Source organism: Morganella sp. B601 (genome assembly GCF_051172335.1).
Lineage (GTDB): Bacteria > Pseudomonadota > Gammaproteobacteria > Enterobacterales > Enterobacteriaceae > Morganella > Morganella morganii.
The window spans coordinates 1-56,697 of sequence record NZ_JBPIZE010000003.1; the positions used below are offsets into that span (position 1 = coordinate 1).

Below are 56,697 nucleotides of genomic sequence, written 5' to 3' on the forward strand. Positions count from 1 at the left end.
TTAGCGCCATAACAGCTGATTGTTCAGCTTTACTGTTAATCTCACCCAATAAGTCTTGAGCTAATTGGTCTCGCCCAATCTGCCCTGATAATTCATCGAGGATGGCTTCGGTATTATCATCAGCTTGCCCTTTAGCTTCTACAAAATGAGATTTGCCGTACTCATTAAGACTTCTCGCATAGAACCAGTAATCATGACCAGGCTTTAGCTGTCCTTTAGTCCATAACTTAGCCCTACCTAAAAACTCAGCCTTTAGCTCTATTTCACTGATATTTTCTATTCTGCTTTCACCGGAAAACCAAAATTCAAACTCAGTATTCAGTGTGTGCGGGGCACTGATATGTGGTATCAATTTCACCTCAAAGAAGCCTGACTCAACTCTGATAAACGAAGGGGCCGCTGGCGCACCAATAACCATCAGCACTTTCGACTCGCTTCCCAGCATTCCATTTTTATCTTTGCCGCGTACGCCAACCAGATATTCCCCAGCGGCCAATCCGTTGAAATAATATTCAAGATCAGACGTTTCACCAGTAAGGACAACCTTGTCATCTTTATAAACAGAAACAACGTAAGAAATATTGCGGTTAGCTGTTGTCATGGCCCACATAACTCTGGCCTGAACCTGAGAACTGTCATTGATATAAGCTACGGAAAGGCGTTCAATGTCAGGGATTCGAACCGTATTTTGTGCAGTCGGATTACCGGTAAAATTAACACCATCATCAACAATGCGCTCCTTTTTTGGTTCATGGAGAATACAGTTAAACTGATAGTTACCGTCTTTATCTTCAGTAATAGTCAGTACCCGGAACATTCGCGTAATCAGCGTGTTTTTCGATACAGAAAACACACCGAATTTTTGCAGTCCGGCTGGTTCGCTCTTCAGGATAACAATATCGCCATCTACTGATGATATTTCTGTTCTGATGAACTTCCCGCTGCCGCCGAGGTACGCAAAATATCCCTTATCACCAGAAGACCATTTTATAGGTGCATCTGTTTTTACTCTGCTGCCAACAACATCTAAAACCCGGCCACCGACTTTTGAACCCGCAAATGAATCATCCGCTATTTCAATGATGTCACCCGGAAGACAATTAATACCCTCCCTGAAAGTCGTGAATGTTACACTTTCAGTCTCAAGCTTCTCTGTTTCCAGAATCCATTTACCAACACGATGAGCCTGCCCCCTGCTGGTGCAACCGAAAGCCGTTACTTTCTTAACATTCAGTCCGCCAAATCTTATGATCTGACCATCATCCTGTATAAACTCCCTCTCTTCCTTCCAGCCGTTATCCGGGTTAATCCATGAAACTTCAACTGCATTATGCCTTGCACTTTTAGCTGTTGATGTATAATTGAATTTCCCGCCGATAACATTTGAGTTTGTGTATGTCCATTCCGGATCTGCGGGCCTGTCCTGAAAGCAGGTTAACTGCACTCCATCCCATAAAGGCATTCCGCGAAATACGGATGCCAAATCATCAATAACGTCTTTCGCTTTCCGCTGTGAGGTAATATAGGCATTGAAAGTAAATCGTGGCTCTTTGCCGCCAAACCCATCCGAAACCATTTCATCGCAATACCTGGCTATCGCATACAAAGCAAACCGGTCACAACCAAAACGCCCCATCACGGAACCAATCCCGTAACGCCCATTGGTCACCAGATCGTAAAAAATCCATGCGGGATTGTCTGTCCATGCAGGCTTAAACCTCCCCGTCCATATACCGTTATAGCTGCGGGTTTCCGGGTCATAATTATCCGGGACCTGAACAATCAGCCCTTTGATATGATATGTACGTTTAGGCGTGTCACCATACTGAGATTTATCAATGCGCATACCAACCACAGCGGAGTTTGGGTATGAAAATTTAGCATCCGTAATTTCTGTATAGCTGGCCCACACCGTCCCGTTTTTAAGAAGGTCACTTTTACTGTCATCAGTGAGGCGCGATACTCTTATCTGAAACGGCTTTTGCTTTGGCGCGTTGATAATATGTGATTCAAGGTACTGACCACTTATTTTCCCGGGACCTATTGTGATTGTTTTTTCTGTCACCCATCCGCTGCCAGCATTAATCTCGACAAGCATCTGAACAGAAGTGTTTTCCTGGTTGCCTTTGTTGTCCTGTTTTACCAGCGCCGAAACACCTAATGTAAAGCGAATGCGATCGACTTCCTGATCAGATACCGTACGCAATATAGGTGTTTCTTTTTTCACTTCCACGTTTACAGGTATTTCTTTCTCAACAAACGGGAAACCATCGAGCGGAGACTGAGACTGCGTACCCGATCTCCACTGAACTTCGACCCCGCGAATATTCGGATTACCTTGTTTATCGACTATAGGCGTTCCGTTCAGCAGGAATCCCTGCATTCCGCCAACCGGTCCTTCAATAGGACCTTCTGACACCAAATCAATAATGTTCAGAAACTGCTTATTTTTCAGGTTGTCATCAACCAGACTCGGCGTGCTTCCGCCACCACCACCTTTGCCCATTTATACTGTCTCCAACCCCTGTGAAATCACATTTGAGCCAACCACCATCTCTCCATAACAAAGCGGAACGGGATATCCTTGCCCGATTCTGTTGGAAAGTGAGCTGAAATACTGGTTACTTTCTGAATTGCCCTCACTGAAATTTGGTGCGCCCGGTGTTCTTGTCAGCATCGTTGCCACCCCTGCTGCCGCTATTCCGACACCAGCAGCAAACATGGCCGTCGATGTCATCGTTGCCAGAAAACCTCCCGGAATAAAGAATGCCCCGGCAATTAGCGCTGCGCCGCCGATAATGCCAAGGAAGCCACCTGATTTTGCGCCACCTATAACCGGCACTATCGTGATAACATCATTGTCATTAAGTGGAGTGTGTAATCCTGCCACTATGCAGTCCTCTGTCATATCATGACCGGCAACGCGTACCCTGAACTGCCCACGGTTTATTTCCCGTTTTAATCCGTCAATCTGATAACACAGACATCTTAACGCCTCACCTGCACTGCTGACCTCTAATTCAAACCGGCGTCCATATCGGCGTAAATAGCCAGCAAACTGTAATCTGACCACTGTTTGTGCCTCCATATGCTGTGTGTGAATTTAAACCAGTAGCCACCGTAAACATCCCGCTTACTCAAACGATCAGGGCGATGATGAAGAATCTCCTGATTACCGATATATAGCGCCGCATGACAAGGTTTTGATGTACCCAGGCAGATAAGAATAACGTCGCCATCCTGTACTTCATCAACCTGATAAAAACCCTGTCCGGAGATGTTATCCAGATACAGATTGTCACCGGTGTACCACCAATTATCATGTCGCTCAAAGTCATCAAGACTGATGCCGCACAAATGGTAAGCATCCCGGATAATGCTGTAGCAGTCCTGCACACCGTGATTAAACTCACGCCCCAGCAATCGCGGAACAGGATTAAATTTCAGTAACCGGTCATCACAAACGAGCCACCACGGTAATCCGGTTTTAACCTGCATATCCCTGTCGCCCGCGCTTAAAAATGGCAGTCCAGCCGGATGGCTGTGCACGACAGCTTCCACTTCGGCATGACTCTCAGCTCTCAACCATTCCTCTGAGCTGATTTCAAAATAATTTTCCGGGTCAGGGTGAATATTGGTACATGGGAAATAAATTCCTCCTGAAACCAGCCCACACGACTCCCTCACACCTTCCGTTGTTGCATGTGCGATAATGTTACTTTCAATCATGGGTTAACCTAGTTTGTTGGAGCCGAGAAACCCACCGAACGGCAATACTGAGGAGTGGCGAAGTTTGCAGCCACGGTACTTATGAGAGCACTGATCTTTTGTCGGGTCATTGGTCGGCTGATCCTTTTCGTCTGCGACAGGAGGCCCGTCATACCCGCAATCCTGTCCACGATACCGCCACGGGCATATATCAGCCTGAATAACCCGGGCGGGAATCTGTGCATTATCTGTTTCTGTCGGCAGCGCCAGCACATATGTAACGAAATCTGAGTCTGAATTTTCACGTTGCTCAATGACAAATTTCTGTACAGCCTCGCGGGACGGATCTGCCTGATTGTTTCCATCCGGAAAATTTACCGCATCAAGATATTGCTCCATAACCTGCCGTCTGGTAACAATCGCCCCCAGTGCGTCGTCATAATCGTTATTGATTGCAGTCAGCAACCCATCAATGTTGGCGAATGTCATCTTCGGCCTTGCTGACGCTCCCTGCGCTGTCATGCTGAGTCCGGTTACCTGAACCGGATACGGATCATATCGGTTACCCTGCCAAATCACCGGTTTCAACAGGCCGTTCATTCCGTCATGAAAGCGGTATACATTCCCGCCGAAGCGACTTAAATCCACCTCATACAAATCAAGCATTGCTGATTGTTCAATCTGAGTAACCGCAATCCGCATATCTGCCGGAATATCTCTCACGCAACCACCTCCTCAAATACACAATCAATCTGCCAGACAGACTGTTTCCTCGTTACCTGCCAGTTACGGCACACGAATGTCCGCAGGGTTCTGTCATCCCCTGTCAGCCACAGGAATGATTCCACTGCCCCACGCTGACTGAGAAAATTATCTATTTCACGTCCGACAGAAACCGGTTTGATGAATGCCAGGTTATATGTTTTAAGGTGATTATTGATTCCGTCTTTGGCTCTCTGCTCGTAGCCATTGCCGAACTTTGCAACCCTGACCTTCGGTTCATTATTAATTTGGCAGGCATCCTCAGGACGCCATTTAAATTCATCCATTTATCGGTTCCATTAAAAAAGCCACCGTACTGGTGGCTGTTAATAGCGCTGATTACCTTGTATTGCACCGCTTCTGATTTCTGTCATCAGAACGTCATATACAGTACCTTTAACCATCCTGGTTATCATTGTTGCTTCCTTTTCTGTCATGCCATTGGTAGCCTGAACCTGAAAATTGAAGTGCATATCCCCTATGCTGACACCACCATCGCCACCCATTTGCCGGTTACTGATTACTTTTCCGCTGTCACTGGGGATCATGTACTGATGACCGTTCGACGCCTTGAATATTTCAGGCTGCCCATTCTCACCAACACGATACATTTTGTTAGCGTCAACGGGGCCACCGTTATAACGGGCTCCGGCGACAGCCATTGTTTTACTCGCCGCCATGGCTGACATGTAAGACGCTGAACCGGCTGTAACCGCCGCCCCCATCGTTGCAATAGCAACACTCATTGCCGCTGGAGCCCATGCTGATTGTACTGCCACGGCCTGAGCAACAGTAGATGCCTGCGCTGCTGTTGACATGGCCTCACCAACAACCATATTTTTAATCTGCTGCATCCCCATCTGAACTAACGCCCCTACAGCCTCATCAACAATGGTTGATGCTACATTACGGAATGCATCATTAAGACTCTGTGCGCTGGTAATAAGCCCTGTCAGTACGTTGGATGAGCGCTGACCGAGAGCATCAAGACCATCTGCGAGAAACTGATTGGCCTGACTCTGATTACGCCAGATTTCCCACTGAGCATTCAGTCTTGCTTTCTCATACTCAGTGTTTGCTGCATTTATCAGCGCAAGACTTTGCTGTGCCGTAATAACTTTCTGATTTTCAAAATCTTTAATCAGTGCCAACTTCTGAGCGTGCTCATTAGCCAGCGCCTGAACAGGATCAACCTGAGCCACCATATCCTGAACAGGAGTGACGGCTGATTTCGCATTTATCTCCGCCGTTTTTCTGGCGTGTTCCGCTTTTAACTCAATGCTGCGTTTCTGATACTGCTCCTCGGTGATGAGGTTGCCTTTCAGTTGCCGTTCAAGCTGCTCACCGGCATGTTTGATGTCCTGATCAACTTTTGCCTGAGGGTTTTGCTCAAAAGCCTCTTTTCGGTCTTTGATTTTCTGCGTAAGGTCGTACTCTTTACCGGCCAGTGCTGTAACTTCGGCGATCTGAGCAGAATTAGCTTTTGAACCAAGCTTCTGTACTGCTTCAAGAATTGCAGCCTCGCGGGACAGCCCTTTTGTTTCCAGCTCTGCAACTTTCGTCGCATTAGCCAGGTCGGTTATCTTCTGTTTGAGTTTTTTCGCTTCTGTTGCTTCTTTTTTTGCTTCGGATACCGCCTCCCTTGATATTTTAATACCGGTTTTTTTTGCTTCGCTTGCCTCGCCAGCTTTAGCAGCTAATTCAGCAAGTTTTTCAGCTTCCTGCTCTGATATCCCTTTATCTTCAACATAATACTTGACCTGTAATTGACGTCTTACTACGTCATCCTTCGCTCCAGCCATTTCAATTTCACGTTCAAGCGTCTTTTTCATGTCAGCGCCAGCATCTGACCATTCAACTTTCAGGCTTGCTGAATTGAACTTTTGTTTTGCTTTTGTGGCTCCGTCAAGGTCAAGCCCGTAAGCGCGAAGTGCTGCTCCGGCATTAGGTAGCAAAGTACTCGCCTCTCGCTTTAGCAGCTCCTCGCCCTGCAACAATTCCCCGTTTAACTTCGCTTGCGCTGCACTGATAAAATTCACAGTCTTGCTTCTATCATTTTGCACGCGCTCAAGATTGGCTTCTGCTTTTGCTAATTTTCTGGATATTATTTCGAGGTTCTCCTGGGTACTACCAAAGTGTAATACCCCATCAGAATATGCTTTGTATGCTGTTTTGAGATTTTTAACCTCCTGCTCTGCAGAGCGCTGAGCATCCGTCAGAACTTCGAGCTCGTCCCTGGCATCTGCTATTTTTGCTGCCAGTTCGGTGCGAGACATTTTATCCATGCTGGCACGCAATTCATTTAGTGAATCAGCAAACTCTTGTGCTGATCTTTTTGCTTCTTCAGCTTTTTGGAAAAAATAATACACAGCGGCTCCGGCCAACATCGCAGCACCAACCGGTCCACCAATCAAGGATAGAGCTTTGCTTGCCAACCCACTTGCAACGTTAAGTCTGTTCTGTGCCGCAGCGAGACTATTTGTAGCTGCGGTTTCCTGCTGTGTTAATCCTGTTATTACTGATGAGTTTACTGCCAATTCACGGCGAATTCTGGTTCTCTGCGCTTCAGTAGTGGCTGCTGCCAGCTGCGCACCCAGCGACTGCTGAACTGTCACAGCCAGAGTCTTCTCAGCTGCAATTCTGTTGATTGTTGCCGTGGCGGCTTCGATCTCAACTCTGACCGCTTGTTTTGTCGCCGCCATACCGGCAAGTGTCTCTTTAACTTTCTTTGCTTGAGCGGTAGCTGATAGCGTAAGAGCTCCAACATATCTAGACCCCATGACACCGGCTGCAATAAGCAATACGTTAGCCAGTGATTCCAGATTGTTGCTGGCAGATACGGTAGCGTCGTTGAAGATGTTTATAAATGTCTTAACAGTGGTGTTTTCGCCAAAGAATTTAGTAATATTATTGCTGGCGATCTGAAGAGACTGCGACATTGTTTGTGTTGTATTCGCAAACTCCTTCTCAATAGCTGGTCCCATTTCACGGAATGCTTTTAACAGTACATCCGTGGTTAATTTGCCTTCTGCGGCCATCGCCCTCAGCTTGCCGATGCTGACACCCAGTGAATCCGCAAGTCCTTTCATCAGTGCCGGAGCCTGTTCACTCATTGAGTTAAATTCCTGCCCGCGCAGTACACCAGATGCCAGTGCCTGTGATAACTGGACAAGTGCACCTTCTGATTCTGCTGCTGTGGCACCTGAAACGATCATTGCCTTTGAGATAGTGGTGGTTATCTGCCCTAACTCTTCGCCGCTGAGCCCGGCACTGCGCATCGCTCTTTCCAGTCGTGAATACAGCGTTGCGATACCGTCAAGGCTTGAACGACTGTTCTGAGCAATATCAAACACGCGCTGATTCACCACCGCCAGCGTCTCTCCGGTCTTTATGGAGTTGACGAGTTTGTTATTCAGCATCGTCCAAGCTTCCGCGTAGCTGGTAACGGCTGACACAGACAAGTAAGCAGTCAGAGATGCGGCAACCCGTGACAAGGCAGCCATTGACCGCTCTGTACCATTGACGGAGGTCGTTGTGCGGTTAAATCCGCCCTCCATATTTCTCAGTCGCTGATCCAGTTGACGCTGTGATGTCAGCAACTGAGCAACATCCATCTGCACCTGATATACGATTTCGCCTACTTGTGCCATTTACCGGCTCCTTAAAATGAAAAACCCCGCCGGTAGGCAGGGTTTGTTGAAGTCTCTTGCTATTATTTTTGACTTGGCTGTGATGCTCTCATGATGGCCTCTGCTGATTTCTGCGATGCCTCAAGCATATCATCAGCAAAAGCCAGCTGACCCCACTTAACCACCTTACCATCATTGAAGGTGACTGTTAGCCGGTCATTGGCCAATTGTTCGTTATCTACTGGGGTAAACCCATAATAGACCTGACTCCAATATATCCAACGCTCACGCTCTTGGTTTACATCTGTTCTTCTCGGGTCTCCAAGAATACCGCGCACATCAGCCTTAGACATGCCTATCGAGAGCATCGATGACCTCTGGTTAAAGTCTGGTGTTTTATTTGTGCAGCCAAATAAAAACATCATTGCCAATACAAGTGATAGTGTACCTAAAATCTTCTTCACATCCCCACCCTCAATAATTAGCTTTAAATCACAACCAGCCGAAGCCCTTCGCCATTAATCCAGCCAGCCCCAAAGCGACAGCAATAATCACACCAAACAGCATGCGGAAGTACGAGGCGATTTACACCGCATGGAAAATTGAGTTATATCCGGCATTGCGCAGTGTCGATTCTCCTATTGCTAGTCGGTTATATGACCGCTTCAAGGATGACTATGCGTTCCTCATGCTCTTGCAGAAAAGCCTTAACGGCAAGCACTCTGCGTTAATCAATTAACCAGCAGGCCACGGACGGCCTCATGTTAATCATCTGGAGGCGCAAAGGAAAGCAAAACGGTGTGAACATTTGAGATCGGCAGCAACAAAAAACCCGCCGGAGCGGGTTTTGTTTGCTGCATAACAATATTTATGCTTGTGCTTTTTCTGAAGACACTTCCAAACTATTGATCAGTTCTATAAGTTTATCTGACTCGTTAATGACCTGATTAGCTTGTAATACAGTCTGGGGCGACTTTAAATCGTAATCTGCATCTTGTCGCATAGTCTTAAGATAGTTAAGTTTATTGGCTACCTTTGCAGCTAGTTTCTTGGGGACATATCCATGGCAGCCAGAATAATGGTGTAAAGAATGGATTAACTTTTTATGATCGCCGAATTTCAACGATTTCCATTCGTCACTACTGATGTAATCAGGCTTTATGAGGTCTATAGAGTGGTAAAAACACGAATAATAAGAACGACTGATAGCTACCCTGATAGCAACCTCAGAAGTATCGTTTTTGATTAAATTTTTCGCGTATCCTAAAAAATCGTATTTTTCCATGACTCTGCTATTCCTTTGCTTCTATGTGGACGAAACAATCATCATGCAATAAATCATTGTCATATAATCTGTCAAATAACTCATCGTTCAAGCGCTCTACATCGCTCAAACTAAGTTTGACCTTAAATATATACCCCATAGTGCCATCATCTGTTCTCAAGAGGAAAGCGATCTGTCCGTTATATTGCTCATTTAACACATCAAATAAATGCGAGACCATCGGGGTAAGCTTAGTTACTTGCTCAGTATTCTCGCACATCAACATAATCGTCCCCCCTTTAGACCCGTCGATACCAATGTCTTCCATTTTAATATCGACCTTGTCCAAAAACTGCATGGTTTTTTGAATTATCTCAAAATCCAAGCTTAACATTCCCAAGGAAAGAAGTTCATAACTCACCCTTTTTGGAAAGTATTCAATGAGATAAAATGAATCTTTCACAAATTCATTATGTTTTTTCAAGTAACCAAGGTTTCTCAAAACAACGATGTAATTGCTCCAATATAGGGATTCACTGGTATCTAATGATATCGCCTTTTCACACAATTCCATTGCCTCATGTACATCTTTGCCCTGCAAAAGAGCAAGAATTCCACTCAAGTGCATTTTAAATGCCACATTATCGATCTTACTTATCTCACGCTTAATTCCTGCCACCTGAATAGGGAGCAGATCTAGCTCACCCTTGAGGATGGAGCCAGTAAGAGCATCTAAGATTTCGTTACCTTTCGATTGAGGCTGCAACATTAATCAATGTCCATGATGTATAGATGTATAAAAGCAAAAAAGGGGTAGTAAAGCCGGTTTATGGTAAATCAACCTTTGGTTTACTTCAACAGGAATACTTGTATTTGTGATGTTCCAGACTGTTCCGGTTCGTTCCGACCTGTTCCATTTTACCCCACCGCCCACACCGCACAACTCAGCACCGGATAGCCCCTTCCGGGGCTCGGTCACACCCGACTTCTGCTCACCAACCGGCGCTTACCCTTAATCAGGTCATCGTTACGGGCATCATCGGCCTTGGTGATAGCCTCATACTCATCTGCTGTGAAGCCTTTCTCATCCGGATATTTCGCTTTCAGCATCATCACGAACTCAGTCATCGTGAGTTGCTCCGCTTCACTGCGGGTGATGTTGAAATGCACACGGGCGGCACTGATGTAATCGACGGCGCGGAACTCGTCGGAGTATTCGTCTTTACCTTCGTTGCGCTGGAGTTTGCGCACCTTAGCTTTACCGATAATGCCGTGGGTCATTAGCTCGCGCGCCAGCAGGATGATATTGCGATAATGCATAGCGCCGCGCCGGTACACTATGCCGGATTTGCCAACCCGCCATTCACCGATAACCTCAGAACAGTCATCATTACAACATGCCTGCATCACGTCCATTGCTGTCGATAAAATGCTGCGCCCGTAAACCGGTTTATTTAACAGTGCAATCAGCCATTCAGGAACCACTCCGTAAGCGTCTACGGCAGACGCTATAATTTGTTGTACCTCTGAGCCATTTAATCGCGTAAACGCACTCACAATCTCTTTAGGCTCACCGATTCGCGTCATGGCATCCAGCGACGGGCGGAACAGGTAATCATTTTCGGCAGTGGATATCACCATCTCGCCGTATTCTAAACGCGGTGTCATATATCCTCCTGAACATTATCAAGGGCATCCGGAGATACCCTTTGTAATATTTAGGCCGCAGTGACTGTAACGACACATTTCGCCGTCTTACTGCCATCTTCCGATGTGACTGTAATATTCGCGGTACCGGCTGCGACACCGGTGACAGTGACAACATTCAGTAGCTTACTGACGGTAGCGAAGTTAGGCTTATCGCTGACCACCTCGTAATTTTTGTTTGTCGCGTTAACCGGATTAAATCCGACCGTGAATGTTGCCGTTTCACCGGCTTTCACAGTCAGTGTCGCGGGGTTGGCTGCGATGCTCTGAACCACGATTTCTTCCTGCAGCCATTCAAAGCTGTCAGCGTCTGCGACTTTCAGCTCACCGGAATACGTGGAGATTTCTTTGGTCGGAAACTCCATAGACCATGATGTGAAGTTCATGTAACCCTGAATCACATCACTACCATCGCCTTTCATGTCGAGCTGCACCCAATATGACGGCTGACGGCTGGCCTTGACTTCAGCAAGGATTTCTTTAGCGATATCAAAAGCAGACGTGGAACCATCGGCACCTTTGCGCTTCAGTTCACCATCAAACTTAATGGTTAAATCCAGACCGGTCACGATGGCCTCTGTCAGGCCTTTCGTGTCATCAGCCTTGGATGTAACTGTTTCAGTTCCGTAATCCAGCCCTTTACTGGTCAGTGCGCCGAGACGCAGAAACGCTGACTGTTCAGGAACCGTACCCGGGCAACCGGGCGCGATGCGGAGAATTCCCGCATTACCCATCACCAGGCCTTTATCATCAGGGCATTGTGCCATGTTGTAACCTCTTTATTTGCAAATAAAAAAAGGCCGCATAAGCGACCTGTTTGAAGTGTGTTTGTTTATGATGTGCAGCGGAAGGTCAGGGGAATCCAATACCTCCCCTCTGCCGTCTGAACCGGATTCACGAACCCGGATGTATTGATGATGAAATTAAGACCATGAGACTGAGCATGGCACCTGACATAATCAAGTATTGCATAGGCTCTCTGAGCGACGAATTCAACCCAGCCCTTGCCAGAAATTAACGACACAGTGAAAAAATCGTCACCACCAAGATCATTGATTCTTCCGGTTCCGTCCCGCTGCTGAAAAACCATGTATGCATCCGGGTCATGCCCGCCGGATTCTGACCATTCATAGTCCTGAATGATAAAACCGTCAGACAGCCCTGACTCGGAAAAATAACGCTTAACCTGCTCTATGGTGGTCATATGCGCATTTCCTCCGCGACAGCCTGGTCAATCATCTGCTGTGTTTCCTCAAAGCCTTTAGTGAGGAATTCTTTCTTCGCTGTCGGTCTGCGGAAGCTCTGCTTCACATTCGGGTCGTGAACGAAAACAGCATAGGATGCTGAGTAACCCACACGCCCGGTAAACAACGTTCCTTTCACCTCCACATCACGGAACTGAGAGTTGATCAGTGTCTTTGTATCAATCGGTGTGTATACCGCAGCCTGTCTGCCGCCGATATCCAGCGCGCGATGCATGGCCCTGCTGACTTTCTTTGACGTGATATTACCGACCAGCGCATTAAGGTCAGCAACAGCACGGTTAATACCGGTTACTTTTGCTCCCATGTCACACCGCCGTTGTTAGAGTGTAGTCATCTTTGCCGCCGTTAATATCGCGGTCACGGTCAACAGCTTTGATTCTGCTGGCTCCGGCCACGAACGGATCTTGTCCGTCATGCTTGCCGATAGCGATGTAATCATCCTGTGTGGCTTCGCTGTATTCCGTCCAGATGACATTTTTGATGACAATTTCAGTGCCTACCGTTTTTGTTCCGTCACTCATCCTGCTTCCGTAGTCACACCGGATATGAATGGGCTCTGAAAATTTCGGCTTGCCGTAACTGTCTTTGCCTTCAATCCTCCAGATAGTTGCCCATCCCTTGCAGAACCTGCGAAGGATTTTACCCATATCACCCCCGGTTCACGTCAAACTGAATAATGCCGACCGGCCGGTCAATAGGCAGGTTATCTGTGCATCCGGCGGTATCCAGTGCGGATAACAATTTCAGCAACGATTTTCTGCCGTCAGCAAAATACTGGTACGAAACTGAAGCACCGGACGGTGCATGTTCTGATGCAATTTTACGGACATCAGCCGCAGACAGGATGAGGATGACGGAATACACCTTGATAAGCGTCATCACCGCATCCGTATACCCTGCCTTATCAAGGCATCCGTCAATGCTGTCCACTACAGATAATGCGGCGGCAACCGCAAAATCAGGAGCCTCAAACCCCATCATTTCCAGTTGCTCGCCTATCTGCTCCGGACTGATTTGTACTGCCATATCACCTCCGGATTATTACTGCGATTACTTCGCAGATTTAGCAGCCTTACCGCCTGCATCAGCATCTTTACCGAATGTCACCATAACCCCGGCAGTGTCTTTGATGCTTGCAGCAATTTGTTTCCAGTTATCAGTTGCGGCTACCTGTTCGTTAGTCGGTGACTTGATACTGTCCTTCGCCCACTGATAACCACGCAAACCGATGGTGAAATCATATTCCCCCTGCATCAGAGCCTTAATGTTTTCTTGTCCGAGAACGTCCTGCGCTTTCATGATCAGCGGTGAGGTCTGTACAGCCGCCGCACCGGTAACCAGACCGAGTGAATGCTGCTTATTACCTTCAGACAGAGACGGAATATCAGAAATTACAAAACGACGTCCGAATCCGTCCTGCTTTATGGCCACGTTACCAATCTGGAACAGGTTACTGGAGTTGGTTAGTGTTTCGTCCATAAAGTCATTGAACGTTGCACCGTCCATCAGCCAGGCGATAATACGGGAATACGCATCACCAAACGGGCGGGTGCCTTTGTTTAGCCCGCGCAGTGATGGTGCGCTTCCTGTTGCTGTCAGGTCAGTAACTGCCGCTGCGTTGCCGGAGATTGCCGCTTTCAGTGCCGCACCTGCAGTGTTCAGATAATCCTGCAGCATCGCTTCTGCTGCCTGAGCGGACACCACCGCTGCCGCTTCTGATACGTCTTTACCCAGGCGCTTCATCATCGTCGGAGTGACAGATACCGGCCCGATACGACCATCGACCTTAATCATCCGGTCGAGAATTTGCCCTAACTCCTGCGGTGTAAGATTACCTGATCCGTATGCATTACGACGCTGTGCCAGACCACCAAGTAACTGCCATGATGTCTGCTCAATGTAATCACCAATATGGTCACCATCACCGAAAACCAGCGCACCGCCGGATGCTTCATTAAACTGCTGTACTGCCTGAGCCACCAGCTCTGTCGCTGCCAGAGATACCTGGTGCTGAAAAATATGCAATGTCATAAATCTTATGCCTCTGTATTTTTTGCAATGATTTCACGTGCGCGATCCACCAATGGATTCACACTTTTGGGTTTATCACTGCCTCCGGCAGGTGATTTGTCTTTGCCTCCGTCACCCCTGGTTCCGGTTGCCTTACTGCCGATAATGACCGGCGCAAATAACTGATTATTTCTGAATTCTTTTTCCAGCTCATCGATAGTCAGAGCTGATAGTTGCCCAGTTGCGTCCACCACGCGGGTTTTACCATCTTCAACGGCAAGGCGTGATTTGATATGCGGCACAATCAGCGCGGCACTGTCACCCGCAAGTTTTGTCGCCAGCGACTGCGCGACGTTATCAACCAAAAGTTTTTGCAGGCTGGCATCTTTTTCCTGTAACTGTGTCAGTAACTCTTTTTCGCGGGTGCTGAGTTTTTCAGCCCAGCTCTTTTCCAGTGATTCGATATCACCGTTTTTACGGGCCTGTTCTTCTGCAGCTTTCTTTGCGGCTTCTTCAGCCTGACGGCGCTTTTCCTGTTCTGATTTCTTCTCAGATAACAGTTCATCGACTTTCTTCTGAAGACCGGACACATCCGGGATGTCAGGCATGCCGTCAATCTGGATTTGGTATCCGTCACCAGCTTCTTTGTACATGGCCTTATGCTCTTCAGTCAGCACGTCAAATTCTTCTTTGGTTAATTTCCACTTAAACATCGTCAACCTCTGGTTTTGATGGTGTAGTCACTGACTACAGGTAATAAAAAACCCGCCGGAGCGGGTCATTTGAGTTCGATATCGGCCTTTCTGAAGGCATCGGGTATGATTTTCTGAAGTTCCTTCAGTGTTATTGGTCTGAAGTATTTATCGAGTTGTAATTTTGCGAATCGTTCCGGTGATAACCCGCCCTCACGGAATAACTGTGCCCTGGTCTTACCAAGCACAATGTTCTGCCTGTTCGCTGGCTGGCGGTAAAGCCACTCGTAATAAGTTTCTTCGCCCCATTCAGAATTACCGACCGGCTCTGTGACAAACAAGTCTGCATATTTTTCATCAAGCACCGGGAGCAAGCGACTACGGCAGTTAGGGTGAAGCGGAGGCCTCGGTCCTTTACCAAGCGGATAACGGCGGCCGGACAGAGAACGGCACACTGCCGATGTTTTGTTATCCAGTATTGCACTGAATTCCTCATACTTAATCAGGTCAGAATTCTCTTTATAGAAATCCGTCGCCGCCACACTGTGAGCATGTTGTAATGTCGTTCTGGCAACAGTCTGAAATCCCCTGACCACCCTGCCAACCACTGCCGCTGCGATTATCAGCGGTTCCGCTGAAGTTCCGTTAATCGCTGATTGCAGGTCAGCCACACTCCCGCCTGACGACAACGATATCACCACCTGATTCTCTATCTGCTGCATGGCTGTATCGGCCCATGACTCAATGAATTTGGTGAGAAACAGGGAGCTGTTCCATCCCGTCAGAGAGAGCGGTATGTTTTGCACATCTCTGCGCACCTTGTCAGTATCAGCCGGATTAACGTTTTTTACCAGTGAGTTAAACCCGTGATATTCAGCGTCTGCCATCACAACAGCGGCGTTGATAATGTCATCAAGTAATCTGTCAGAATAACCGGAAAGAACTGGCTTCAGCGTTTTTCTCAGCGCCAGCGCAATTGATTTCGCTCTGCTGACTGAGGAAACACTACCGGAATATCCGGATAATGCGGATGCTACAGCAGCGCGAATACCTGACACCAGTTCACGTGTGTCAGCAGTTGATGATTTGAGCCTTTCCAGCATAATCTGAATCATCAGTGCATTATCAAAAATGAGACCCGGCCGCATATTTTATACTCCCAGCATATTTGTACCTCTGATCAACTCCAGCTCTTCAGCTACATCCTCCGGTTTCTCATCCTGCGGGACAAGGTTCGCCCCCTGCATGTACCGGATAAAATCCACAATCCGCATATTGCCGGACTGAACAGATGCCAGAAGTGCAGTAATTGCTGCCGAATCAAACTGCGCAATCTCGTATGTCTTATTGAGTTCAACAGAAGCTTCTCCAGCTCCGGCAAACTGAATACAGAAAGCCAGCGCACGATTAAAAGCCCGCTCAACATTACCGGCGCTCAACGATAAAACAGAGTTATCCGTCTGTGCTTCATCCAGTGCCTGTGTTGCTGTTCTCGCCGATGAGCCTCGCTCAACCAGCTTTGCTCCCAGCATTGCCATCTGCTTTTCCCGGCGCTCTGCCACAATAATCTGCATGGTGCGTTCTTCCGGCTGTGCAAACTTCATATCGCCCCCCTGAGGCAACAACACTCCTTTGCGGGAACCGACTGTGAACCCGCCTGACATGTGGTTTTTCACCCAGTCATCTGTCAGGCCTGACAGCGCAACCATCGGCTGACCGATAGTGTGTGCTGACTCTGCAATATCTGCCTCAATCTGGTAATGCTTTATATTCATATAAGCTATGTCCGCCAGTGGTGGCGCATCAGGAGTATGGTCATTGTTTTTTGACCCAATCCACGACCATGGCAACTCAGAAAGCGGCTTTCCCTGCGCATCAGTGAATTTTATCCACTCGCCAGAGCTGATTTCACTGTCCTTCTGCCACCGCCTTGAGTGTGCCAACCCGTCGATCAGACGTAACTCAATCCAGCGGTCCTGCATTTGCAGCTCAAAATCATCAGACTCAACCGGTTCCTGATATTTCACAACAACTAGTGATGTTTTACCGCCGGTGACCCGCCAGTTGATAATCTCCTTCGCCGTAAACAACCGGACGTATGGTCTGCCTTTGTCTGCCTCAGTCTGGATACCTGCCCCACTGAAATCACTGAGCAGTCCGGCACGGCCACGCTGCAATACCTGAGACAATGCATCGCGGATCATCTGAGTCAATGGTTGCCCCTGACCATCAATATCAGCTTCAAGACTCTTTGTTCCACCCGATATACTGATTTTTACCGGCTTACTGAATGCAATACCGAGTAATCCGCTTAATGTTCGTCCGGTTGCATTCAGAAACGAAGCACGGAGAAGATATTTTTTGTATCGCTCACCATCATCGTCATCCCGCTTTTTATCTGCTGGGTGCGGCAGGTACTTTTCACCGCGGCTTTTCACTACGCGCTCACCGTCAACGCAGTCCCCGATCATATTCCATTCCGGTAAAAATTCGGTGTATGCCGGATGTTTGTAATCCACGTTTGTATTCATGTCAGTTCCAGTTGAATGTCAGAGACTTTGTCAGACGTTTGACGTTGCGGCGACTGACCGCAAAATAACGGAATCCGTCAGCATCGTGTGATGTGTAGTCGTGAAGTGGTTTATCTTTCCAGCACCCGCGTTTGTCATCCCATTCTTTCCGGTACGCCTCAAGGTGGGTAATGCCTTCGCCACACTTGTTCTCATCGAATACACAGAGCGGCAGGATTTCGCGCACTGCCTCAATCCCCTCATCAACGGATAGCTTCGGCACCACCTCAAAGCGGATGGAGTAGATTTGCCCGTCAATTTCGTACCCTTCCTGCGCCAGTTCCCGACGGGATTTCGCGTCTGAACCGAACTCGCGGTTGTCGATATCATGCGGCCCGTTGTGGCTGGCATATTCATAGCCTTTGTCTTTCAGTACTTTCATGTAGTGCCGCAGACCTTCTCCGCTGTTTGAGTAGTGATCGATAATGTGAAATTCTTCACCGACTTCACGCACAAACCAGATTGACGTTGAGTCACCCACACCGATATCCCAGTACGTATGCACCGGCAGATGTGAGTTATCCGGGACTTCACCAATGCGTTTATTTTCGTACAGCCAGCGGAATTGCTTCGCGTAATACGCACCATCAACAGACTGCTGAAATGCCTCTGACGGTATCGACGGGTATTCCCGTTTCATATCGTCGCCGAGCGTTTTCTCTTTGGCGTAGTACCATGCTTTCTGCCGGTCGGTGAGCGTGATTCCGTACTTGCCTGACAGCTCATCAAAATAGTCAGTCAGGCGCTGCGGTAACTGCTCAACAGGGTCGATTGCGTACTGCGGATTCTTCCACCAGGAGAAGAAGAAAAACTTCCAGTCCAGCGGAGACAGTGACTTCCCCTGCATCAGTGCTTTTTCAGCCAGTTGGCAGTAGTCAAAGAAATAACCTGCCCTACCTTCTGCTGTGCTTTCAATCGTCGTGAAGCATTCTGTCGATACCGCCTCAAACGCACCTGTGACGATCTCCCTGGCTTTCTCTGGTTGCTTGGCGCATATCTTCCCGAACTCCGATACGTGCAGGTAACGCAGCGTACCGCCACGAAACGATACGGACACAGTAACTGATCCGCCTTTGCTGAACACCAGTTCACCGGCGGAATCATTACTCGCGGGATTGGCTGCTTTGATTTCGTCCGGCAGGCGCTCGTAGGCGTATTTGATTTTCTCCCGGAACAGGCGTTTTGCATCCGGCAGGGTGTGTGCAATCAGTGCGCACTTGGCTGATTCAAATATTGCCGCATCAAGCTGGATAATGCAGACCTCTGTCGTGAAACCAAGCTGACGGGCTTTCAGGATGATATTGCGGTTGTGGATGCCTTCGAAATACTCACTTTGCTCAGGCGTCATTTTAAAGCGAACCGGGCGACCTTCTTTATCGGTGATCCAATATAGATTATTCAGACGCCATTGCTTATTACGCAGTAACGCTAAATGCTCTGGCTTCATGTTATTTGCTCGATAGTTCGTCCATCAGGTCAGAGAGAGTGCCGACAACATCATGCTCGTTTTTAACCTGCTCACGGAATGCCTGGACAGATATGTGCTTACCGAGCAATTCAAGATTCTTCACCTTGTCAGGCCATTTTATTTTCTTCAGCAACCCGGCAGCATCACCCGCGATTTCCATAACGTCGATACCGGACAGTGTTATGCGCCACACTTTGGGCCAGTCCTTAATCGGCTTTATCTCGCCGTTAGAAAGGAGAATGTCCGCAACGTCCATCTGGTCTATTTCAACTAAGCGTTTCAGTACGTAATCTGCATCTACCTCAAGGCGCTCACCGCGCTCTGATTTCAGCTCCTGAATGCGCTTTCCAATGTCAAGTTTTGACAATAATTGAGCGGCTATTCTGTTAGCGGTTTTATCACTGTACCCCGCACGAATAGCCGCCTGTGTAGCGTTCAAGTCTACGAGGTACTCACGACAAAACATTTCCTGTTTATCGTTGAGCGCCATAATTATTCCTTACTCTTTTCCTCAACAACCGGAATGTATCTGATGTCGCTGATTTCATTCGGTGCGATATATGTCCATGAGCCATCCAGACCGGCAATGCCAATCAGTCCGTTAGTGACACGTGGCTCTTTCGTTGTCATCAATCCGTGATACGTCGTGCCGTCCTTTTTGGTTGCTGTGACTTCGTATTTTTCAGTTATGCAATTCAACCTCCTGCCCTTCAAATACGATTTCTTTCTTAAAGCACAGGCTTGCTAACCATGTGCCAGGCAGAAAGGCGGCGATAAATAATACCGGCTTCATATACCGGCGTAGGGTCATTTTGTAACTGATGGTTGTTGTAATCATAATTGCCTCTCTTGTAGGTCAGATGTCACCATTTCTTCCACCACGGCAGGTGTAGCCGCATATGAGGGTGTCTTTATCCCGGTGTTACCGATTATTCTGGATGTCCACACGCTCGCCGTGAGGAGTGGCACAGGTCGTGGCTAATGTGGCAGAGGAGATCGGCGGCTCGGAGGTAATAAAAAACCCGCCGAAGCGGGTTATGTATTTGTTACGGTCTTTGCCAGGTTGCTCTGTGTTTTTTGCATTCCCGCATTACGGTGCTGATACTTCTCCCCGGTGGAGATTCCATTGCTACAGTCTGCTGGAATGATCCTCTCTTTGGCGGGTCAAGGTACTCAAATGTTAGCTCTCCGACTTTAGCCCACAGATAACAGTCTATTCCGCCAACTACTGACTTAATTTCCGCTGATACGATCGCTATTGTTACATCGCCACCGTGCTCCCCCATGATTTCATATTTCAAAAAATCATTGTCGCCATTGTCTATGTATATAGTTTTAAGCACATTATGCAGAATCATACAATTTCTCACCATTGTGGCATGTACCCCGATACTACATGATGGCGGCAGACTTTCATAAATCTCTATCAACGCCACTCAATGAATGACGTTTGCAGAGTTTTATAAAATTCAGGTAATAAAAAAGGTCACCGAAGTGACCTATTCCTTCTTGCCGAATATTGACCTCATCACCCACAAAATTACGGACAGGCCAATCACTGTGCCCCAGTTGATGCTGATGACTAAATCGAATCCAGCAGATTCAGCAAACCAGTTCCAGATATGCAGCAGGCACCAGGAAATGAAAAAGCTGAAAGAAAATGCGACGACTACATAGACAGCTAAGATTGCTACGGACTGTCCGGTTGTCAGCCCGGATGATTTACATTTCACTGCGTTTACCTTACCTAATAATGAACCTTTGCCACACGGAGATTAATCACGATAACCAGTTGAATTTTCTTTTTATTTCGCATTTTGTAAGAATTTATTTTAAAAAACACAAATAAACCAGGAAATAATTCGACAAATCTCAATAATGGTCTAATATTGTACTGTTATCTCATTATTCTGTTATCACAATAAGAAAATGCTGTGTCCCTATAAGTTTTGTTGCACCATCTCCGATATTCAGGGTGGTGCAATTTTTTTTACTTCATCCTCTCCGCTTCAATCTCCCGTATTGCCCGCTTATCGTGATTGCAGTCTGCTATCGACTTCATTGCATCGGCCAACAACAGGATTGCGCCGCCATATGTCAGTTCATCCGGAATAACCGGCAGCGGACAATCAGCGGTCAGCTGTGGCGGGATAGGCACCACCGGCGCGGGCACGAATGTCTCTTTCGTATTGCTGCAACTTCCCAACAACACCAGGGGAAACAGGAGTAACAGCACACTCACTGTCTTTAAACTCCGTTCTGATAACGGTTTTAACTTTGACATTCTCCGTGCCCTCAGTTTCTTTGGCTTTGATGTTGTCGAGTGCGGCGCGGTGTCTGATGGCAACGGCTGAAAGCGTGATGGTATTTATCGTCCGCTGTGCTGACAGCTGTCCGGACAACGTTGTGTTATTCACCTTCAGTTGCTGGTTATCCCGGTAGGTGTCATATACCCACCAAGCGGCAGCAATAAACAGCGCAGCAATTACCGCTTCTTTCCAGTTCATAGCGCTTCACACTCATAATGGATCACACCATCAAGAGGATTACCCGGCAGAGGCTTGCAGTGATTCGGTAGTGAATACAGATAACAACCCGCCAACAAAGCAGTAGTCAGCAGGATGATAGCAATGATGATCAACGTTAAGGGGTTCCGTGGCATACCGCGTTCTCCGTATCCCGCCGGTTAATCAGTCCGTGCCACTGCTTGCCACCGGCAAATGTCCAGCGTTTAATTTCGTCACACGCACCGGCGATATCACCTGCATTGAGTTTGCGCAGCATAGTGGAGCGCGAGAACGCACCGGTTCCGGTGTTATATGCAAATGAATAGATGGCCGCCCGGGTATTGTCATCAATCGGCACTTTGATCATAGGATCAACCGCGCGCCGGACTTTCGTCAGGTCGTCGTGCAACAGGGCCTTGCATTCAGCGTCCGTGTACAGCTTGCCGGGCTGAATATCACTGCCGGTATGGCCATAACATACTGTGAGCACTCCGGCCACATCACGATAAGGCGTATACTCAACACCTTCATATGCGGGGATCAGCACCAGCGCACCGGCAATTGCTCCGGCAGCACAAGCGGCCATGACCTTTTTAACCAATCGCTTATTCATGATGTTCTCCGGCTTTCAACTGGAATTCCTTCCGTTTGTAATACCAGTTAACCAGGAACGTACCGACGGTACAGATGATCCCGGCAACAATGGCCCACTGATCCAGAGATAAAATGCCAAAGGCAGAGGTTATAAGCCCCCAGGCGTATGCTGTAGGGCTGGAATATTTGTCGGACATGCGCATATCCACCCCTTGCGGAGTGTTCCGTATGTTGAGTGATAGGGAAATCCCGCAACCGGGTTATATGTTTTAAACAGGTTAAAGTGAGGTGGCTGCGGCATTATTCGGAATCCCACCAGCGGCGGGAAAGCAATAAAAAGAGCACTGTGTCCGAATACGGATTAGGTAATGAGCCTGTCGTATTCCAGTGCTCTTATTATTGCCATGGATAAAAACCGCGTACAGCTCTTATGTTAAGTGATAATAAGGTAATTGATGCAGTGGCAATATAAACGAAAAAGGCCGCAAAAGGCGACCTTTGGAATTTAAATAAATATTATACAATCTTTCTTAATCTAAATAACGCACTACAATTGTAAACAATACATCTTAGTTATGTTGTTGGTATATACTTATTCTTTCCCCGGTTGCTGTTTGCGGTTTTTTCGTACACAACTAATGATCTATCCGGTGATTCAACAGAATTGAATATGTGAGCTATCATTATGGTTTTTTATCATCCTGATTCAGGCATAGCGAACATAAAACAACAGGCCCTTTTGCTATAACAACAGCCTGCTGAATAGCTGCATGCTCTCCCCAGAAATATCCGACATACGCTGTACTTTTAGCCTGCTGTAACTTTTGACATGTAATTTTATGTAAAACAAAACTACTATCACTCTCAGTCAACGTTAAATAATAATCCATATACCCCGCCTGTTATTCTTTATACTTATAAAAACAGGAATAACATATTAACAGGTATTTTAAAAATTAAAAAATCTACTGATTCCCTGTCATAAGAATCCAGCCAGACAACTGATCCTGCCACACCATGGATCTGGTACATCTTTTTTTAAACAAAAAAACAGAATATTATGCATTACAGCCCTCTTGTTTATTCAATTCAGCAAGCGCTAATTCTCTCATCCAATCTGAAAGCAGTGGTTTAGTTTTTACCGCATCCATGAGCGCTCTCTCTTTTTTGGTCAGGCGAACAACAATTACTTCTGTTTTCATATTAGGCACAATAAATTCCCTCTGTTAAGAAATAATATTGGCACAAAATAAAAATAGAGATGTCGACTTTACACGTATTTACATAATAAAAAGCCCCATCATAACTGATGAGGCTGAAAAGACTCTGGTGGAGCACCTAGTCTCCCCGTCTTCATCTTTTACTCTTTAAGTATAGCAGATAAAATCAATACGCCCCCCAAAAAACAAGATAATCAAATTTTAATTTAAAATATAATGGCCGTTTTATGGATGGTGATGTTTTGTATCAATTTATTCCTGACATTTACATAACACAAGTAATCTGTGGATAGTTTTACACATACTTCAAATGTGATTTATGCAAAGTAAACAACCATCAACACAATGGCTAACACCAGCAAAGCAGAAACTGATAACCATTGAAATAAACGGAACACTGTATCAAATTGAAACGGGTTAAACATAGATACTCCTCTGGAACATAGTCCCGTGAGTGCCGCTCATTTCTCTGATTCACCGGTAAAGAAGATAACCTTACGGTTGTAAAGTCAGCTCCCAGACTGAGCCAACGGCACGGTATTGACAACACTACTATACCACATCGTCTTGGCACGGATTTTTTATTTACCTGATATTACTCAGCTTCGCAGTTTACCTTTTTTCTTTTAAGAATTGGTTTTTCAGTATTAGCTACATAAAGAGCAAATACTAATATCAGAATTGTAATTGAATATACGATTAATAATGATGGTTGTTTATGTTCGACTACTACCAGTCTGATAACCGCTGTTATTGCTATATATAAAAAATAATGCAGCGGAAAATGATAGTTTGATTGAAAGTACTTGATTATTAATGCAATAAATTCAAAATATAAAAAATATATAATTATCCCATCAACTAATGAATACAGCGACACCGGGTCATTTTTTTTAAATAACAAAGCAGCAAGGATAATTGTTTCTTTTATCAAAAAAACAATCAATATAATTGCCAAAAGTAACAGTGCCGCACTGCTGATCCACTGAAGCAACCGACTTATTAACTTTGATTGGCTCAACCCTGACATGATGGCTCCTGAGGTTTCCCTCTTCAACATCACATCTATTTTTTATAGAATACAAAAATAAAGAACCGAAGGTACGGAACTTGCTAAACGTCAGCTGATATGAAATGTGTTTATACAGTTTACCACATTCTATTTCTTTAACTGTCTTACTTACACGTGATTACAATAAATAATCAACTTCATCAACATGAGTATAAAAACTCGCAATACGAAGTTTTTGTTTATAAGCAATGTGATACAGAGATCATTCAATGACAATCTTTGTAACTTATTTGTACAGAGAATTTTCTCCCGTAGGTCTGGTCTTAAACCTTCTGTGTGCCCACAAGTATTGGTCCGGAGCATGCATGATTTCTGCCTCAATAATCTGATTTAGTTTCTCAGCATCTTCCAGGTCATCTCCACACGGAAAATCAGCAATTTCTTTACCAATTATTAATTCATAAGGCCTCTTACCACTTTCATTATTTCTTATCATCGTTGCAGTAAGTATCGGCGACTTCGATAATTTGACTATAGCTGCCACTCCTTTTGATGTAGAAGCATTAGCTACCGAAAAAAAAGGGGCGAAGATAGTACCTTTAGTTCCAAAGTCCTGATCCGGAGCAAACCAAATAGCCTGCCCGCGTTTTAGTTCCGATACCATAAACTTCAGATTCTTACGGTCGATCATCCCGCTTCCGGAACGGCTTCGGCATCTTGTTTGTATATACTCCATTGCTTTATTGTTGTGGGGACGATACATAGCATTTACAGGAAAACACAGCCCCATAACTCTGCCCCCAAGTTCCAGCGACATGGAATGAATACCAATAATTAAAACACCATTATTTTTGTCATATACATCATTAAAGTTATCACAACCCGTTACTCTAAATATTTCATTAATTTTTTTGTCATTCCAGAACCAGGCAATACCGGTTTCAAATAATGCAATCCCTAAAGATGACAGGTTGCTTGCAACCATACTCTCTATCTGGATTTTATTTCTGTCAGGAAAACATAATTCTAAATTTTTTTTAATTATGGATACCCGCCTTTTCAGGAACAAACCAGAAAAACGACCTAACTTATCGCCTAAAAACACAAGCCATGGATAAGGCATCTGAACCAAACAGAAAAGCAACAGGATACCAATCCAGGTTAAAATGTACCTTGGGTGAAGAAGCCTGATAGAAAATTTATTCAGAGAATACATTTTTTCCTGATAAGTAATAATTACTGCATAATAAAAAGGCCTGATAATATTATCAGGCCTTGGAATTTAGTTTTTCTATTGCCTGGACAACAGCATCACCGTTTTACAAAAAATGCATTTTGCACCATGCGGATTTGATGCAGAAACATCAAAGTGCGAAGTCCGGTATTGTGTTCCACTGCAACAGGGGCACTGAAAAAACAGTGCTATTATCATTGGTGCGCCTTAGAGACCCACCACATTTGATGCAGACGGACCTTTTGCCCCGTCTTCAATATTGAAGGTAACATTCTGACCTTCAAATAATGTTTTGAAGCTGTCACTCTGAATCGCAGAGAAGTGAACAAACACATCTTTGCTACCATCTGCCGGAGAGATGAAGCCAAAACCTTTCGATTCGTTAAACCATTTTACTGAACCAGTCATTGTATTAGACATAGAATTTCCTTTAATTTTTTGATTGCCATAAGGCATATGAGGTTTGTTTTTTATTTTTACTTATGGGAATTAATTAGAAGGAATTCGCAATGAAGTGGTATCGAGGATAACGCTAAATGGTGAACGACTTTAAACTGACTAGCATAAATAGGCCTGTACTTCCAAACCAGTGACCCCATTAAGCCACAGATGATCATAAATAGCAAACTTTATTATTTTATCCCTCAGATGTTACGTATCACTACACGTAAATCACGACTGATTTTAACCAATTATCTTATCTGTTTATCAACATAAAAAAACCCCGTAAAAACGGGGTTTCAGTTTGTAATCAATATGACACAGAAATAACTCTGATCACAATAGCGTCTTTTTTACGATCGTAAAGCATTAATTTTTAAATCATGTAATTTGTTCATAAATGTCCGCATACCTCCATGATGTGATGTACCGTCCATTTCCAGTTTTACATCTCCCATTATGAGCATTCCTTCCACCAGCCCTTCTGCCTTCTGGAGTTTTTTCCCTATGTGAGTGTCTGAGCACCCGTATTTCTTGGCCAACTGAATAAACGTCTTACCGAAAACATAGTAATCAAAAAGCAGATCATGCATATCGCTGTTGCGGATGTTCAGTTTTGCCATAATGCCGGATATCACCAGTGCATCATTATCAGTACATTGCTGACGACTCTTAACTTTTTCAGGGATCAGCCCTTTAAACCCGGCAGCAATTGGTGACCAATATACTGATTCCTGATTATCAACAACCCAAGCCCCCCACCGTTCTAACACCTGGCGAATATCACGCATACATTACCTCGTTATTTTGCAGGCTATGAGGTTTAATATCTTCCGATAAAACAGAAATGACGCTTCCCGTATAGTTGCCCTGAAGAGTAGTGTTGCTCCAATGTTTCTCTCTCATTGTTCTCACTCCTGTATGCCTTTCATCTCGAACTCGGTCATAAGCACACCGATGTAGATTATGTACGCTTCGCACCAGGTATCCCGGTGAAACGTCCTGACTGTGTACCGGTTTATTTTCAACTCAGTCGCCAGTGTCGCCTGATTACCGTAGTGTTCAGGTATCGGTGTAATTTCAGGTCTTACGCTTTAACTCCCTCACTTTCGCACGGTACTCATCGCGTATACGGATATAGTCTTCCCGCTTCCAGTGCGGTATCTCATGCGGACCGCGTAACCAGTCAACTAACTCCTGTCCAAATTTTTCAATCAGCCGTAACTCGTATTTCTGCGTTACAGTATTATTTTTGTGTGAGAATTTACCGGCCCCCGCATTGCATGATTTACATTGCTTATAGGCATTTCGCTCCTCAAACCGCAGCTCAGGATGTGACCCTACAGACAGAAAATGACCGCAGTCCCACTGTCCACCATGTAAATCAGGCGGATTAGGTTCACCACAGCTGATGCATGGTTCATCGCGGTCTCTGAGTCTGATGAATTGGTTAAACGCTGTTTGTGCTTGCTGCCGGAAATATGAGGTGGGTTTTACTGCTAACTTGCTGATTTTTAATTTATCTTTTGCTTCACGTTCTTTTTGCTGCTGCTCCTTTCTTAATTTGGCTTCAGCCTTTTCCCTTTCCCTGCTTCGTCGCTTTATAGCCAACTCAGCGCCATGCTCCGGACAGCACCACCATTCGTTACTGAATTTCGGGTGAAACCATTCTCGGCATATCAGGCATTTTCGCCGCGGTTGCTTTGCCACTCTCACCATCTCCTTTTATCTTCTCGACTACTTCCAGATGCGGACATTCACCGGCGCACTGGTCGCAAACATAAACTTCATCGTCGGCCAGTCCTTCGCCGCATATTGCGCAGTTCATCAAACCCTCCCCTGTAATAAATAATTACGCGAACCCACCATGCTTTAGGTGCAAAGTGGAGTTTTTTCCGAAGATCATTGATTAATAACTGCTGAACGTTTTATGCTCACTTTTTAGCCAATCTGGTCTATTATTAATCTGAGTGAATAATGAATATCGGAGGAACTATGTACAAAAATATCCTTGTTCCGATTGATGTATGGGAAAAAGAACTCACTGATATGGTTACTCCTCATGTTGAAAGCCTCGCTAAACTTGAAGATGCCCGTATCCATTTTCTTGCGGTTATACCAGCATTCCCATATGGTGGTTTTGAAAGTGGTTTGTCTGTCGCGGATCTGGAAAAGCGACTGATAGATTCCACAAAGAAAGAATTAGGCGAGATAATCAGGAAATTCAGTTTGCCGGAGGACAGAGCAGACAGATATATCGTAATTGGTCGCCCAAAAGACAAAATACTTGAACGTGCCGAAGCTATTAGTGCAGACCTGATTATCATCGGCTCCCGTCGTCCGAGTATTTCTACCTATCTACTCGGCTCCACTGCTGCGGCAGTCGTCCGTTATGCCAAAACCTCAGTTTTAGTTGTCCGCTGACACCAGTCGCCCGCTCCGGCGGGCTTTACCATTTCTTCTCCTGACTCCCTGCACTAGCGAGTCGAACCAGGTAACATCTGACCGACCGAACCCCGGCTCAATGTATGCTTTGCTGACCACCTTTCCGCAAAATTCGATTCGCTTTCTCTCACTCTGCTCACCACCCGGCATTAACTCACCACGGAAATCACAAACGTAGCGATACAGCCTGGTGACAGCATCCGGCGATATAGCAAATAACGGACTCACATGGCGGTTATGCCTCGTTGTACCAACCTTTCGCAAACATCCGATATACAGCATTTTGTTGGTAAACCACTTAATGAACTCTGCTGAGTTCCCCGTGTGCAGCCCAGCCTCGTGATTGGTGAACGAATCCAGATCGCGACATGCCCTGATTATGTCAACGCATACTTTGAATTGTTCGTCATTCATCGCCACATCCTGTTAATCATTGCCTGTGGTGTTGGTTTCAGATATCTGACTACCGGCAGATACACAGTGACGTCGAAATACTGAGGATTGATATTCAGTGACTTCACCGGGTTATATCCCTTACGCCTGTAGTAAATGCAGAGATTATCGGCTTCGTCATTGGTGAGAAGTCGGTGTATGTGCGGTTCTTTCATACGTCCTGCTCCTATTCCTGATGTCCGTAATGATTAAACCTGTATCGTGCGGCGCGGGGTTTTATACCTTCACCTATAGCCCACGCCTGCGAATATTCGATTAAGCTTGTCATGCGCTTCTTACTCATGTTTGCGGTACTTTCTCTTGCCAGCGGTACAATCTCTCCCTCAAGTCCCGGAATAAGCGTCCCGTCACGGCAGGTAGCCTTTGCATGTCCGGAGACGAAAATACATTTCCAGTCCTGCAATCCCCACGTATTGTCAGCCCATATGATGCCCTGCTCTGCTACGTTACCGCACAGTGCGTGGAACATGTCGTTTTGGGGAAGAGTTCGTTTCGGGTCGGATATTTTTACTTCGAGGGGGAATTCTTCATTAAGCGGGAGATTGTCGAGCTCTGCCTTGAGATTTCTGAGTATCTGTATATTCCTGAGAAGGAATGTCTGTTTTTGCATTCAGCCTCCTGAGGTTATCGGTTGCCGTTAGTTTCTTACGGGTGTATTTTAATTTCATCGGGTCGTTAGCTCAGCCGGTAGAGCAGTTGACTCTTAATCAATTGGTCGGGAGTTCGAGCCTCCCACGACCCACCATTGCGGTCATCGTATAATGGCTATTACCTCAGCCTTCCAAGCTGATGATGCGGGTTCGATTCCCGCTGGCCGCTCCAATCATTTCAAAAAGTCTTCTGTCCTGGGTTATGACGCTACTTAACCTGCCTGCGGAAGCTTTCCCATGTAAAATTGATAACGGTCGGCGATCCCATTCTCAGACGGTCAATAACCCGATCACCCAATGCTTTTGCCAGTTCGTCAAAATTGAGATTGGTCAGCACACCTACCGGCTTCTTGTTCGATGACCGGCGATCTACCACCTGAAAAATAATCAGTTCTTCGTTCAGGTTATTGCGCTGCACGCCAACATCATCCAGCACCAGTAAATCCACTTCGCACAGGTCGCTGATCAGCTGCGACTCAGTAGTTTTTGCCCCTTTCTGGTATGTCTCACGGACACGCATCATCAGGTCTGGCAGAGTGGCAATCAGAATGCTTTTCCCGTTCCGGATTATCTGGTTGCCGATAGCCGCTGCCAGATGGTTTTTACCGGTGCCGGGATTACCGCTGAAAATAAATCCGCCAAATGATTTACCAAACTCAGATGCGTACTGCTGTGATTTACTGAGTGCCCGCTGTTGTTCCGGCGTTGTCACCAGATAGTTCTCAAACGTGCATTCCTGGTGTAACGGGCTGATACCGGAACGCCCCATGATTTTATGCAGTCGAGCCACACGGTTTTCGTCAGCAATCCGTTTCGCATCGATAGCGCCCTGCTCACGCTGCCACGCCATCAGCTCAGCGGCATTCGTGAATTTTGGCTTGATGTGCTCCGGCTTCATGCGGTTAAACCTCGCCAGAGTCTGTGCTGCTGTTGCCATCAGAAGTCCTCCGGTATGAATTGCTGAACACGCTTAGGCCGGACAATGCGCGGCCGTGTTGGTGGTGATTTCGGCATAAACAAGCCAGTCCAGCCGTTTGATATCGATTCGTCGATTACGCTCTCAGGTGTATACCCTGCCTCGTAAAATTTAGTCAGCCTGGATATCAGCCCGTTTAGTGTCTGTTTTGTCTTGATCGGTTTTTTCAGATCTTTCCGGTAGGTAACCCAGTTCACCCAGGTATCTCGGCTCAACCAGTCAGGCAGCGGGTGTGCATTTGCATCAAAGGGTTCTGGCTTGGCCGATTTCTCAGGTTTAGGGGATATAGGGGTATATATATTTTCTTTTTTCTTTAAAGTATTTCTTTTGTGTGTCTCCAAACCAGAGACACCATTTGTCTCTAACTTAGAGACTTTTTTTGTCTCCAGATTAGAGACAGTGTCTCTAAGTTGATTTTTCCACGCCGAAACCTCCTTGTTAACACCAATCTTATTGCCATCTTTCACGATGTAATTCATTGAAATTAATTCGTTCTTTGCCTTGTTAACGTTCTGACGGGACAGGCCGGTAATTTCTGACAGCTGAGAATCTGCTATCCGGTCATTTTTCTTCCCGAACCCGTATGTTTTTCTGATCAGTGCCAACATTACCCGGAACTGTCTGGCTGTCAGATTGCAGCATGAAAGAGACTCCAGCAGTTCGTTGGCGAGTTTAGTGTAACCATCGTCCAGGTCTGCCACTCGTGGTTGCTCCTGCTTAACAGGGAATTCATACACTTCCGCTGTATTCATAGCGACCTCCATATCTTTGTTTTGTAATTACTTTCATGTATAATTACTCCGTTATTTGCTGTATCAAAAAAGGGAAACTTTATGTTTCCCTTTTTTCAACAATACTGGCTATTGATACTGTGTAAATATTAAGTGCTTTTCTTAATGCGCCTCTGCTGCTCCAACAGTCGGGGCGTTTTCTTTGATTCTCATCTGAGAGAGTTCACCAATCTGCTTCCACAGAAACCGATACTCCTCCTCACTGATTTTTCTTTCGCCAGGCAAAACAAAATCCCTGATACCGGCTGCGGCCAATGTCTCGCATATCTCCGGTAACTTTTCTGTTCTGCGCAGGATTGTTGAATCGTGAACACCGAGTAGTTTTGCAACGACCGTCTGTGTGGTGTTTCTGATTGCCTGATGAGCGGTTGTCATCAGATGATTTGACACAAACCGGTTGAACGATTTGCGTGGATTTGCATTTTCCATAATGTAAATTCCTTTTGGTATAGATAGTCCGTAGCTCACATCCTGTGAGGTAGTTTTATATGTAAATCGTCACTTTATCAGTGACTCCGTAGCAGCTAACAGCTCTGCGATTGTTAAAGAACCAGGGTAACTACATATACCTCTGCGGATACAAAATCTGCATTTCAGTGATTTTTTTTTCGTAAAATTTCACCAATTTTTCAGCAATCTCAAGTGATGCCGTCTGAGCGCCACGCTCCAAACGACTGAGGTTCCCGACATCGTAGTTAATTGCGGCCGCCACCTCTGCAATTGTTAATTGCTTTTCCAAACGAATTTTCCTTAAAGGCGTTATTTGCATATCTCACTCCACCTTGAATGCGCTATACGCATATTACCATATACTTTGATATGCGCAATACGCTTTGTGTGAGACGCATAAATAAAGTTGAATGATAATATGAAAATAGGAACAAAAATTAGAGCTCTCAGAAAACAGAAGGGATTAACAATCCTGCAATTAGCCACTGCTATTGATAGCGACGTGGGGAATATCTCTCGCCTTGAAAGGAATATCCAAGGCTACTCCGAGAGCACATTAACAAAAATTGCGGCTGCTCTTGGTGTCACGGTAGCCGACCTATTCTCCGATACCACTACACAGCAACAAGATGATAATGTTGAGTTTGTTGGATTCGTCCCCAATGGCATGGTTAAAGTAGTTGGGGAAGCATTCCTGGGGATTGATGGCGCAGTGGATATGATAGAGGCCCTTGAGGGATGGGTTCAAATTTACAGCGATGATAAGGACGCTTATGCCCTCAAAGTTAAGGGTGACAGTATGTGGCCCAGGATTCAGTCAGGTGAGTATGTGGTTGTTGAGCCCAACACAGTAGTCAGATCCGGCGATGAGGTCTTTGTGCGCACTGTTGAAGGTAAGAACATGGTAAAAATACTGAATAAAACCAGAGATGGTAGTTACCAATTCACCAGCGTCAACAATACTCACCCGCCAATCACAGTTGACCCACGTGAAGTGGAAAAAATGCATTATGTGGCTGCGATTGTAAAACCGACTAAATTTATCGATAAGTGCGAACAATCATAAACCAGTACTGATAATCAAACGAGTTCTAAGGACAAACTATGGCATTCAATGACACTGAAGTCGTACAAATTAAACAATGTATGAACTATTTCATGGAAAAGCGTCGTCCACCAAAGCATATCCGGGATGAACATGATCTTCAGTATCGTATTGAAGACGATAGCGTAATCATTTTCGAGGTTAGACAACTGTCCTGGAGCACCGGACGTGCGGAAGAAATGCTGGCCAAAATAACAAACAACAGAAACAGCAACTCGTGGTCTCTGTTCTGGTCTACTGAGAATAATGAATGGCGACACTACGACGGCCGAATGATAGGCAGTTTTTCTGACGCAATAAAAATTATTGATGAAGATGCAAATCATCGATTCTTTGGCTGACAGCCTGATGACATATTTTAGAGTAAGGTGGTAGGTGTAGAAATACATAATAAGGATATGACAGTGATAAAAGTTGGCAGGGCTATCCTGGCGGTGAACGCATAGGTGAAGGGCAGCATAACCCCAGCCCTACCCGCGAGGGCTTTTTTATATCAATTATCGCTCATCAGGTCGATAGCAACCTCATAAACCTCATTCATAAATCTGTCTATTTCTTGTTCTTTATGGGAGTACAGCAATTGCCTGATATTTCCTTTCGTTATCATCTGCCGTGAATCCAGTAACATAATAGCCGCTCTGCCTGTTACTCTGCATACTTCACTGTAAATCAGTTCTCGTTCGTCACTCATTCATCACCTCTGTATATTTATTCAACAATAACATCCACAGCAGCGCTTGGACAGAAAATAATTGTATATTTTTTGTTCCACCCCATGTGATCTACGCCAGATTTTGACGATTTTAAAAAAGACAAATCCCAAATAAAATCAATAATATAAATATCTTAAATCTTATCTAACATTACCCAAGCCAAAATATGCGCTTGACGCATTTGCGTCAAATGCATATCATCATATCCATCAACGGAACACAGCACGTTGATGTTCTTTAAAAACGATGATAGCGAGCTGTGTATTGGCTGTCAGAACGGTGACGCTGATAAAGCGTCAGCCTTCTCAGAAGGTTTCGGGATTGAAGCAACACATGGTTGTACCAATCGCCAAAGCCGACTGTTTGGAGGAAATATGGCAATAATCATAGTGAAAAAATCACGCAAGCCTGAATTTTTACGTGGCAACTCAGCAAACAGGCGTCACGCCAGGAGAAAGGCTGAAGCGATTGCCACCAAAAATGTAAAAATGAAGTTGGAGGAAATATTCAGAACTGAACCGGACAAAAGCCCAATGAGCCGAGTAGAAAAAGCCACATCCGCATGCAGCACCCCAGTTTATGATTCACCGGACAACTGCTGCTTAAACACAACTGCCCTGTATTCAACTAAGCGATATAAGTCAAAACCAAAAACAGAATTTGGTATCACGGCCAGAGCATAGCCCATCCTATGAATGGGCTGACCAAGTATTACTTAAGGTAGAGCAAGTCCAGTGCTGCTTTCTCTGCATCTTCTGGCTCATCAAATGACTCCAGAATGTGCGGGTACCTTGCTGCCTGACTCAAACTTTTAATATTTTTCTCAATTTCGGATTTTTGCTCGGTAGTCAGCGCGTCAAAAATTGATTTTAGCAAAATATGCTGCGCGTCCAGACGCTTTGCAATCACTTCATTATTCATCTTATTTATCTCATTTTATAGGGCTAAAAGCATCTTAACGGATTTCTATCTGTAACACACGGCACCTCATCTGATATGGTTAAAAGCAGACACTTCACCCCATCACATTTACGGTGGATGTTAGGTTAAATAAAACAGGAGATGGATATGACGTGTAGCAATAAGTACTGCATCGACTGAATTGAGCTCATCACATGTTGCTCAGGCAGAGGCGTATGCCGGAAGCTGCTGCAAAGAGTGCAACAATGAGAACATAGAGCCAACAGATAAAAGCATTTTTGATTACCTGAAATATATCGGGCGTCTTGGCGTCTGACAGCCCAGGATACGAGCCACCAGTCAGTAATCTGAAATTTATATTTTCTGCTTCAGAATAGAATAGTAACAGTCTGATATCTTAATTAGATTAACCCCGGGGCGGACGCTGGATTCAACAACTTCCAAAACATCTTTATCAATCAAACGCTTTGCTGCTTTTTTATAAATTCTGATTTTCCTTTTTTTGTATTTTCCATTAAGAAAATATATCAGTAATGCGCGTTCTTCATCATCGAAATTATTTATTACCTTAGGAGCTTTTATGAATCGAAAAATTACTTTTTTTATTAGCTCACTCATTATATCTCCATAGTTTATTGAACATATGAATGATATTTTAGCATAAAATAATATACGATTTTACTGAAATTTTAACTTTTCTCGCAATACGGGGATAACTATTCATTCATCACGTAGCACAGGGATGTGTATAAGAGGAATTACCTCGGATAAAGGAAATATCCGATTACCGCAAGGAAGATAAAGACAACAACAGGAATCCCGATAGTTAATTTCAGATACCTGATGAATGACTTGGTTATAGCTTTTTCTACAGCTTTCTCAATGATCGTCTCGAGTTGTTCAGGGGTTAAATTCATAACTGCTCTCCTTAGTTTTTCTAACTATATCCGGGGAGCGGGCATTGTGCCAGAGTGAAATTATGCGCCATTAATTTATGGAAAAGGCAGTTGGAATATAACTGCCTTAATGTCCATCAGTAGGAAACAAACATAAATGAGACAGAAAGAAAAAAGATACCGCCAGGAATGGTTGCTGTAATCAAAGGTAATAAAGCAAAAGCCTCCATAATCTGCTCCTCATTGTTATCACTAAATATATTTTAATCAGCATCAATAAAATTTAAATATATCCTTTATTTTTCAGGTATATCCGTAGGTAAACAACATGAAAACTAAACCTTGTCGCGCTGCGTGCGGTTCTGACGTGGCGTGCATCTCTATGCCATTTTTACGCCTTGCCCGATGTGCGGCAAGGGTAGCGATATCCACCGGAAAGTCCCGCATTTGGGATCTGGCTAACCAATTACAGATGAGAGCTTACGGGAGAAAGATATGTCGCTGATGACTGCAAAACAAAAACACACCAAGGAACAGGTTATTGAGTTGTTCAATCAGGCTGACATGGATGAAAAGCAGATTGAGCAGATTGTGTCGGAATGGCGTTGGCGCAGGGAGAATGCCAAGACAAACCGTATTCTACATCAGTGCAGAATGAGGCTACCGGCATGAACACATACACAATACAGGATGCTCAGGTAGAACGGCAACGGATTGCCGAACAGCGCAGAAAACGAGAGCAGAAAGAAAAGGATGATTACTGGTTTCGTGAAAGTGTCGGATTGCCAAACGGACGGGTACCGGTAGAATTTTTAAGCGGAGAATTCACATGATGGAATATCCACGCCGTATAGGGAAACGTTCAGGCTCCGGTGGGACGTATGATGAAAATTATCAACACGCCCTGAAATCAGCAATTGAGCAAATGGATTTGCAACGGCGGGGAAAACCGACCGGAGAGCCTTCACTGTCAGAGCAACGGGTTGCCGAGACACTTCACAACATCTGCCGCATCACTGCCCTTCGCTACCCTCCACTACCTGAAAACATCAAAGCAGCACGGAATGCTGCTGAGACACAGGCGTGGAGAGAATGGAGGACAGAACATGGAAAAACTAACGGTGTCGGCGGTGTTGATTATTACGGCGGTGGGCGTGCGGAATCACGCCCCGGCCAGAGATTGGGGGATTAATCATGTCTGAAGTCTATAAGGCAATAAGTGCCGTAGCCAAGGAACTGGCTGAGACAGGCATCAAAAAAGGGAGCAGGAATTCACAACAGGGGTTTATGTTCAGGGGTATCGACGCTGTATACAACGCACTTGCCCCGGCGCTGGTTAAGCATGGCCTGATTATCCTTCCCCGCATTATGGAGCGTTCTGTCACGGAGCGACAGACACAAAAAGGCGGTACCTTATTTTATGTCGTGGTGAAGGCTGAGTTTGATTTCATTGCCACGGAAGACGGCAGCAAACACACAGTGACCACCTTTGGCGAAGCTATGGATAGCGGGGACAAGGCAACCAACAAAGCAATGTCTATCGCCTATAAATACGCAGCTTTCCAGGCATTTTGTATTCCTACCGAAGAAACTGCGATTGATGCTGACGCAGAGGTTCACGATGTTGTTCCACGTAATCCAGAGCAGATTTTGGGTGACTATACCGAATTTCTTAATGTCACAAGTGACACAAAGACGATTGAGGCTGAATACAGAAAAGTGTGGCAAATGCTGAACGGCAGCGACAAGCAGGATGAATGTAAACGACTCACCGGCATCAGGATCAACGAACTTAAGCAGGCGGCATAAATGGCAATTAACGTAATTACAGTCAGCGGTAATATCGGAAAGGATTGTGAGCAACGATGGACTCCGGCAGGGAAAGCCGTTGCATCGTTCAGCCTGCCGGTGAAACAGGGATATGGCGAGCACGAAAAGACATCGTGGGTTACCTGTAAAATGTTCGGCGCGAAAGCTGAGAAATTGCCAGAACACCTGAAAAAAGGAATGAAGGTGACGGTTACTGGCGAGTTCATCATGGAGGAATGGACAGGTCAGGATGGCAATAAACGATCAGCGCCGGTGATTATCGTGAACCAGTTGGATTTCAGCAACAATCAGGCAGGAAGCCAGAAGCCGCAGACGCAGCAAGCTCCAGCACGGAATGAGCCACCGATGGATTTTGACTATGATGTTCCGTTTTAGGATGAAGCGTAATGCAGGGATGAGCAGGTAGACAAAAGCGTTAAGTTATAACGCCACAGAAAGCAGAGAACGGACGCAGACGAATAGCAAGGGATTGCCTGACGGAATTAATGCAGCACACATCAGACGAACAACACACCGCAATACTCGACAAATACACACCGAAATTCAAACCAATTAATCGCCCGTGCTTTTCTGAGAAGAAAGTGCCCGGGTATTACGTGCGTACGATACAGCAGGAGGATGAAGTATGGGGGTTGCAACTAAACCCACTTTAACCAGAGGCAGAGCCCTAACTTTATATTGGCCGACGGTAGACGCCTACCCGATGGATAGCCGTGAAGCCTGTGCCTTCATGGGAATATCTTACCCTACCCTGAAAAAATGGATTGATTCCGGCAGGCTGTCCGGCTCAAGAAAAGATCCGCTTAAGCCCAAATCGCCGTGGCAGTTTACCCGTGCAAATTGCATTGCAGCCATCAACTACAAAATGCACAATACGCCGGAAAGCGTGATTAGTGCGGAAGAGGAAAGGATATGTCAATCTTCCGGAGAGGCGAGATATGGTACGCCAGTTACTCGCACAATGGTAAAAGAATTAAGGAGTCGCTTGGTACAACGGACAAAAAACAAGCGCAGGAGTTGCATGATAAACGAAAGGCCGAGCTGTGGCGCGTAAGCTCACTGGGTGAAACTCCGAAGGTAACTTTTGAGGTTGCCTGTACTCGGTGGCTCGAGGAAAAATCAGGCAAAAAATCTCTTGATGATGATAAAACCAAAATACTGTTTTGGCTCGATCACTTTGAAGGGATGCACCTGGCAGATATTGATGAGATTAAAATCTATGATGCTGTCAGTAAGCTGAAAAATCAGAAGCTGAAAGAAAATTGGGAAAAGCATATTTCCGGCAGGAAGCGGCGCGCAGTCAGTAAAAAATCAGAGCCGGTTTCTGTAGCAACCAAATCTGCTTACCTGGCTTTCATCAAGTCACTGCTCCGCGCCGCTGAACGCGACTGGAAGTATCTCGATAAAGCCCCGAATATCCGGGTGCCAAAACCGAAGAATAACCGGGTCCGATGGCTCGAGCCACGGGAAGCAAAACGCCTGATCGATGAATGCAGTGAACCTCTTAAATCTGTTGTGACATTTGCTCTGGCTACCGGCCTGCGGCGCTCCAATATTATTAACCTGGAATGGTCACAAATAGATATGCCGAGAAAAGTAGCGTGGATTCCCCCGGATCAGACCAAATCAGGGAAAGCATTGGGTGTTGCTCTTAACGACACTGCGTGCCGCGTCCTGCGTGAGCAGATAGGCAATCACACAAAGTATGTTTTTGTGCATACGAAGGCTAAAAACAGATCTGACGGCTCAATGACTCCGGTTGTCAGAAAAATGCGCGTTGACGGTAATACTGCGTTCAGGACTGCACTTAAACGTGCCGGTATAGAAAACTTCCGTTTTCACGACCTTCGCCACACATGGGCGAGCTGGTTAATTCAGGCGGGAGTACCGCTGTCCGTATTGCAGGAAATGGGGGGATGGGAATCAATAGAAATGGTACGCCGGTATGCTCACCTGGCACCAGGTCATCTGAGCCAGCATGCGCAGCAAATCGATGCTGTTTTTGGTGAGGATGTCCCAAATATGTCCCACCCGACCCTGAGTGTGGTTGGTGAGCACAAATGAAAAACCCGCTAACTGGTTGAGAGTTAACGGGTTTAATATGGTGCCGGCTACCGGAGTCGAACTGGTGACCTACTGATTACAAGTCAGTTGCTCTACCAACTGAGCTAAGCCGGCGAATTTGGCGGAAGGATAGAGATTCGAACTCTAGGACGGTCTCCCGTCGGCGGTTTTCAAGACCGCTGCCTTAAGCCACTCGGCCATCCTTCCATGGGGCGCGATTATGCTGAAAAATGAGGAACCTGTCTACCCCTATATGCAAAAAAATCCGATTTTTTTGTCTTCCTGCTCAACATTCGTGCATCATACCGGCCCTGCGGCGGAATACTGCTGTTATTGTGACGGGAATTAGTATGATAGAATTAATTCCCGGTGAATTTACAGTCAAGTACTTACTATAAGGTCGCAACGGAACATATGTACAGACAGTCACATACCAAGCCTTATGCGATACCCGGCTTTTATGCATCATTTGTTTCGTTATTAGTCTTATCTCTCTTTTTATACGGATATAACTATTACGATGCCTGGCTGGGAAGCAAAAAAGGCGCCCTCTACAGTTTCAGCAGCCGGATAGAACATCAGGTTGAAACGTACCGCTATCAGTCCGCTGAGCTGTTCCGGCTCGCCAATACCACGGACACAGAGAAACGGCCTGAGCTCGTTCCGCCGCATAAAATCCTGAATGATATTTACTGGATTGACAGCCGTGTGCCGGTTGTGGATGCCATCCTGTTCGGCCAGACCAATGATGAGACCTACGCCATCGCACGGCGTTTTTCGGATTATCTGACCATTCTGTGGGGCGGTGAGAATCAGTTTAATTCTGTGTATTACCTCAACGGACTGGATAACAGTCTGCTGCTGGTGACATCCCATTCTGCCCTGCGTCCGGAGCTGCGCTACCGCGAAAGCCCGCTGACATTGGGTGCCGATGAAAAACGGGCGGAAATGCTGGCGGACTCCACGGCGCTGGATGAGCGGGAAACCCTCTCCTCTTTTACCAAGATGCCGTCAGAATCAACCTATTACTATACCTACCGCGCAATGTTTAATAACCCGGGTCAGCTGACCAGCGTGGTGGCGTTTGATTTACCAGTCAATAACCTGGTGCCGGATAATCTGGATTTGTCCAATCTGTCACTGATCCCGGCCGAAACCCACACCCTCAGCAATCGTCCGAATGCAGTGCAGATCAGTATTAACGGCCTGTCACTGAAACTCAGTTACCGTCTGCGTGAAATGCCGTATCAGGTGGTTTATCAGCTCTCACTGCTGTCTCTGGCCGAAGAGATGCTGGCAGCCAATATCTGGCTGTTAATTTCTGTCTTCCTGTTCAGCATGCTCTCCGTCGGCGGCCTTGTTTATATCCGCAAGCGATTCATTTCCCCGCTCAATACACTGGTCCGCCAGGCCAGAAACAGCGAAGCGATAACCAATGAAATTGTGGCGCAACTGCCTATCGGGCTGGCGATTTATGATTTTGCCGCCAATAAACGGCTGGTCAGTAATACCATCGCCAGCCAGCTGCTGACCCTCAGCGACCTGAACAAAACCCGCGACATGGCCCGCGAGCATCAGGGCCGGATCCAGACCACTATTGATAACGTGGTTTATGAAGTCAGTATGAATCCGGTCCGTAATATGAATGATACTTATCTTATTCTGTTCCGGGATGTGGATCAGGAGGCGCTGACTGCGCGCCGTCTGCAATTGTCTGATCGTGAGTATAAGAAAAGCATCAAAGCCCGTCAGTCTGTGCTGTCAAATATCCGTTCAGAGCTGGTGGTGCCGGTCAAACAGCTCGGTAATGACCTGCATACGCTGGCACCGTACGTGACTGATCCTGTCGGTGGCCTGCTGATGGATAAAGTGGTGACGGAATCCGGTTATCTGTGTGAGTGGATCGAAAATATTATTCTGCTGGCTGATCTGGAAAGTGATGACTGGAAACCGACCAATGATGAATTCCTGTTGTCACAAACCGTCGAGGATATCGTTAAACAATTCTCACGTCAGATAAATGACAAAGGCATTCCGCTTTATTTCCATAACAGTATTAATAAGCAGCTAAATTACATTGGTGACGGTCCTATTATCAGTAAGATATTTTTATTATTACTGAATTACGCCGTCAGTAATTTAAAATACGGAAAATTGGTTATTCGCCTTAAGAATATATTTAAAAATGAACATAATAATATCAGATTGGAAATAATCGCCAGCGGCTCCGGTCTGCCGCAATCTGATCTCGTTAATCTGCACGATCCGTTTATGTTTCAGGTCGCGGAGACGGAAGGTCGTCCGAACTCGGGGCTGGCATTCTATTTGTGTGATTTATTATGTAAAAAACTCAGCGGAGAGCTGAAAATAGACAGTAAACCGGACATCGGTACACACTACACTGTTGAGTTGCCGCTGCCTGCCACCGAGATGATCGGTGAGCCGTCAGAGGTGCTGGAAGATACGCTGTTTAAGATCAATATCATTAATCCGAGTATTCGGGAAATAATTAACGCAATTATAATTGAAAACGGCGGAATTTTATTTGATAAAAATCGCGCATTATTGCAAGATGAATATGACATCCTGGTAACTGACTTTGATAAGAAAGCGAGAAAACCAATACTCTTTTTACGAAATGACATTATTGAACACAGAATGATTACGCCTTCCCTGGTGGAGTGTAATTATAATTTCAATGATGAAATTCTGAATGCTATTACGCTGCTTATCGAACAAAGCTTAACTTCGGATGAGTTTGATGATAGATTCTTACCCGGGAATCCGGGTATTAATACAGCAGCGCTTTCCGTCGGGGAAGTTGTTGCGTTATATAAAAATCAGCTGGCACAAAGTACGTATAAAGATTTGTTTGCCACCACAGTCCCTCCTGATATAAGTAAGATGTACACGGAAGCAGAATTAAGTGAATTGCAGCCACTGGCGCTGACAGTACATCGGGTCAAAGGGGTCTTTGCTGTGCTCGACTTTGATTATCTGAAATCACGCTGTGAAGATATAGAACGCTGTATCGCTGACAAAAACAAAATGAAGGTGGATGAAGGTATCCGGGAAATTGATGCCATTGTCACTGAATTGCTGCAGCAAGGTAACCAAGAGTATGAATAACCTGAATGTTATTATCGCTGATGACCATCCTATTGTTCTGTTCGGGATAAAAAAGTCCCTGGAACAGCTGGAAACGGTTAATGTTGTTGGTGAATTTGAAGATTCCACTTCACTCATCAATAACTTAGCACGCCTGGATGCGGATGTTCTGATCACTGACCTTTCCATGCCGGGAGATAAATATGGTGATGGCATCACGCTTATCAAGTATATCAAGCGCCATTATCCTGACCTGGCGATTATTGTGCTGACCATGAACAATAATCCGGCGATCCTCAGTGCCGTACTGGACCTCGATATCGAAGGGATCGTACTGAAGCAGGGTGCGCCGGCTGATCTGCCGAAAGCACTGGCCTCTTTGCAGAAAGGAAAGAAATTCACCCCTGACAGCGTTTCCAAACTGCTGGAAAAAGTGAATGCCAACGGGTACGGCGATAAGCGCCTGTCTCCGAAAGAGAGTGAGGTTCTGCGTCTGTTTGCCGAAGGGCATCTGGTCACTGAGATTGCGCGTAAACTGAACCGCAGTATCAAAACTATCAGCAGCCAGAAAAAATCCGCCATGCTGAAACTGGGTGTAGATAACGATATCGCTCTGCTGAATTACCTTTCGTCTGTCACTATCGACAGCCACAGAGACGAGTAATCCGGAAACGTTTTACAGTACTGATGCAAAACCGCCATTCAGATGAACGGCGGTTTTTTTATGTGCCGGTTATTCAGCCCCGGGCGGCGTGACCTGCGGAATGTAGTGCTGCATCATGGTGCGCAACGCCTGCATCGAGACCGGTTTGGAGAGACAATCGTTCATGCCGGAAGCCAGACAGCGCTCGCGCTCTTCGGCCAGCGCGTTGGCGGTGATCCCGATAACCGGTAGTGTCATCCCCTTCTCTCTCAGTGTGCGGGTCAGGTCATAACCGTTCATATTCGGCATATTGACGTCTGACAGAATAATATCCACCTCATGGGTTTCGAGGAAGTCGAGTGCATCCAGCCCGTCATCCGCCGTTGCGGTGTGGAAGCCGAACAGATGCAGCTGATCTGACAGCAGATGGCGGTTAATCGGATGGTCATCCACAATCAGGATCCGGACATGCGCGGCCTGCTGACTGTCCGGCAGCAGCGGCGGCGGCAGATCATCGGCTTCCTGACGACGATTATTCAGGCGGTCAGAGACAAAATCAAACAGCCCGTCGAGCTGATGGGTATTATGCCGCCAGTGATTGCCGCCCATCGGCACCGGTTTGTCAGTATAACCGGCATCCAGTTCAATCAGCAGACGCACCTGTTTCATCGCCGGGGTCACCATGTCCGTGATCACTACCGCACAGGCAATATCTGAGCATTCAGACAACGGAACCGCTGCCGGGGCAATATCCTGCCAGTAACGCTGCATATAATCCGCCAGCACGCCGTTGCGGAACTCAAAGACCAGCGGTACAGTCAGCGGCACAATATCCGCATGATGGCCGGACGGATAGGCGGTATAGCACGGGAAGCGGATCCCGAACAGACTGCCGACCTCTTTCTGTGATTCCACCATCATGTCGCCGTCCATCAGTGAAATCAGCTTTTCACAGATAGGCAGCCCCAGCCCGGTACCCTGCGACGGGCTGTCCGTGTTCGGCATAATCTGATAGAACGGGTCGAATAACTGGCGCAGTTCATCCTCACTGATACCGCCGCCGGTATCCTGAATATCCACATGCAGATATTCGCCGCAGACATAGACATGAATGCACACCATCCCGACATGCGTGTATTTAATCGCATTATTAAACAGGTTGGCGATCACCTGCTGCATCCGCACCGGATCATTACAGACCAGCTCCGGCACATCTTTTTCAATAAAGCAGTACAGTGAAAGGTGTTTTTTCGCCACCAGCGGCAGGTAGTTTGCCACCACAAAATGAATATGTTCGCGGAAGTTAAACTCTCTCGGCTCAATTTTCAGCTGTTTGGATTCAATTTTGGAGAAGTCGAGAATATCACTGATAATTTTCAGCAATAATGAGGAGGAGTTATTCATCGTGCCGAGCAGGCGCTGGGCATCCCGCGAATGTGCCATGGACTGTAACAGCTCCAGGTTACCGATAATACCGTACAGCGGCGTGCGCAGCTCATGACTGACCGTGGCAAGGAACATGGATTTCGACTGGTTAGCCTGCTCTGCCGCCTGTGCCGCATCCTGTAACGAGCTTTCCAGCTGCACACGTGCGCTGATATCCACCAGCACACAAATCGCCACTTCCTCGTTCTGGTAACGGGAATGCACAAAACTGACCTGAAGGTGCCCTCCGTTACGGGTCACCATATCTTCCATTCCCTGCCGTTTATCTTTTATCAGCAGGCCGATACGGTTGCGATCCTCAAACGAAAGCATACGCCAGTAATTATGAGCCAGCTCATTACTCAGCAGTGCCGTACCGTCGAGTGTGCGCAGAATGCAAATCCCGACCGGTGCGGAGGCCACAATTTTATGGTTGAACTGCTCGTGCTCCTCCAGACGCATTGCGCTGTTTTCGGCCGGCATAAATATCCGCCGTTCCAGCAGCCAGGTAAACAACCCGATAATAATGGCGGAGATCAGATTAAGAATCGCCCCGTTAAGGATCTGAAATTTCAGTTTTTCATAGATTGAGCTCAGCGGCGTGGTATATACCACACTCAGCAGGGACGGCGTGAGCCTGCGTTTAAAGACCAGTTGGGTGAATTCGTCGTCATAGCCGAAATAATTATCGTCTACCAGATAACGGTCTTTATTTTTCTGTGTGTTAATTTCTTCCGGATAAGAGAGCACGACATCATCCTGCTCATTAATAATCACCATATTGGCCGGGAAATCGCGCAGGCGGTTAAAGTTTTCCAGCTGCAGATTACGCTCAATGCCCATCAGTGCCAGAAAACGCCCGTCATAATACAGCGGCATCATCACAAACAGGCTGGCCATTCCCTGATTACTGCCCGGCGCCGCCCAGTAAATAGTGCGCTCTTTCCCCTGACTTTTCAGGCGGAAATAGTTCTGAGAGTAATCATTGACCATTCTGCGCAGCGTTTCGCTGCTGGTGGAAAGGTTGCGGATCGGAAATGACACCATACACAGGGTTTTTGAACCGACCAGAAAGACCTGATTCAGCCCCATCGGTGCGGCGATATTGTTCTGCCAGTACGTCAGGAGATCTTTGAATGCAATAATATACGGGCCGCTGCCGGTGCGGAAGGCCGCGCAGTCGCCTTTGGTATTCAGTGCCCGGTAATCAATAAAAAAGCCGTCGGTGGTCCGGTCTGCGGGCTCTCCCGGCCGTACTTCTTTATTTTCGACAAACCGTTCATTCATATAACGGATATCGCGGGTCATATCGGTGGATTGCCGGAAATAGGCTAATAAGGCATCGTAATCGGAATAATATTGCTGGCGGATATCATTGCGCATCCCGTTATAGATATTCAGTAAATAGAATACCGTCACCAGCGCCCCCAGCCCCCATAACATCACACCGACGATCCGGAACAGGTAACGCGAAATTTTCAGTGATGTCTGGAAAGATGAAAAGTATCTCAAAGGGGCTCCGCCAATAATGAATCTGATATATTCACGAGGTTTCAGACTGTTATGTCTAGGATATACCACTGTGCAATGTTTACAAAACCCCCGGGGTAAATAAAAAGCAGGAACAATATTATTGTTCCTGCTTTATCGGTTTTTCTGATTTTATATTACCGGAAACCGGTGATATTAATCGTTATTCTCTTCTGCATTATCATCAGATGCCGCATCCGTCACTTCACCGTCTTCAGAGAAATCATTTTCATCCTCTTCCGGCTCCGCAACACGCTGCAGACCGACCACTTTCTCTTCTTCTCCGGTACGGATCAGCGTCACACCCTGGGTATTACGGCCCACGATACTGACTTCAGAGACGCGGGTGCGGACCAGAGTACCGGCATCGGTGATCATCATAATCTGATCATCCGCACCGACCTGGATTGCACCCACGACTTTCCCGTTACGCTCACTCACTTTAATGGAGATAACCCCCTGAGTGGCGCGGGATTTGGTCGGATACTCCGCTTCCGCAGTCCGCTTACCGTAGCCGTTTTCGGTGACCGTCAGAATTTCACCTTCACCGCGCGGAATAATCAGTGACACGACCGCATCGTCGTCACCCAGACGGATACCGCGCACGCCGGTGGCGGTACGCCCCATGGCACGGACAGCATCTTCCGCAAAGCGGACGACTTTACCGTCAGCAGAGAACAGCATCACTTCGTTGCTGCCGTCAGTCAGGTCAACGCCAATCAGCTCATCACCCTCATTGAGGTTGACGGCGATAATACCGGCGTTACGCGGACGGCTGAAGTCCTGCAGGGAGGTTTTCTTCACGGTACCGCTGGCGGTCGCCATAAAGACAAACTTACCTTCTTCATATTCACGGACCGGCAGAATAGCAGTGATACGCTCGTTCTGTTCCTGGTCCAGCGGTAATATGTTGATAATCGGACGACCGCGCGCACCACGGCTGGCTTCCGGTAACTGATACACTTTCAGCCAGTACAGCTTCCCTTTGTTGGAGAAGCAGAGAATGGTGTCGTGGGTGTTTGCCACCAGCAGACGTTCGATAAAGTCTTCTTCTTTGATACGGGCGGCAGATTTACCTTTCCCGCCGCGGCGCTGGGCTTCATAATCGGTCAGCGGCTGATACTTCACATAGCCCTGATGGGACAGTGTCACCACCACGTCTTCCTGACTGATCAGATCTTCGATGTTGATATCCGCTGTGTTTTCTGTGATATCAGTACGGCGCTTATCGTTGAACTGCTCTTTCACTGCCACCAGCTCTTCACGGATGACTTCCATCAGACGCTCAGGGCTTTGCAGGATATGCAGCAGACCGGCAATCAGTTCCAGTAACTCGCGGTATTCGTCGAGCAGTTTTTCATGCTCCAGACCGGTCAGTTTCTGCAGACGCAGATCCAGAATCGCCTGAGCCTGAACTTCGGTCAGATGATACAGACCATCGCGGATACCGAACTGCTCATCCAGGCCTTCCGGACGTGCGGCATCATCACCGGCACCGGCCAGCATGGCGGCAACCGTACCCAGTTCCCATGCCTGTGCCAGTAACCCGGCTTTTGCTTCCGCAGGCGTCGGCGCACGGCGGATAAGCTCGATAATCGGGTCGATATTGGCCAGTGCAATCGCCAGACCTTCGAGGATATGGGCGCGTTCACGGGCTTTACGTAATTCGTAGATTGTCCGGCGGGTCACCACTTCACGGCGGTGGCGCACAAACGCACTGAGAATTTCTTTCAGATTGAGGATCTTCGGCTGTCCCTGATGCAGGGCAACCATATTGATACCAAACGTGGTCTGCATCTGTGTCAGCAGATAAAGGTTGTTCAGTACTACTTCACCGACCGCATCGCGTTTGACTTCAATCACAATGCGCATACCGTCTTTATCGGATTCATCACGCAGTGCGCTGATACCTTCCAGACGTTTCTCTTTAACCAGCTCGGCGATTTTCTCAATCAGGCGGGCTTTGTTCACCTGATACGGAATTTCATTAACGATAATGGTTTCGCGGCCGGTTTTTTCATCCGTTTCCACTTCAGCGCGGGCACGGATATGAATTTTGCCGCGTCCGGTGCGGTAAGCATCGAGAATACCGCGGCGGCCGTTGATAATCGCCGCAGTCGGGAAGTCCGGCCCCGGGATGTGCTCCATCAGACCTTCGATGCTGATATCTTCATCATCAATATAGGCAAGGCAGCCGTCAATGACTTCACCCAGGTTATGCGGCGGAATATTGGTTGCCATCCCGACAGCAATACCGGATGAACCATTCACCAGCAGGTTCGGGATGCGGGTCGGCATCACATCCGGGATCATTTCGGTACCGTCATAGTTCGGTACAAAATCCACGGTTTCTTTGTCGATGTCGGCTAACAGTTCATGGGCAATTTTCGCCATACGGACTTCCGTATAACGCATTGCCGCTGCGGAATCACCGTCGATTGAACCAAAGTTACCCTGACCATCCACCAGCATATAGCGCATTGAGAACGGCTGAGCCAGGCGGACAATCGTTTCATACACAGCACTGTCACCATGGGGGTGATATTTACCGATCACATCCCCGACCACACGGGCAGATTTTTTATAGGCTTTGTTCCAGTCATTACCCAGTTCTTTCATCGCGAATAATACGCGGCGATGAACCGGTTTCAGACCATCCCTGACATCGGGGAGCGCGCGTCCGACAATAACGGACATGGCGTAATCCAGATACGAGCTTTTCAGCTCCTCTTCGATGTTAACGGGCAAGATTTCTTTGGCATTGTCGCTCATGGAGCCAGTATCCCTCATTACTCCGGATTCAAGGTGCGGAACTATACCACAAATCGCCAATGTTTAAAAAAGGAGATATAGAAATCGGGAGAGTATTTTATTTCTGACGCATCCGCGCCCGGCATTGTATACTGACGCCATCGCGTATTCCGGCAGGTTCTGCCGCAGCAAGAGAGAGAAAGAGACCATGAATGACACAGCTTCCCCGCTGACAGCCAATGTCGATCCTGCGGAAATTAAAAAGTTTGAGGATGTTGCCTCACGCTGGTGGGATCTTGAGGGTGAATTTAAACCGCTGCACCGGATCAATCCGCTGCGTCTGGCTTATATTCAGCAGCGGGTTAACGGTGTGTTCGGGAAGAAAGTGCTGGATGTCGGCTGCGGTGGCGGAATTCTGGCAGAAAGTATGGCGCGGGAAGGTGCGGATGTCACCGGGCTGGATATGGGCGCGGAGCCGCTTCAGGTTGCGCGTCTGCATGCACTGGAAAGCGGCACAGATATCACCTATGTGCAGGAAACAGTGGAACAGCACGCAGAAAAACATGCGCAACGGTATGATGTGGTGACCTGCATGGAGATGCTTGAGCATGTGCCGGATCCTGCGTCTGTAGTGCGTTCCTGTGCCCGTCTGGTCAAACCGGGGGGCGATGTGGTGTTCTCCACCATTAACCGCAACAAGAAAGCCTGGTTTATGGCTGTTATCGCAGCAGAATATATTCTGAAGATGGTACCGCCCGGTACGCACGATGCGAAAAAATTTATCCGTCCGGCAGAGCTGATTGACTGGCTGAATAATACCGGTCTGCGCGAGCAGCACATGATTGGCTTACATTACAACCCGTTAAGCGATAAATTCTGGCTGGCACCCAATGTGGATGTAAATTATATGTTGCATACCCGTTTTATTTTATAGTGTCAAGTTAATTACTCCGGCGATTAATAAAACGCCAAACAAATCGCATTTTTCTAAAATTATCGCTTCGCGTAATAAGGTAAGCACAGTTTCATTTTGTCAGGGATCTCAGTGCTTACCACTCTGTCAGCGGGTGACTATCCTCAAGTTATCCACAAAAGATCCTGATTTTATACACTTGATCCTGAGCGCATTTATCATTATCTTGTTACCCATCTTTTACAGACACACTACATCTTGTGTTTAAATCGCTCAGCACCCGCTATTGACTTTCCCGGAACATTTGTTTCAGGGATCGTTTTTTATCGGGCAGATACACGTTATCAGCGCGTTAATCACAACAGGGTGTCATTTTCAAAACAGGGTATATCAACTGATGAACCAGAATCTGCTTGTTACCAAACGTGATGGTCACAAAGAACGTATCGATTTAGACAAAATCCACCGCGTCATTACCTGGGCCGCTGAAGGTCTGAATAATGTCTCTGTCTCCCAGGTCGAGTTACGTTCCCAGATTCAGTTCTACGACGGGATCCGTACCGCGGATATTCATGAAACCATGATTAAGGCCGCCGCCGACCTGATTTCCGCTGAAACACCGGATTATCAGTATCTGTCTGCCCGCCTGGCTATTTTTAACCTGCGCAAAAAAGCCTACGGCCAGTTTGAGCCGCCGGCGTTATATGCCCATGTACAGAAAATGGTGGCTGCCGGTAAATATGACGAAAATCTGTTAACCGATTACACCGAAGCTGAATTTGACCAGATGAATGAGTTCATCGATCACTGGCGTGATATGAATTTCTCTTACGCCGCCGTCAAACAGCTGGAAGGGAAATATCTGGTTCAGAACCGTGTTACCGGCGAAGTGTATGAAAGTGCACAATTCCTGTATATCCTGGTTGCGGCCTGTCTGTTCTCGCATTATCCGAAAGAGACCCGTCTGGATTATATCCGCCGGTTCTATGACGCCACGTCAACCTTCAAGATTTCCCTGCCGACGCCGATTATGTCCGGTGTCCGCACCCCGACCCGCCAGTTCAGCTCCTGTGTGCTGATCGAGTGCGGCGACAGCCTGGACTCCATCAACGCGACCTCCGGTGCGATTGTCAAATATGTGTCCCAGCGTGCCGGTATCGGTATCAACGCGGGTCGCATCCGTGCGCTCGGCAGCCCGATCCGCGGCGGTGAGGCATTCCACACCGGTTGTATCCCGTTCTACAAACATTTCCAGACCGCCGTGAAATCCTGTTCTCAGGGCGGCGTGCGCGGTGGTGCGGCGACGCTGTTCTACCCTATCTGGCATCTGGAAGTGGAAAGCCTGCTGGTACTGAAAAACAACCGTGGCGTTGAGGGCAACCGTGTCCGCCACCTCGATTACGGCGTCCAGATCAACAAACTGATGTATGAACGTCTGATCAAAGGCCAGGATATCACCCTGTTCAGCCCGTCCGATGTACCGGGGTTATATGACGCGTTCTTCGCCGATCAGGATGCGTTCGAGCGTCTTTATGAGCAGTATGAGAAAGATCCGTCTATCCGCAAACAGACGCTGAAAGCGGTGGAACTGTTCTCCCTGATGATGCAGGAACGTGCCTCGACCGGCCGTATCTATATTCAGAACGTGGATCACTGCAACACTCACAGCCCGTTTGATCCGTTTATCGCGCCGGTGCGCCAGTCCAACCTGTGTCTGGAAATCGCCCTGCCGACCAAACCGCTTAACGATATGAATGATCCGAACGGGGAAATCGCGCTGTGTACGCTGTCCGCGTTTAACCTGGGTGCCATTGAGAACCTCGATGAGCTGGAAGAACTGGCTATCCTGGCAGTACGTGCCCTGGATGCCCTGCTCGATTACCAGGATTATCCGATTGAAGCGGCACGCAAAGGCTCAATGGGCCGCCGTACCCTGGGTATCGGGGTGATTAACTTCGCTTACTACCTGGCGAAACACGGTGTGCGCTATTCCGACGGCAGCGCCAATAACCTGACTCACCGCACCTTTGAAGCTATTCAGTATTACCTGCTGAAAGCCTCCAATGAGCTGGCAAAAGAGTACGGAGCATGCCCGTGGTTTAACGAAACCACCTATTCACAGGGCATTCTGCCGATCGATACTTACAAGAAAACCCTGGATCAGCTGACCAACGAGCCGCTGCATTATGACTGGGAAGGCCTGCGCGAAGAGATCAAAAAACACGGTCTGCGTAACTCCACCCTGTCTGCCCTGATGCCGTCAGAGACATCCTCGCAGATCTCCAATGCCACCAACGGCATTGAGCCGCCACGCGGTTATATCAGTGTTAAAGCCTCGAAAGACGGTATTCTGCGCCAGGTCGTGCCGGAGTATGAGCGCCTGAAATCCGCGTATGAACTGTTATGGCAGATGCCGGGTAACGAGGGCTATCTCCAGCTGGTGGGGATTATGCAGAAGTTTGTCGATCAGGCGATTTCGTCCAACACCAACTATGATCCGACCCGGTTCCCGAGCGGCAAAGTACCGATGAACCAGTTACTGAAAGATTTGCTGCTGGCCTATAAATACGGTGTGAAAACACTTTATTACCACAATACCCGCGATGGTGCGGAGGATACCCAGGAAGACCTTCCTGAGGAAGTGGTCATCGCCGACGATGATGGTTGTGAAGGCGGCGCGTGTAAAATTTAAGGTGAATAAATAATGTCTTATACAACATTTTCGCAGGTACATAATGATCAGCTGAAAGAACCGATGTTCTTCGGCCAGCCGGTAAACGTCGCCCGTTACGATCAGCAGAAGTACCCGATTTTTGAATCACTGATTGAAAAACAGCTCTCCTTCTTCTGGCGTCCGGAAGAAGTGGACGTATCCCGCGATCGCATCGACTACAATGCCCTGCCGGATCACGAAAAGCATATTTTCATCAGCAACCTGAAATACCAGACCCTGCTGGATTCCATCCAGGGCCGCAGCCCGAACGTGGCGCTGCTGCCGCTGATCTCCATTCCGGAGCTGGAAACCTGGGTGGAAACCTGGTCTTTCTCGGAAACCATTCACTCGCGTTCTTACACGCATATTATCCGTAATATCGTGAATGACCCGTCGGTGGTATTCGATGATATCGTGGCAAACGAAGAGATCATCAAACGTGCGGAAGATATTTCCGGCTATTATGATGATCTTATCCGTATGACCAATGAATATCATATGTTCGGTGAAGGAACGCATACCGCAAACGGTAAAACCTTTACTGTTACCCTGCGCGCCCTGAAACGCCAGCTGTATCTGTGCCTGATGAGCGTCAACGCGCTGGAAGCGATCCGTTTCTATGTCAGTTTCGCCTGCTCTTTCGCCTTTGCCGAGCGCGAACTGATGGAAGGTAATGCGAAAATCATCAAACTGATCGCCCGTGATGAAGCGCTGCACCTGACCGGCACCCAGCATATGCTTAACCTGCTGCGCAGCGGCCAGGATGACCCGGAAATGGCGGAAATCGCCAAAGAGTGCGAGCAGGATTGCTACGACCTGTTTGTCCGTGCGGCGGAGCAGGAAAAAGAGTGGGCAGATTACCTGTTCTGCAACGGCTCAATGATCGGTCTGAACAAAGATATCCTGTGTCAGTATGTGGAATATATCACCAATATCCGCATGCAGGCGGTGGGTCTGCCGCTGCCTTTCAAAGTCCGCTCGAACCCGATTCCGTGGATCAACGCCTGGCTGGTATCCGATAACGTCCAGGTGGCGCCACAGGAAGTGGAAGTCAGCTCCTATCTGGTCGGTCAGATTGACTCTGAAGTCAACACTGACGAACTGAGTAACTTCGAACTCTGATGCCCCGCTATAAAATCACCCTGCATGGCAACATGCAGGGTATTCAGCTGCATTATGTCAGTGAAGAACACAACAACCTGCTCAATACACTCGAACAATCCGTCCCGGTGGAATACCAGTGCCGTGAAGGCTATTGCGGTGCCTGCCGTGTCCGCCTCAAACGCGGTAAAGTCGGTTACCGGCAGCGGCCGGTGGCGTTTATTAATGACGGTGAAATTCTTCCCTGCAGTTGCTACCCGCTGAGTGACATCGACATCGAACTGTAAGCTGTTTTGTGACCGGATCTGCAATCCGGTTTTTTTACGCCATTAGTGTAACGATATATTTACGATATACGTAATTTAAATTTGACACCTTTCCTGTTTTTCATTACGCTTTGCGCACATATTATTGATTGAAATATCATGAGGTTTTGGTGAAAAATCGTACACTCGGCAGTGTTCTGATTGTTGCGGGAACAACGATCGGTGCCGGTATGCTGGCAATGCCCCTGGCGGCTGCGGGGATCGGGTTTCCGGTCATTGCGGTTATTCTGATCGGCCTGTGGGCTATCATGAGCTACACCGCCTTACTGATGGTTGAAGTGTATCAGTACAGCTCACCGGATACCGGCTTAGGCAGCGTCGCCCGTCAATACCTCGGATTACCGGGTCAGCTCCTGACCGGCTTCAGTATGTTATTGCTGATGTATGCCCTGACCACTGCCTATATCGGCGGTGCCGGGGAAATGATCTCCGCCAGCCTGCAAAACTGGTGGCAAATATCTGTTACACCGGGTACCGCGACCATTATCTTCACCCTCGTCGGCGGCCTGGTGGTGTGTGTCGGGACTCACTCGGTTGATTTTATCAACCGTATCCTGTTCACCGGTAAAATTATCTTCCTGATCATCATGCTCGCCGTCATGATGCCGCATGTGAATATGACCAACCTTGTCAGCATGCCAATTCAGAACGGACTGGTGCTTTCCGCTATCCCGCTGGTGTTTACCTCTTTTGGTTTCCACGGCAGTGTACCCAGCCTGGTGAATTACATGAACGGCGACAGCAAAAAGCTGCGCTTTATTTTCCTCACCGGCAGTGCCATTCCGCTGGTGGCGTATCTGCTGTGGCAGGTTGCGACCCTCGGCGCGATCCCGTCCGATACTTTCTTTGGTATTCTGGCGCAGAAATCCGGCCTTGACGGCTTACTGACGGCACTCAGTGAGACTGTGGCCAACAAATACGTGGATATCGCGGTCAGCCTGTTTATGGATCTGGCACTGGCTACCTCATTCCTGGGTGTGGCGCTGGGGTTATTTGATTACCTGGCAGACCTGTTCCGCCGCAAAAATTCCGCCTTCGGCCGTACACAAACCGGGATTCTGACCTTTGCCCTGCCGCTGATTTGCGCCCTGTACTACAAAAGCTTTACCGGTGCGCTGGCGTATGCCGCAATGGCGCTCTCCTTCCTGGCGCTGATTCTGCCGTCATTATTAGCGTGGAAAGTACGGCAGAACCCGAAAGCAGGTGCTTACCGTGTTGCAGGCGGAAACGGTGTGCTGATCTTTATCTTCCTGTTCGGCCTGCTGGTGATCTCTATCGAGTTCATCAAAAGCGCCGGTTACCTGCCGAATATCTGATGTCATTCTTCTGAAAACAAGCCCGGAAACCCGGGCTTGTTTTTTATCAGTGTGCGGCATTCAGCCGTTCAAATCCGGCGTTCAAATCCGCAATCAAATCCTCCGTGTCTTCCAGTCCGATTTGCAGGCGCACTGTCAGGCCGCCCGGCTGCCAGTCAGTGACCGTCCGGTAACGGCTGCAGTCAAACGGCACTATCAGGCTCTCAAATCCCCCCCAGGAATAGCCCATCGCGAAAATATCCAGCCCGTCGAGCATCGCCGCCAGGTCGTCTGTGGTGTATTTCGCATTCAGAACCACCGAGAACAGACCGGAAGAGCCGGTGAAATCCCGCTTCCAGATCTCATGCCCCGGACATTCCGGGAAGGCCGGATGCAGTACTTTGCTGATCTCCGGACGGGATTGCAGCCACTCAGCGACTTTCAGCGCCCGGTGCTGTGCTTCTTTCAGGCGGATATGCAGTGTACGCAGACCGCGCAGCACAAGGAAGCAATCCTCAGCACCGGGCAGCATCGCCATCTGGTCATAGGTTTTGCGCAGTTCCGGCCACCACTGTGCATTGGCGGAAATCAGCCCCATCAGCACATCCGAATGACCTCCGGGGTATTTGGTACCGGCTTCCAGGGAGATATCACAGCCGTGTTCATGAGCGCGGAAAAAAAGCGGGGTCGCCCAGGTGTTATCAATAACGGTTGTCACATGATGGCGTTTCGCCACGGCGGTGATCGCCGGAACATCCTGCACCTCAAATGTCTGGGAGCCGGGGGACTCAAGGAAAATCACCGTTGTTTCCGGGCGGATCAGCGATTCAATCCCCGCGCCGATCAGCGGATCATAATAGGTGGTGGTAATGCCCATCTTCGCCAGCAAACCGCCGCATAACTGCCGGGTCGGGTGATAAACGGAATCTGTCATCAGCAGATGATCGCCGCTTTTCAGGGTGGTCAGCAGCGCCAGTGTCACCGCCCCCAGCCCGGACGGGGATAACACCGTACCCGCCGCACCGGTCAGTTCACTCCAGGCATTTTCCAGTGCCGCGATCGTCGGTGTTCCGTCAGTACCGTAATGAAATTCCGCCCGGCGGTTGATCAGGGCATCATACGTCGGGAAGACCACCGTCGAGCCGCGGTATACCGGGGTATTCACAAATCCGTGCTGTGATGCGGGGTTACGGCCGCTCTGTGTCAGCCGGGTTTCTGTCCGCAAAGGGCGGCGTGCATGTTCTGACATAATCACCTCAATAATAGTCTGCCTGGTTATGCTGCTATCCTGCCATAAGGGCGGCAGCTTTCCTTAGTAGCTTTTCAGCTAAGATATGCCGTTATCCTCACCGGCCGTGGCGTAAAGAAATATCTGGCAATTTTGCTGCATCACTATTATTAATAAGTTACGAAACCTTATATTATCAACAGATTAATTTTCACATAACGGAAAGGATATGGAATCAGAAGAAATCAGGGACCGACGTCCGATTAAAGCCCGGCAGACCCGCTGGG

At 47.3% G+C, this 56,697-nt stretch carries 63 protein-coding genes and 4 tRNA genes (1 of these 67 only partly in view); 19 read left to right on the forward strand and 48 right to left on the reverse strand.

All coding sequences use genetic code 11. From position 1 onward, the window contains the following. From ACSBQN_RS08415 to ACSBQN_RS08585, 35 genes are all read right to left on the reverse strand, one after another. Nucleotides 1-2,506: host specificity protein J (locus tag ACSBQN_RS08415; protein ID WP_434991650.1), on the reverse strand; the 2,506-nt coding region annotated here is incomplete at its 3' end. Continuing rightward, on the reverse strand, nt 2,507-3,088 hold the full coding sequence (locus ACSBQN_RS08420) for a tail assembly protein (RefSeq protein ID WP_205814236.1): 582 nt from the start codon (nt 3,086-3,088) through the stop codon (nt 2,507-2,509). It lies immediately after the preceding gene. Continuing rightward, nucleotides 3,016-3,729 (reverse strand): C40 family peptidase, encoded by a 714-nt coding sequence (locus ACSBQN_RS08425; RefSeq protein WP_166707619.1) that lies wholly within the window; start codon nt 3,727-3,729, stop codon nt 3,016-3,018. Before ACSBQN_RS08425 ends, ACSBQN_RS08420 begins: the two co-directional genes overlap by 73 nt. A gap of 3 nt (nt 3,730-3,732) precedes the next feature. Further along, on the reverse strand, nt 3,733-4,431 hold the full coding sequence (locus ACSBQN_RS08430; protein WP_036414551.1) for a phage minor tail protein L: 699 nt from the start codon (nt 4,429-4,431) through the stop codon (nt 3,733-3,735). Then, nucleotides 4,428-4,757: a phage tail protein gene (locus ACSBQN_RS08435; RefSeq protein WP_036414548.1), complete on the reverse strand. Its 330-nt coding sequence runs from the start codon at nt 4,755-4,757 to the stop codon at nt 4,428-4,430. Before ACSBQN_RS08435 ends, ACSBQN_RS08430 begins: the two co-directional genes overlap by 4 nt. 39 nt (nt 4,758-4,796) lie before the next feature. Next, nucleotides 4,797-8,120 carry a tape measure protein gene (locus ACSBQN_RS08440; RefSeq protein WP_434991651.1) on the reverse strand — a complete coding sequence of 1,108 codons (3,324 nt, stop codon included), beginning with the start codon at nt 8,118-8,120 and terminating at the stop codon, nt 4,797-4,799. A 62-nt stretch (nt 8,121-8,182) separates the two neighbouring features. Further along, nucleotides 8,183-8,563 (reverse strand): outer membrane protein assembly factor BamE domain-containing protein, encoded by a 381-nt coding sequence (bamE, locus tag ACSBQN_RS08445; RefSeq protein ID WP_434991652.1) that lies wholly within the window; start codon nt 8,561-8,563, stop codon nt 8,183-8,185. A 404-nt stretch (nt 8,564-8,967) separates the two neighbouring features. Further along, on the reverse strand, nt 8,968-9,384 hold the full coding sequence (locus tag ACSBQN_RS08450; RefSeq protein ID WP_369441457.1) for a hypothetical protein: 417 nt from the start codon (nt 9,382-9,384) through the stop codon (nt 8,968-8,970). Nucleotides 9,385-9,391: 7 nt separating this feature from the next. Next, complete coding sequence (locus ACSBQN_RS08455) at nt 9,392-10,132, reverse strand: hypothetical protein (protein ID WP_434991653.1); 741 nt, start codon at nt 10,130-10,132, stop codon at nt 9,392-9,394. A gap of 206 nt (nt 10,133-10,338) precedes the next feature. Continuing rightward, nucleotides 10,339-11,031 (reverse strand): DUF6246 family protein, encoded by a 693-nt coding sequence (locus ACSBQN_RS08460; protein WP_434991654.1) that lies wholly within the window; start codon nt 11,029-11,031, stop codon nt 10,339-10,341. 50 nt (nt 11,032-11,081) lie between these two features. Further along, nucleotides 11,082-11,837, reverse strand: a complete 756-nt coding sequence (locus ACSBQN_RS08465) for an Ig-like domain-containing protein (RefSeq protein ID WP_218455447.1) — start codon at nt 11,835-11,837, stop codon at nt 11,082-11,084. A gap of 65 nt (nt 11,838-11,902) precedes the next feature. Then, a complete protein-coding gene (locus ACSBQN_RS08470; RefSeq protein WP_214189560.1) occupies nt 11,903-12,274 on the reverse strand; it encodes a phage tail termination protein in 372 nt (123 codons plus the stop codon). Further along, nucleotides 12,271-12,639 (reverse strand): HK97 gp10 family phage protein, encoded by a 369-nt coding sequence (locus ACSBQN_RS08475; protein WP_289648942.1) that lies wholly within the window; start codon nt 12,637-12,639, stop codon nt 12,271-12,273. Before ACSBQN_RS08475 ends, ACSBQN_RS08470 begins: the two co-directional genes overlap by 4 nt. A 1-nt stretch (nt 12,640) precedes the next feature. Beyond that, on the reverse strand, nt 12,641-12,856 hold the full coding sequence (locus ACSBQN_RS08480) for a hypothetical protein (protein WP_434991655.1): 216 nt from the start codon (nt 12,854-12,856) through the stop codon (nt 12,641-12,643). A gap of 127 nt (nt 12,857-12,983) precedes the next feature. Further along, nucleotides 12,984-13,361 (reverse strand): DUF7370 family protein, encoded by a 378-nt coding sequence (locus ACSBQN_RS08485; protein ID WP_048822299.1) that lies wholly within the window; start codon nt 13,359-13,361, stop codon nt 12,984-12,986. Between the two features lie 24 nt (nt 13,362-13,385). After that, nucleotides 13,386-14,366 (reverse strand): major capsid protein, encoded by a 981-nt coding sequence (locus tag ACSBQN_RS08490; RefSeq protein ID WP_004242362.1) that lies wholly within the window; start codon nt 14,364-14,366, stop codon nt 13,386-13,388. A gap of 5 nt (nt 14,367-14,371) precedes the next feature. Beyond that, nucleotides 14,372-15,058 carry a hypothetical protein gene (locus ACSBQN_RS08495; protein WP_004242361.1) on the reverse strand — a complete coding sequence of 229 codons (687 nt, stop codon included), beginning with the start codon at nt 15,056-15,058 and terminating at the stop codon, nt 14,372-14,374. A 65-nt stretch (nt 15,059-15,123) separates the two neighbouring features. Next, a complete protein-coding gene (locus ACSBQN_RS08500) occupies nt 15,124-16,185 on the reverse strand; it encodes a minor capsid protein (protein ID WP_434991656.1) in 1,062 nt (353 codons plus the stop codon). A 3-nt stretch (nt 16,186-16,188) separates the two neighbouring features. Beyond that, a complete protein-coding gene (locus tag ACSBQN_RS08505; RefSeq protein WP_186761237.1) occupies nt 16,189-17,568 on the reverse strand; it encodes a DUF4055 domain-containing protein in 1,380 nt (459 codons plus the stop codon). Nucleotide 17,569: 1 nt separating this feature from the next. Continuing rightward, nucleotides 17,570-19,054: a terminase gene (locus ACSBQN_RS08510; protein ID WP_220730914.1), complete on the reverse strand. Its 1,485-nt coding sequence runs from the start codon at nt 19,052-19,054 to the stop codon at nt 17,570-17,572. A gap of 1 nt (nt 19,055) precedes the next feature. Continuing rightward, the gene (locus tag ACSBQN_RS08515) at nt 19,056-19,565 is read right to left on the reverse strand and encodes a terminase small subunit (protein ID WP_434991657.1); all 510 of its coding nucleotides are present in this window, start codon (nt 19,563-19,565) and stop codon (nt 19,056-19,058) included. Nucleotides 19,566-19,567: 2 nt separating this feature from the next. After that, entirely contained in the window at nt 19,568-19,705 is a 138-nt protein-coding gene (locus ACSBQN_RS08520) for a hypothetical protein (protein WP_434991658.1), read from the reverse strand. 52 nt (nt 19,706-19,757) lie between these two features. Continuing rightward, nucleotides 19,758-19,913, reverse strand: coding sequence for a hypothetical protein (locus ACSBQN_RS08525; RefSeq protein ID WP_220730933.1), 156 nt, complete (start codon nt 19,911-19,913; stop codon nt 19,758-19,760). Nucleotides 19,914-21,065: 1,152 nt separating this feature from the next. Then, nucleotides 21,066-21,317, reverse strand: a complete 252-nt coding sequence (gene lysC, locus ACSBQN_RS08530) for an Rz1-like lysis system protein LysC (RefSeq protein WP_434991659.1) — start codon at nt 21,315-21,317, stop codon at nt 21,066-21,068. Continuing rightward, nucleotides 21,205-21,582 carry a hypothetical protein gene (locus tag ACSBQN_RS08535; RefSeq protein WP_153642094.1) on the reverse strand — a complete coding sequence of 126 codons (378 nt, stop codon included), beginning with the start codon at nt 21,580-21,582 and terminating at the stop codon, nt 21,205-21,207. The genes lysC and ACSBQN_RS08535 overlap by 113 nt, the downstream gene beginning before the upstream one ends. Nucleotides 21,583-21,718: 136 nt before the next feature. After that, complete coding sequence (locus ACSBQN_RS08540; protein ID WP_434991660.1) at nt 21,719-22,195, reverse strand: lysozyme; 477 nt, start codon at nt 22,193-22,195, stop codon at nt 21,719-21,721. Then, complete coding sequence (locus ACSBQN_RS08545; RefSeq protein ID WP_004238694.1) at nt 22,188-22,379, reverse strand: phage holin family protein; 192 nt, start codon at nt 22,377-22,379, stop codon at nt 22,188-22,190. Before ACSBQN_RS08545 ends, ACSBQN_RS08540 begins: the two co-directional genes overlap by 8 nt. A gap of 480 nt (nt 22,380-22,859) precedes the next feature. Continuing rightward, nucleotides 22,860-23,066, reverse strand: coding sequence for a hypothetical protein (locus ACSBQN_RS08550; protein WP_214168975.1), 207 nt, complete (start codon nt 23,064-23,066; stop codon nt 22,860-22,862). Nucleotides 23,067-23,234: 168 nt separating this feature from the next. Continuing rightward, nucleotides 23,235-23,387, reverse strand: a complete 153-nt coding sequence (locus tag ACSBQN_RS08555) for an MbeCy (RefSeq protein WP_166707600.1) — start codon at nt 23,385-23,387, stop codon at nt 23,235-23,237. Nucleotides 23,388-23,991: 604 nt separating this feature from the next. Further along, nucleotides 23,992-24,426, reverse strand: a complete 435-nt coding sequence (psiE, locus tag ACSBQN_RS08560) for a phosphate-starvation-inducible protein PsiE (RefSeq protein ID WP_036414510.1) — start codon at nt 24,424-24,426, stop codon at nt 23,992-23,994. Between the two features lie 268 nt (nt 24,427-24,694). After that, nucleotides 24,695-25,624, reverse strand: a complete 930-nt coding sequence (lpxL, locus tag ACSBQN_RS08565) for an LpxL/LpxP family Kdo(2)-lipid IV(A) lauroyl/palmitoleoyl acyltransferase (RefSeq protein WP_434991661.1) — start codon at nt 25,622-25,624, stop codon at nt 24,695-24,697. A gap of 75 nt (nt 25,625-25,699) precedes the next feature. Next, a complete protein-coding gene (gene ymcF / locus ACSBQN_RS08570; RefSeq protein ID WP_223302381.1) occupies nt 25,700-25,840 on the reverse strand; it encodes a cold shock small protein YmcF in 141 nt (46 codons plus the stop codon). A gap of 9 nt (nt 25,841-25,849) precedes the next feature. Continuing rightward, nucleotides 25,850-26,062 carry a transcription antiterminator/RNA stability regulator CspE gene (cspE, locus tag ACSBQN_RS08575; RefSeq protein ID WP_046024440.1) on the reverse strand — a complete coding sequence of 71 codons (213 nt, stop codon included), beginning with the start codon at nt 26,060-26,062 and terminating at the stop codon, nt 25,850-25,852. Nucleotides 26,063-26,436: 374 nt separating this feature from the next. After that, nucleotides 26,437-26,874, reverse strand: a complete 438-nt coding sequence (locus ACSBQN_RS08580; protein WP_046024441.1) for an antiterminator Q family protein — start codon at nt 26,872-26,874, stop codon at nt 26,437-26,439. Between the two features lie 289 nt (nt 26,875-27,163). After that, nucleotides 27,164-27,793, reverse strand: a complete 630-nt coding sequence (locus ACSBQN_RS08585) for a recombination protein NinG (protein ID WP_070579773.1) — start codon at nt 27,791-27,793, stop codon at nt 27,164-27,166. Nucleotides 27,794-28,078: 285 nt separating this feature from the next. Between ACSBQN_RS08585 and ACSBQN_RS08590 the strand changes: the two genes are divergently transcribed. Then, nucleotides 28,079-28,507 carry a universal stress protein gene (locus ACSBQN_RS08590; protein WP_036414499.1) on the forward strand — a complete coding sequence of 143 codons (429 nt, stop codon included), beginning with the start codon at nt 28,079-28,081 and terminating at the stop codon, nt 28,505-28,507. A gap of 640 nt (nt 28,508-29,147) precedes the next feature. Here ACSBQN_RS08590 and ACSBQN_RS08595 read toward each other — a convergent pair. After that, nucleotides 29,148-29,591 (reverse strand): recombination protein NinB, encoded by a 444-nt coding sequence (locus ACSBQN_RS08595; protein ID WP_434991662.1) that lies wholly within the window; start codon nt 29,589-29,591, stop codon nt 29,148-29,150. Between the two features lie 59 nt (nt 29,592-29,650). Here ACSBQN_RS08595 and ACSBQN_RS08600 point away from each other — a divergent pair. Further along, a tRNA-Lys gene (locus ACSBQN_RS08600) sits at nt 29,651-29,726 on the forward strand. Nucleotides 29,727-29,728: 2 nt separating this feature from the next. Next, nucleotides 29,729-29,803 (forward strand) — tRNA-Gly (locus ACSBQN_RS08605). A 36-nt stretch (nt 29,804-29,839) separates the two neighbouring features. Here the strand turns inward: ACSBQN_RS08605 and ACSBQN_RS08610 are convergent. From ACSBQN_RS08610 to ACSBQN_RS08625, 4 genes are all read right to left on the reverse strand, one after another. Beyond that, a complete protein-coding gene (locus tag ACSBQN_RS08610; RefSeq protein WP_036414495.1) occupies nt 29,840-30,568 on the reverse strand; it encodes an ATP-binding protein in 729 nt (242 codons plus the stop codon). Continuing rightward, a complete protein-coding gene (locus ACSBQN_RS08615; RefSeq protein WP_214188619.1) occupies nt 30,568-31,359 on the reverse strand; it encodes a replication protein in 792 nt (263 codons plus the stop codon). The genes ACSBQN_RS08610 and ACSBQN_RS08615 overlap by 1 nt, the downstream gene beginning before the upstream one ends. A gap of 141 nt (nt 31,360-31,500) precedes the next feature. After that, nucleotides 31,501-31,827, reverse strand: a complete 327-nt coding sequence (locus tag ACSBQN_RS08620; protein WP_036414494.1) for a hypothetical protein — start codon at nt 31,825-31,827, stop codon at nt 31,501-31,503. A 130-nt stretch (nt 31,828-31,957) separates the two neighbouring features. Next, nucleotides 31,958-32,167, reverse strand: a complete 210-nt coding sequence (locus ACSBQN_RS08625; RefSeq protein WP_036414492.1) for a helix-turn-helix domain-containing protein — start codon at nt 32,165-32,167, stop codon at nt 31,958-31,960. Between the two features lie 99 nt (nt 32,168-32,266). On the opposite strand from ACSBQN_RS08625, the gene ACSBQN_RS08630 reads away from it, so the two are divergent. Both ACSBQN_RS08630 and ACSBQN_RS08635 read left to right on the forward strand, forming a co-directional pair. Continuing rightward, the gene (locus ACSBQN_RS08630; protein WP_036414490.1) at nt 32,267-32,914 is read left to right on the forward strand and encodes an XRE family transcriptional regulator; all 648 of its coding nucleotides are present in this window, start codon (nt 32,267-32,269) and stop codon (nt 32,912-32,914) included. Between the two features lie 38 nt (nt 32,915-32,952). Further along, nucleotides 32,953-33,294, forward strand: a complete 342-nt coding sequence (locus ACSBQN_RS08635) for a DUF3024 domain-containing protein (protein WP_186726484.1) — start codon at nt 32,953-32,955, stop codon at nt 33,292-33,294. A 152-nt stretch (nt 33,295-33,446) separates the two neighbouring features. Here ACSBQN_RS08635 and ACSBQN_RS08640 read toward each other — a convergent pair whose 3' ends face one another. Then, nucleotides 33,447-33,644, reverse strand: a complete 198-nt coding sequence (locus tag ACSBQN_RS08640; protein ID WP_036414486.1) for a DUF2767 family protein — start codon at nt 33,642-33,644, stop codon at nt 33,447-33,449. 252 nt (nt 33,645-33,896) lie between these two features. On the opposite strand from ACSBQN_RS08640, the gene ACSBQN_RS08645 reads away from it, so the two are divergent. Continuing rightward, nucleotides 33,897-34,349, forward strand: a complete 453-nt coding sequence (locus ACSBQN_RS08645) for a hypothetical protein (protein ID WP_230058901.1) — start codon at nt 33,897-33,899, stop codon at nt 34,347-34,349. Between the two features lie 28 nt (nt 34,350-34,377). Here ACSBQN_RS08645 and ACSBQN_RS08650 read toward each other — a convergent pair whose 3' ends face one another. Further along, complete coding sequence (locus ACSBQN_RS08650) at nt 34,378-34,587, reverse strand: hypothetical protein (protein ID WP_004240099.1); 210 nt, start codon at nt 34,585-34,587, stop codon at nt 34,378-34,380. A 354-nt stretch (nt 34,588-34,941) separates the two neighbouring features. Further along, nucleotides 34,942-35,205, reverse strand: coding sequence for a hypothetical protein (locus tag ACSBQN_RS08655; protein WP_052927414.1), 264 nt, complete (start codon nt 35,203-35,205; stop codon nt 34,942-34,944). 773 nt (nt 35,206-35,978) lie between these two features. Here ACSBQN_RS08655 and ACSBQN_RS08660 point away from each other — a divergent pair. The 5 genes from ACSBQN_RS08660 to ACSBQN_RS08680 all read left to right on the forward strand — a co-directional run bounded on the left by ACSBQN_RS08660 (nt 35,979) and on the right by ACSBQN_RS08680 (nt 39,377). Beyond that, nucleotides 35,979-36,155, forward strand: coding sequence for a hypothetical protein (locus ACSBQN_RS08660; RefSeq protein WP_214168969.1), 177 nt, complete (start codon nt 35,979-35,981; stop codon nt 36,153-36,155). Between the two features lie 157 nt (nt 36,156-36,312). Then, nucleotides 36,313-36,675, forward strand: a complete 363-nt coding sequence (locus tag ACSBQN_RS08665) for a hypothetical protein (protein ID WP_434991663.1) — start codon at nt 36,313-36,315, stop codon at nt 36,673-36,675. A gap of 2 nt (nt 36,676-36,677) precedes the next feature. After that, nucleotides 36,678-37,292 carry an ERF family protein gene (locus ACSBQN_RS08670; protein ID WP_434991664.1) on the forward strand — a complete coding sequence of 205 codons (615 nt, stop codon included), beginning with the start codon at nt 36,678-36,680 and terminating at the stop codon, nt 37,290-37,292. Further along, entirely contained in the window at nt 37,293-37,688 is a 396-nt protein-coding gene (locus ACSBQN_RS08675) for a single-stranded DNA-binding protein (RefSeq protein WP_434991665.1), read from the forward strand. It abuts the gene before it with no gap. Nucleotides 37,689-38,225: 537 nt separating this feature from the next. Continuing rightward, nucleotides 38,226-39,377 carry a tyrosine-type recombinase/integrase gene (locus ACSBQN_RS08680; RefSeq protein WP_096747291.1) on the forward strand — a complete coding sequence of 384 codons (1,152 nt, stop codon included), beginning with the start codon at nt 38,226-38,228 and terminating at the stop codon, nt 39,375-39,377. Nucleotides 39,378-39,415: 38 nt separating this feature from the next. Here the strand turns inward: ACSBQN_RS08680 and ACSBQN_RS08685 are convergent. Continuing rightward, a tRNA-Thr gene (locus tag ACSBQN_RS08685) sits at nt 39,416-39,491 on the reverse strand. A gap of 5 nt (nt 39,492-39,496) precedes the next feature. Continuing rightward, a tRNA-Ser gene (locus ACSBQN_RS08690) sits at nt 39,497-39,584 on the reverse strand. A gap of 207 nt (nt 39,585-39,791) precedes the next feature. On the opposite strand from ACSBQN_RS08690, the gene rcsD reads away from it, so the two are divergent. Beyond that, nucleotides 39,792-42,506, forward strand: coding sequence for a phosphotransferase RcsD (gene rcsD / locus ACSBQN_RS08695; protein WP_201893264.1), 2,715 nt, complete (start codon nt 39,792-39,794; stop codon nt 42,504-42,506). Next, nucleotides 42,499-43,149 carry a response regulator transcription factor RcsB gene (gene rcsB, locus ACSBQN_RS08700; RefSeq protein WP_004236763.1) on the forward strand — a complete coding sequence of 217 codons (651 nt, stop codon included), beginning with the start codon at nt 42,499-42,501 and terminating at the stop codon, nt 43,147-43,149. The genes rcsD and rcsB overlap by 8 nt, the downstream gene beginning before the upstream one ends. 69 nt (nt 43,150-43,218) lie before the next feature. On the opposite strand, the gene rcsC is transcribed toward rcsB, so the two are convergent. Both rcsC and gyrA read right to left on the reverse strand, forming a co-directional pair. Then, nucleotides 43,219-46,065, reverse strand: coding sequence for a two-component system sensor histidine kinase RcsC (gene rcsC, locus ACSBQN_RS08705; protein WP_062772540.1), 2,847 nt, complete (start codon nt 46,063-46,065; stop codon nt 43,219-43,221). A gap of 174 nt (nt 46,066-46,239) precedes the next feature. Beyond that, nucleotides 46,240-48,855 (reverse strand): DNA topoisomerase (ATP-hydrolyzing) subunit A, encoded by a 2,616-nt coding sequence (gyrA, locus tag ACSBQN_RS08710; RefSeq protein WP_004236765.1) that lies wholly within the window; start codon nt 48,853-48,855, stop codon nt 46,240-46,242. 187 nt (nt 48,856-49,042) lie between these two features. On the opposite strand from gyrA, the gene ubiG reads away from it, so the two are divergent. The 5 genes from ubiG to tyrP all read left to right on the forward strand — a co-directional run bounded on the left by ubiG (nt 49,043) and on the right by tyrP (nt 55,203). Next, a complete protein-coding gene (gene ubiG / locus ACSBQN_RS08715) occupies nt 49,043-49,768 on the forward strand; it encodes a bifunctional 2-polyprenyl-6-hydroxyphenol methylase/3-demethylubiquinol 3-O-methyltransferase UbiG (protein WP_062772537.1) in 726 nt (241 codons plus the stop codon). Nucleotides 49,769-50,144: 376 nt separating this feature from the next. Next, entirely contained in the window at nt 50,145-52,439 is a 2,295-nt protein-coding gene (gene nrdA / locus ACSBQN_RS08720; protein WP_024473820.1) for a class 1a ribonucleoside-diphosphate reductase subunit alpha, read from the forward strand. 12 nt (nt 52,440-52,451) lie between these two features. Next, nucleotides 52,452-53,582, forward strand: coding sequence for a class Ia ribonucleoside-diphosphate reductase subunit beta (gene nrdB / locus ACSBQN_RS08725; protein ID WP_004236768.1), 1,131 nt, complete (start codon nt 52,452-52,454; stop codon nt 53,580-53,582). Then, complete coding sequence (gene yfaE / locus ACSBQN_RS08730) at nt 53,582-53,848, forward strand: class I ribonucleotide reductase maintenance protein YfaE (RefSeq protein ID WP_004236769.1); 267 nt, start codon at nt 53,582-53,584, stop codon at nt 53,846-53,848. The genes nrdB and yfaE overlap by 1 nt, the downstream gene beginning before the upstream one ends. 209 nt (nt 53,849-54,057) lie before the next feature. Further along, nucleotides 54,058-55,203: a tyrosine transporter TyrP gene (gene tyrP / locus ACSBQN_RS08735; RefSeq protein WP_239558866.1), complete on the forward strand. Its 1,146-nt coding sequence runs from the start codon at nt 54,058-54,060 to the stop codon at nt 55,201-55,203. Between the two features lie 46 nt (nt 55,204-55,249). On the opposite strand, the gene metC is transcribed toward tyrP, so the two are convergent. Then, on the reverse strand, nt 55,250-56,431 hold the full coding sequence (metC, locus tag ACSBQN_RS08740) for a cystathionine beta-lyase (RefSeq protein ID WP_024473821.1): 1,182 nt from the start codon (nt 56,429-56,431) through the stop codon (nt 55,250-55,252). A gap of 208 nt (nt 56,432-56,639) precedes the next feature. Between metC and ACSBQN_RS08745 the strand changes: the two genes are divergently transcribed. Next, nucleotides 56,640-56,697, forward strand: the 5' end (the start) of a protein-coding gene (locus ACSBQN_RS08745; RefSeq protein WP_024473822.1) for a CDP-alcohol phosphatidyltransferase family protein. It continues 614 nt past the right edge of the window; 58 of the gene's 672 nt are visible here — the first part of the coding sequence; its start codon is at nt 56,640-56,642; its stop codon lies beyond the right edge, outside the window.

Bases quoted from the DNA above. Each gene is read 5' to 3' on its own strand.
- ymcF (WP_223302381.1), bottom strand. From the start codon at position 25,840: ATGATAATAGCACTGTTTTTTCAGTGCCCCTGTTGCAGTGGAACACAA.
- ACSBQN_RS08440 (WP_434991651.1), bottom strand. From the start codon at position 8,120: ATGGCACAAGTAGGCGAAATCGTATATCAGGTGCAGATGGATGTTGCT.
- ACSBQN_RS08580 (WP_046024441.1), bottom strand. From the start codon at position 26,874: ATGCGTGATATTCGCCAGGTGTTAGAACGGTGGGGGGCTTGGGTTGTT.
- ACSBQN_RS08535 (WP_153642094.1), bottom strand. From the start codon at position 21,582: ATGAACTGGAAAGAAGCGGTAATTGCTGCGCTGTTTATTGCTGCCGCT.
- ACSBQN_RS08520 (WP_434991658.1), bottom strand. From the start codon at position 19,705: ATGACAACGAAAGAGCCACGTGTCACTAACGGACTGATTGGCATTGCC.
- ACSBQN_RS08485 (WP_048822299.1), bottom strand. From the start codon at position 13,361: ATGGCAGTACAAATCAGTCCGGAGCAGATAGGCGAGCAACTGGAAATG.
- ACSBQN_RS08455 (WP_434991653.1), bottom strand. From the start codon at position 10,132: ATGTTGCAGCCTCAATCGAAAGGTAACGAAATCTTAGATGCTCTTACT.
- ACSBQN_RS08420 (WP_205814236.1), bottom strand. From the start codon at position 3,088: ATGGAGGCACAAACAGTGGTCAGATTACAGTTTGCTGGCTATTTACGC.
- ACSBQN_RS08665 (WP_434991663.1), top strand. From the start codon at position 36,313: ATGATGGAATATCCACGCCGTATAGGGAAACGTTCAGGCTCCGGTGGG.
- ACSBQN_RS08615 (WP_214188619.1), bottom strand. From the start codon at position 31,359: ATGAATACAGCGGAAGTGTATGAATTCCCTGTTAAGCAGGAGCAACCA.
- ubiG (WP_062772537.1), top strand. From the start codon at position 49,043: ATGAATGACACAGCTTCCCCGCTGACAGCCAATGTCGATCCTGCGGAA.
- nrdA (WP_024473820.1), top strand. From the start codon at position 50,145: ATGAACCAGAATCTGCTTGTTACCAAACGTGATGGTCACAAAGAACGT.
- ACSBQN_RS08465 (WP_218455447.1), bottom strand. From the start codon at position 11,837: ATGGCACAATGCCCTGATGATAAAGGCCTGGTGATGGGTAATGCGGGA.
- ACSBQN_RS08495 (WP_004242361.1), bottom strand. From the start codon at position 15,058: ATGTTTAAGTGGAAATTAACCAAAGAAGAATTTGACGTGCTGACTGAA.
- ACSBQN_RS08630 (WP_036414490.1), top strand. From the start codon at position 32,267: ATGAAAATAGGAACAAAAATTAGAGCTCTCAGAAAACAGAAGGGATTA.
- ACSBQN_RS08640 (WP_036414486.1), bottom strand. From the start codon at position 33,644: ATGAGTGACGAACGAGAACTGATTTACAGTGAAGTATGCAGAGTAACA.
- tyrP (WP_239558866.1), top strand. From the start codon at position 54,058: ATGCTGGCAATGCCCCTGGCGGCTGCGGGGATCGGGTTTCCGGTCATT.
- ACSBQN_RS08595 (WP_434991662.1), bottom strand. From the start codon at position 29,591: ATGCAAAAACAGACATTCCTTCTCAGGAATATACAGATACTCAGAAAT.
- rcsB (WP_004236763.1), top strand. From the start codon at position 42,499: ATGAATAACCTGAATGTTATTATCGCTGATGACCATCCTATTGTTCTG.
- ACSBQN_RS08505 (WP_186761237.1), bottom strand. From the start codon at position 17,568: ATGAATACAAACGTGGATTACAAACATCCGGCATACACCGAATTTTTA.
- cspE (WP_046024440.1), bottom strand. From the start codon at position 26,062: ATGTCTAATACAATGACTGGTTCAGTAAAATGGTTTAACGAATCGAAA.
- psiE (WP_036414510.1), bottom strand. From the start codon at position 24,426: ATGTCAGGGTTGAGCCAATCAAAGTTAATAAGTCGGTTGCTTCAGTGG.
- ACSBQN_RS08525 (WP_220730933.1), bottom strand. From the start codon at position 19,913: ATGATTACAACAACCATCAGTTACAAAATGACCCTACGCCGGTATATG.
- ACSBQN_RS08545 (WP_004238694.1), bottom strand. From the start codon at position 22,379: ATGCGCATGTCCGACAAATATTCCAGCCCTACAGCATACGCCTGGGGG.
- ACSBQN_RS08490 (WP_004242362.1), bottom strand. From the start codon at position 14,366: ATGACATTGCATATTTTTCAGCACCAGGTATCTCTGGCAGCGACAGAG.
- ACSBQN_RS08620 (WP_036414494.1), bottom strand. From the start codon at position 31,827: ATGGAAAATGCAAATCCACGCAAATCGTTCAACCGGTTTGTGTCAAAT.
- ACSBQN_RS08540 (WP_434991660.1), bottom strand. From the start codon at position 22,195: ATGAATAAGCGATTGGTTAAAAAGGTCATGGCCGCTTGTGCTGCCGGA.
- lpxL (WP_434991661.1), bottom strand. From the start codon at position 25,624: ATGTATTCTCTGAATAAATTTTCTATCAGGCTTCTTCACCCAAGGTAC.
- ACSBQN_RS08675 (WP_434991665.1), top strand. From the start codon at position 37,293: ATGGCAATTAACGTAATTACAGTCAGCGGTAATATCGGAAAGGATTGT.
- ACSBQN_RS08515 (WP_434991657.1), bottom strand. From the start codon at position 19,565: ATGGCGCTCAACGATAAACAGGAAATGTTTTGTCGTGAGTACCTCGTA.
- ACSBQN_RS08460 (WP_434991654.1), bottom strand. From the start codon at position 11,031: ATGACACCGCGTTTAGAATACGGCGAGATGGTGATATCCACTGCCGAA.
- ACSBQN_RS08425 (WP_166707619.1), bottom strand. From the start codon at position 3,729: ATGATTGAAAGTAACATTATCGCACATGCAACAACGGAAGGTGTGAGG.
- ACSBQN_RS08625 (WP_036414492.1), bottom strand. From the start codon at position 32,167: ATGCAAATAACGCCTTTAAGGAAAATTCGTTTGGAAAAGCAATTAACA.
- ACSBQN_RS08590 (WP_036414499.1), top strand. From the start codon at position 28,079: ATGTACAAAAATATCCTTGTTCCGATTGATGTATGGGAAAAAGAACTC.
- ACSBQN_RS08610 (WP_036414495.1), bottom strand. From the start codon at position 30,568: ATGGCAACAGCAGCACAGACTCTGGCGAGGTTTAACCGCATGAAGCCG.
- ACSBQN_RS08650 (WP_004240099.1), bottom strand. From the start codon at position 34,587: ATGAATAATGAAGTGATTGCAAAGCGTCTGGACGCGCAGCATATTTTG.
- ACSBQN_RS08450 (WP_369441457.1), bottom strand. From the start codon at position 9,384: ATGGAAAAATACGATTTTTTAGGATACGCGAAAAATTTAATCAAAAAC.
- metC (WP_024473821.1), bottom strand. From the start codon at position 56,431: ATGTCAGAACATGCACGCCGCCCTTTGCGGACAGAAACCCGGCTGACA.
- ACSBQN_RS08435 (WP_036414548.1), bottom strand. From the start codon at position 4,757: ATGGATGAATTTAAATGGCGTCCTGAGGATGCCTGCCAAATTAATAAT.
- ACSBQN_RS08635 (WP_186726484.1), top strand. From the start codon at position 32,953: ATGGCATTCAATGACACTGAAGTCGTACAAATTAAACAATGTATGAAC.
- ACSBQN_RS08550 (WP_214168975.1), bottom strand. From the start codon at position 23,066: ATGGATTATTATTTAACGTTGACTGAGAGTGATAGTAGTTTTGTTTTA.
- gyrA (WP_004236765.1), bottom strand. From the start codon at position 48,855: ATGAGCGACAATGCCAAAGAAATCTTGCCCGTTAACATCGAAGAGGAG.
- ACSBQN_RS08670 (WP_434991664.1), top strand. From the start codon at position 36,678: ATGTCTGAAGTCTATAAGGCAATAAGTGCCGTAGCCAAGGAACTGGCT.
- yfaE (WP_004236769.1), top strand. From the start codon at position 53,582: ATGCCCCGCTATAAAATCACCCTGCATGGCAACATGCAGGGTATTCAG.
- ACSBQN_RS08470 (WP_214189560.1), bottom strand. From the start codon at position 12,274: ATGACCACCATAGAGCAGGTTAAGCGTTATTTTTCCGAGTCAGGGCTG.
- ACSBQN_RS08660 (WP_214168969.1), top strand. From the start codon at position 35,979: ATGTCGCTGATGACTGCAAAACAAAAACACACCAAGGAACAGGTTATT.
- ACSBQN_RS08500 (WP_434991656.1), bottom strand. From the start codon at position 16,185: ATGCGGCCGGGTCTCATTTTTGATAATGCACTGATGATTCAGATTATG.
- ACSBQN_RS08480 (WP_434991655.1), bottom strand. From the start codon at position 12,856: ATGAGTGACGGAACAAAAACGGTAGGCACTGAAATTGTCATCAAAAAT.
- ACSBQN_RS08645 (WP_230058901.1), top strand. From the start codon at position 33,897: ATGTTCTTTAAAAACGATGATAGCGAGCTGTGTATTGGCTGTCAGAAC.
- ACSBQN_RS08510 (WP_220730914.1), bottom strand. From the start codon at position 19,054: ATGAAGCCAGAGCATTTAGCGTTACTGCGTAATAAGCAATGGCGTCTG.
- ACSBQN_RS08655 (WP_052927414.1), bottom strand. From the start codon at position 35,205: ATGAGTGAGCTAATAAAAAAAGTAATTTTTCGATTCATAAAAGCTCCT.
- rcsD (WP_201893264.1), top strand. From the start codon at position 39,792: ATGTACAGACAGTCACATACCAAGCCTTATGCGATACCCGGCTTTTAT.
- ACSBQN_RS08680 (WP_096747291.1), top strand. From the start codon at position 38,226: ATGTCAATCTTCCGGAGAGGCGAGATATGGTACGCCAGTTACTCGCAC.
- nrdB (WP_004236768.1), top strand. From the start codon at position 52,452: ATGTCTTATACAACATTTTCGCAGGTACATAATGATCAGCTGAAAGAA.
- ACSBQN_RS08475 (WP_289648942.1), bottom strand. From the start codon at position 12,639: ATGGGAGCAAAAGTAACCGGTATTAACCGTGCTGTTGCTGACCTTAAT.